Origin of the sequence: Limnothrix sp. FACHB-881, assembly GCF_014698135.1 — a bacterium.
In the GTDB taxonomy this organism is placed as follows: Bacteria; Cyanobacteriota; Cyanobacteriia; order CACIAM-69d; family CACIAM-69d; genus CACIAM-69d.
In genome coordinates this window covers 1-57,671 of record NZ_JACJSN010000002.1, presented here as the reverse complement: position 1 = coordinate 57,671, position 57,671 = coordinate 1, and the positions used below count along the sequence as shown (strand labels likewise).

Genomic DNA, 57,671 nt, shown 5'->3' with positions numbered 1-57,671 from the left:
CCTGCAACGTGCCGGTGATCGCCCCCAGGGTGTTTTGCAAATCCTGCTGGTTACGAACGGTGAAATCATCCTCGCCCACAATTTTGTGTCGTCGGCGCAGCAGGTTCTCAATTTGGAATTGGGCGGCCCGCATCACCGTTTCATCCCGTGCCGACAGGGAAATATAACTAACACTGGTTCCATAGGGCGATCGACGACCCACCAACCGGTTCGCCATGGTGCGCAGCGGCAAAAACACGGTCATATCCATATCCATGCCAAAGCTGGATCCTTTGGGCTGCATCACCCCAATCACCTCTGCCCGCAGGTTGCGAACGCGCACAGACTGCCCGATCGGGTCTTGGCCGTTGAACAATTGCCGCGCCACCTCAGACCCCAACACCACCACCCGTTGCACCCGTTGGCCATCGAGCTTGGTGATGAACCGGCCCCGATCAACCTGGAAATCTCGCACTTCGGTATAGTCCGGCGTGGTGCCAATGACGGTGACGCTGGCGTTGCGGCCCCGGTAGCTCACCACCTCGTTCCCGGTCAGCTCCGGAGCCACGGCTACTACGGTGGGCACTTCTGTAGAAATGGCCTCCGCATCTTCCAGCACCAGGGTTTGTGGGGGCCAAAGGGGCCGGCGATCGGCCTCTGGGCTGCCGGGGCGAATAAACAAGGTATTGGGGCCCAAGGATTGCACCTCGGCGGTCACAAACCGTTGGGCCCCCTCGCCCACCCCGATCGTGGCAATCACCGAAGCATTACCAATCACAATCCCCAGCATGGTGAGGCTGCTGCGCAATTTGTTGGCGGCCAAGGTGGCGATCGCCATTTTGAGGCTTTCCCAGAGGTTCATCGGTAAGGGCGATCGTCCGGGCGATCAACGAGGGGACTGGAATTTGCTTTCAGAGTTAATCCTAGCGAACTCCCAAAACCCTGCGGCGATCGCTGAGTTTAGTAGCGCGGCTGTTTTAGTTCGATCGGTCAGGTCAAATGACTGTTGCTGTTAGGCGATCGGCAGGCAGCATTAATCTCCTGATCATCACGACTGACTCCGCAACGTTGACCCACGCCCTACGAGTTGCGGTCAGCATCCCGTAAATGAGGGCATATCCCGTAGTGACAGGATAGTACCCGTAGTATCGGAGTTAGACCGCACACGCTTGACAACACCCTGCTGAGGAGAGTTATCCTGCACTTGCGGTCTAATACATAGTTAGGTGTACAATCTACTCTCCCAATCTTTGTCCTTTAATATGAAGAAGGAAGACAGAAACAAGCTTCTAGATAGGATCGATCATCTCGCCTCAGAATCAACAAAGCTGAGTCCGCTTGAAGCAGAAGATATTTACACTAATGTTCTGCTGCCACTGCTTATCGAGGATGGATATGAAGTTAGTAAAACTGCAAGATTAGCTGATGGAGGACTCGACTTTGTAGCAACTCGTCCATCTACTGAGACTCTCACTTCTCAAAAACTCGGAATTCAATTCAAGTACTATCGATCTGGTCATGCTATAGGTTCTGATAAAGTTCGTGAACTGGTGGGTGCGGCACTCTTTAATCAAGTTGATAGAGCCATTCTTCTTATAAATACACGATTTACAAAGGCTGCACTAGAAACTTCAAAACACGAATTTCCCCTTCAGCTAGAATTAATTGATTTAGATGCTCTTCGTGCTTGGGTATCTCGTTTGCAGGTTGACGATGAAAAATTCATAGGTGAAGTTCAACAGATCCTTAAAATTGTTAGCCAGCAATTTGCGATGCTAATTGCCCAGCAGCCAAATATTCTTAACGACCTAGAGTGGCGAGATCTGGAGCGTACTATAGCTGAAATCTTTGATGGACTTGGTTTTGATGTTACTCTAACACCACCAAGTAAAGATGGTGGCAAAGACATAATTCTGAAGTGTCAAGTTCAAGGACAGCATCAGAAGTATATTGTGGAAATTAAACATTGGAGATCTCGTTCTCGTGTTGGAGGTGGGGATTTGCGAGATTTTCTCAATGTAATCCTTCATGAAGGACGTGATGGTGGATTATTCCTATCTACCTATGGTTTTTGTGACAATGCTTTTGAACAACTTACAGAAATAGAGCGACAGAGATTGCGGTTCGGGAAGCAAGAAAAAATAGTAGCTCTCTCACGTACTTATATGAAGGCTAAATCAGGAATTTGGTCCCCACCTGAGAAGTTAGCTGAAGTTCTTTTTGAAGATACGATCTAGCGAGTTGAGTGTTGTATGGCACACCTAACACTTCATGGCAGCGGACAGTTGAAAACTGCTGGTACTGAGTTCGAGGTTATCTGCTGCCGCTGCATTTTGCCGTTATGCGACAAAAGGTTCTAAGTATTCTTGAGGAAGAATATAATTTTGGCTTGGGTGTTTTCCTGAAAAGCTGTAATCCTAGTGATCGCTGAGCCTAGTAGCACGGCTGTTTTAATTCGATCGGTCAGGTCAAATGACTGTTGCCGCTACTCGATCGGTAGGCAGCGAAGGTATTAATCTCCTGATCACCACGACTGACTCCGCAACGTTGACCCACGCCCTACGAGTTGCGGTCAAAGTCCCGTAAATGAGAGCATATTCCGCAGCGACAGGACAACGCCCATAATGCCGGAGTTAGACCGCTAAACTCTGGGCTAGAAAATCAAGTATTTCAACTTAAATGATGGAAAGATTTCAGGACACAGGAGAGACAGTTCAATCATTTCAAGATCAAGTTCTTGTGCGCTGTCCTCATTGTGCTTCATGTGCTGTTGTGCGCTGCACCACTCCTGAAAATTTCCGATTTTCTCCTCGCAGGTTTTCCTGCAAAGCCTGTGGCTCCTACAAGGATTGGGCTGAAAGCACAATTTCAAGAACTTGGAAAAATGAGCCACCAGTAGATGACTATTTTCATTACCCTTTATGGTTGCAAGCGCCTTGTTGTGGACAAACGCTTTGGGCTTACAATTTCGAACATTTAGATTTTATTGAAGCATTTGTCAGCGCAAGATTGCGAGAAAGCCAACGCGACGAAAATGATCTTTGGTCGAATCGTAGCTTATTTTCACGCTTGCCGAGATGGATTCAATCAGCTAAAAACCGAGAAGCTATTTTAAAAGTTATCAACAAAATTCGTCAATCAAATGAGGGCGTTTTTCAGTAATATCTCCTAATACAGCCCTTACTTCAATTACTAAGCACAGTCGCCTGTAGGGTGGGCAGTGCCCACCGAACCGTTGCTTCATGGCATGTGCAATATGACGTGCCAATTATTTTAGGTAAAGGCTGTAAGATGATTGTTCTCAAGTTATTGACGAAGCGGCATGATCTAAGAATTCTAGTGCGGCGGGCTGTCGAAAATTGATTTATAAGAAACGTGACGAGGATTAAAGTCGCTGACCAGAAACGTTGGGTTTCGCAAAGTCAATGAATAAAAAATATGGCAAACTAAAGCTATCTTTGAGGAAAATTCATGAAAGCAATTGTATGTGTAAAGTATGGATCTCCTGATGCTATGCAGCTTAAAGAAGTAGAGAAACCTACTCCTAAAGCAAACGAGGTGCTAATTAAAATCTATGCGACAACAGTAACGTCAGCAGACATCCGCATCCGAAAGGCTGACCCATTCCCCGTAAGATTTTTCTACGGTTTCGCAAGACCTAAAAACAACACCATACTCGGGTCGGAGCTAGCCGGAGAAATCGAAGCAGTTGGTGAAAATGTAAAACAATTCAAAGCAGGTGACCGAGTATTTGCTGGTGCAGGAACCAGTCTTGGTGCAAATGCTGAGTATATTTGTTTGCCTGAAGCAGGAGCGGTTGCAATCAAGCCTACCAATATAACCTATGAGGAAGCTGCTGCTATTCCTTTTGGGGCAACAACTGCATTGATTTTCCTGAGAGATAAGGGAAAGATTCAGAGTGGGCAGGAAGTTTTGATCTATGGCGCTTCTGGAGCAGTAGGGATGGCTGCCGTACAGCTTGCCAAATTCTTTGGCGCACAAGTGACCGGAGTGTGTAGTACAGCGAAGTTAGAATTGGTGAAATCTCTCGGATCTGACAACGTTATTGACTATACGAAAGAGGATTTCACTCAAAACGGTAAGACCTACGATATTATTTTCGACACAAGTGGCAAAAGTTCATTTTCAGGCTGTCTCAGCGCGCTAAAAAATAATGGCATCTATCTTAGAGCTGTTCATATCAATTTGCTGCCGATCCTCCGAGGGCTGTGGACTTCAATTACCAGCAACAAGAAAGTCATAGGTGGGGTAGCGATCGAGCATAAAGCAGATCTAATTTTCCTGAAAGAGTTAATTGAAATGGGCAGGATGAAATCGGTCATCGACAGGCGTTATTCACTGGAACAGACTGCCGAAGCGCACAGGTATGTTGAACAAGGACACAAGAAAGGGAATGTTGTCATTACTGTGGCGCAAAGCAACAAAACCTAACAACGCGCTGCACCAGAATGTTCAATAGGGTCTATTGATTTGCAAAACCTGTTTGTGCTTGGTGAGCGCAACCGTTGGGCGAACAAGAATCTGTGAAGATAGTCATCAATTGTCGCACTGGAAGCTTTTTATATTTTGGTAGAACTTGGTGCAACCAAAGTTGACAGATAGGCTTGTGTTGAGGTCGTTCTCAGAGAGAGATGCTGAGGGATTGTTCCGCTACCTGTCGAGAAAGCAAGTGAATTGCTTCGCTTCAGACAGAATTGAGACAATGAATCAGGCAATGAAGGTTGTGGAGGAACGACAGAGAACTGATAAGTTCATTGCTGTCTGCCTGAAAGAAACTGATGAATTGATCGGAGACCTGTTTCTCCAGAAAGAGGAGCCAGACACTTACAGTGTGGGTTGGAATTTTAATGCGGACTATCAGGGAAAAGGATATGCTCTTGAGAGCGCTAAGGCGCTGCTAGACTATCTTTTTAAGGATAGAGGTGCAAGAAGAATTTACGCTTATGTGGAAGAAGATAATATTCGCTCTCAGAAGGTCTGTGAACGCCTGGGCATGAGAAAGGAAGGATGTTTCAAGGAATTCATCACGTTCATCAATAATGATGACGGAACACCAAGATACGAAAATACAATACAATTTGCAATCTTAAGCAAAGAATGGGATTCAACGAAAGACATCGATATGAAGAAGAAATAGCCGCCCAATATTGACTTTAACTTGATGATTTTGGAACAAAATTGCAAGTTAAATCAGGGTTAGACTAAAAAAGGTTCTGAGTATTCTTGAGGAAGAATATAATTTTGGCTTGAGTGTTCTCCTGAGAAGCTGTAATCCTAGCGATCGCCTGCCCTAGTTGCCGCCGCGATCGCACCCGATCGACTGTGCTCGACTCACCGCGCTGACTGCCCGCCCTGTCTATCCCATGACCTTCTTTAATCTGCGCCCCGACTGGCAATTGCGCGATCGCGAAGCAACGGATCCAGCCCTGTTTCTCAATCGCCGCCGATTTTTGCAATCCCTCGCCGGGTTCAGCATTGCTGGTGGTGTTCTGTCGCTGACGGGTTGCCAAAATACACCGACTGGCGAGCTGGAAGCGGCCCCACCCCCCGGCCCCACCACCATGCGATCGCCCTTCGTTGGGGTGCAGCGCAATTCCCAATTTGCCGATCCGCAGCGAGCCGTCACGCCCCAAGACTTGGCCGGCCGCTACAACAATTTCTATGAATTTGGCGGCACAAAGGACATTGCCCAACGGGCCCAACGGTTGCCTACCAATCCCTGGACCGTGGAAGTGTCTGGATTGGTCAAGCAGCCTAAAACTTGGGCGATCGAGGATTTAATCAAAGCCTTTGAGATTGAAGAACGCATCTATCGGTTTCGCTGCGTCGAAGCTTGGGCGATGGTTGTGCCTTGGCTCGGGTTTCCGATGCGCAAACTGATCGAAGCCGTCGATCCTTTGCCCGATGCCAAGTTTGTCCGCTTCACCTCCTACTACAACAAAGACATCGCGATCGGGCCGGCCTGGGCCTATCGTGACCTCCCTTGGCCCTACACCGAAGGCCTCACGCTGGCGGAAATGGCTAACGACCTCGCCTTTTTTGCGGTGGGTAACTATGGGCAAATTCTGCCGAAGCAGCATGGCGCACCGATTCGGGCTGTCCTGCCTTGGAAATATGGCTTTAAAGGGGCTAAGTCGATCGTCAAAATTGAGTTTTTGCCCCGGCAGCCCCTGACCTTTTGGAACACTCTGGCTCCTGATGAATACGGCTTTGAGGCCAATGTGGATCCCCTGGTTCCCCACCCCCGCTGGTCGCAGGCCACGGAGCGGTTATTGGGATCGGGCCCGCCGCTCGCCTGGAAAACGGTTCCCACCCGTCCCTACAACGGCTATGGACAATGGGTTTCTGGTCTTTATGCGTAGGTTAATTATTGCAATGATCATCAAGCTGTAACGATCGCCTCGACCGCTGAATTCTCCACAAGCCACAATGGCCAAAGTTCAGGATTTACCGACCAGCAGAGGAGGCGATCCAATGCCGATCGACTTTCAAAGAGCTTTGGTGATGCGGTTTTGGCAGTTGGCCCGCTGCCGACCCGTTGCGGGGTATGCCATGTATTTGGATGTATTGGAGGGGCGATCGGTCTTGGCCATTGATTGCCGGGCCCAGAGTGCTGCCCACAAGCTTTGGGAACAGCGGGCCCAACTTAATCAAGCGGCCTGTCAGCTTGGCATTGAGCGCTTGGTGTTGCGGGTGCGGGGCGAAATTTGGCGATCGCCCTGGCAAGCCACAGCTACGGATTCCTAATCAATTGCCCTTATTAATTGCCCTTGATCCCATGGTGAATTTCTGACAATCGGTGAACCGTGCCGCATGAATCGCTGATTGCTGAAAAATTAGCTCAAAATTTCGATTTTGCCAGCTAATTCCGTCGGCTGAAAGGTCTCATAGAGCAACAGCAATTGACGCACTATCCGCCCGATCGGGAGGGCCAGCGGACTATAAACCACGCCCCCATGATCTTTTTGCGATCCGGCAAACTTCACCAGCGTCACTTCCGCTGTCACGAAAACCAATTGGTGGCGATAGGCAAACAAAAGCTGGGTGGCATCGCTCTGGTTTTGGAGCTTCACCTCTGTGGGCCGGGTGGCCCGCACCCCATAGCCGCGCAGGGCTGCGCTGACGGCGGGATCAAGGCTGTCGTCTAGGTAAAATCCCAAGCGTGGTTGGCTCACGGGTTGCGGGGGTGTCAAGAGCATCTCAGGATTGGATATAGCCTGAAGCGCGATCGATTGCAATTTCCTGAAACTTTCCGCACCCTTTTGCGGCCGCTCCGGAGCGATCGCCACAACGCTCAGGGATGAGGTGGGCTAACGGCTCGATCGGCACTCAATCGCTTGACCGAAAAACGTTCAGTTAAGGACGCACTCAGCCCTAATCTCCGCGTAGCTCACTGAGGCGCTCCTGAAGGACGGAGACTTGGCTGCGCTGAAACCCGGCAACGAAGGCCAGGTCTTCGTGAATGGCCAAGTCCATTTCACTGCGGTGGTCAAAGTAATAGGCCATGGCTGCATAGAGGGCCGCCAGGGGCAGTTGATAGCGCCCAGCGATTTCCTCGATCGATTGGCCAAGTCGTAGATGCATCAGGGCCACATCGGTCACGGTAATCCGGGTTCCGGCCAGCCGCGGACGACCGCCCCGAATCCCCGGTGTGGTTTCAATATGGCGTGACAAGCTTTTACTCATCGAACTGGGCTGTGCAAGAGTACCCATTTTGACGTGTATTTTCTGACATGTATGTTTTGACATGTACTGGCGGCGCATCGAGGTTGAACTTGGCTCAAATTTTGAGAGGCTGTTCCGATGCGGCCCCGTCGCGATTGTCACACTTTGGTCAGCTTTTGGGCCGCCAATGACATGGCCAGGAGTATGGCCAAAATCCGGGTGATTGGATTGCTGGTTCAAGCTTTGATTTTAAGAGAGCGCGGGGATCTTTGCCGGTCAGGGTCAAGCCCTTAATTCGGAGGGCAAACTAGCGAGACTAGCGGGGCAAATCACTGCCGTTCAGTGGCTCCGTAGGAGACTGTGCCAGTTGATTCAAGGCATCAGCTAAATCTTGGGTCAGGGTGGGGGCGGCCACCTTAGCCGGGCGATCGAGATATTGTGCCAACGGGAGCGATCGCCCAATCATCACCCGCACACCACAGCGCCAACCCACCTCCGGCGAACCATACTCCACATGAATCGGCACGATATGCACACCCGAATGGCTGCGTTCCGCCTGGATTGCCATCCGCGCCAAACCGGGCTTGAGGGGGTGCAGGTGGCCATCGCGGAAAATGTCGCCTTCCGGGAAAATCACCAGGGCCTTGCCCGTTTCCAGCACTTTAATGCCATGGCGAACGCTGGCAATGCTGGGGTTGGTGGTGTCTACGGGAAATCCACCCATGCGCTGAATAAACCAGCCTTGGAGGCCTCGGGAGGCTTCGTTGGCCGAAACCATGAAGTGCAAATCGGCGGGGCAGATGGGCCGGCCAATGGCGCAGGGAACCACCAAGGCATCCCAGCGCGATCGATGGGTGGGGGCAAATAGGAGCGATCGGGCGTTTTGGGGCAGGTTTTCCAAGCCCTCGATCGTCACGGAACCAAAATAGGTTGGCAACACAACCCGTCGGGCCAGGGGATAGAGCACCCGCGCGAGCCAAGGCAACACACAGGAGCGAATCGACCCAGAATCAACCACATGATCCATGGCTTGATGAGTCGTGGCTTGATGAGTCGTGGCTTGATGAGTCGAGGTTGGGTGAGTCGGGGTTTGGCAATCCTGGGTTGGGTGAGTCGGGGCTTGAGTTATGGCTTGATGGGTTGGCCCCGGCGCTGCTGGGGGTGCGGACTGCTGTCCGCCGGGAGAATCTGCCCGATCGCCGTTGTTGGAGGAAAGATTGCGTTCCGCATTCAGCGGGTCGTCTAGCTGCATCACTGTCCCCCGCGCCGTCCCTGGCACCGAATCACTCACCATCGACATGGTGACGGTGCTGCTGGCCGGTCTGGATGGCCCTTGGACAGTCGGGGCGTTCGGCACAACCTCAGTAGAAGCAGAGTTTAGACGCATCATGGGCAGCTAGAGTTCCCCGACCGGTTGGATATTCTTCATGGTTTCTGAGGCTAACAATACCAGGTTGATTCTGCTGGCCAGTTCATGCACCGTCTGGACAAGAGCCGGGGCGGGGATCGGTGGCTGGGGGCCGGCGTTCTCGCCACCACAAGCCTTGGGCGAACTGGCGCAGACCCGCAGTGATCGCAGCTTTGTTGACCAGGTACGTTGATGGGTGGATTGCTTTTTGTAACAAATCCTTAATAATCATTCTATGGGATCTCACCCCTATGGAATTTCACCCCGATCGCGATTACCAGCTCATGGCCGCCAGGTTTCTACTCAATTTCTGCAAAATCTCTGCGAAATGCCTGCGAAATCTTGGCTCAATCCCGCGCTCCTGTTGGTTCAATCTTTCTGAATTAAGTTTTTTGCGCGGGTCTGGACTGGTCTTGAGTTGATTCCCAAGTTGATTCCCGAGCTGATCCCCAAGTTGATTCCCAGCCAAGCTTGCGCAAACCCTGAGCCTGTTGGGCTTTTTCGGAGCGCTGTCTGAATCTTTTGCTAAATCCTTTGCCAAAACCCTATGTACGAAGCTACTGCCCGATCGAACGATCGCCCTGTCATGACTCCCAAGGGCGATCGACCCCAGCCCGCCCTTTTCAAAACCTTTTGGGCCGATGCCCTATCCGTATTTTGGGGCGACTGGCTGAAATTGCGGGTGCGGGTTGGGCAGGTGGCCGCTTCGGGGCTGGTGTCCCCGCTGATTTATATCCTGGCTTTCGGGTTGGGGTTGGGAACCTCCCTTGATGCCGTGGCCAAGCCTTCCGCAGGCGATAGCTATTTGGAATTTATCTTGCCGGGGATGGTGGCCCTGTCTTCCATGGCCATTAGCTTTGGGGGCACAACATTTTCAATTTGCGGCGATCGCCTGTTTACCAAGACCTTTGAGGAAATGCTGCTTGTGCCGGTGCATCCCTTGGCTATGCACCTGGGACGGATGATGGCGGGCATTGTGCGCGGCCTGCTGACGGCTGGCTCGGTGATTTTGGTGGCGGTTCTGTTTACGGGCAAGGTTTGGAGCTTTTTAAATCCGCTCTTTTTGCTGTTGCTGGTGCTCAACTGTGCTGTGTTTGCGGGCTTGGGGGTGATTGTGGGCCTTTCGGTGCAGTCCCTGGAAATGGTGGGGCTGTACAACAATTTTCTGATTGTGCCCATGTCCTTTTTGGGAGCCACATTTTTTGACCCGGCCAAGTTGCCGCCGCTGCTGAAACCGATCGTCTATTGCCTGCCCTTGACCTACACCAGCATTGGCCTGCGATCGGCTGCTTACCTTCCCCTGAGCGAGTTTCCTTGGTACAGCATCCCAATTTTGCTGGCGGTGGCCACGGTGTTGGCGTTTTTGGGGGCCCAGCGGTTTTCTCAGCAGCAAGATTAGCGACTGTCCGCATGGTTAATGGGTTGCGATTGCTGGGAATCGGTTGCCATGGTTTCGCAGCAGTCGATCGCGCTTGGGTTTCGATCGGTCTTGATTGGTAGCACCTCAGTGGCGATCGGTCGTAATTGGCTGAGCCGTTATGGGTTCGCCGGAACCGCCAGAAGCCATACCCGGTCAACGGGGATCAAGATCGCAACATCAGGCGATCGCGATCGCAGACTCTAACGGGTTTGCGGCCGAAACTTAAGGCTAGAGCGCTTCATAGTCTCTAACCCTGTACTCTCGCAACTCTTGACCCAGTGCTTGGGTTGGGTGCGCCCGGTGCTTCCATTCCTCAACACAGGACAGCTCAGAAACTGGACAACGTGATCCTGAGCCTGAGCCAGGGCCCCGAAACAGAGAGTCAGAAAACCGCTGGATGGTGATTCAGCCCCGCCTCGATCGCAGTGTGAACCCTGTTAATTGCCGCCGAAACCAAGGCGCGATCGAGACCGGTCAGAATCAGGCACTTGTTGCCAATCCAATCCAGCCGTTGACGACGGTGGCTAGGAGGTAAAAAGCTATGCAACGTCAGGGATTAGAAGGTCTGGTTCGGTTTTTGCAAGAAGATTTGCAGTTGAGTGCCGCAGATTTGGCGCTGGCCCTCAAGCACCCCGACAGTGGCAATAATCTGCCAACGATTTTGTGGCAATACGGAGCAATTACCACGCAACAGCTCGATCGGGTGTTCGATTGGCTGGAACGGTGGATGTCGCCCGAAGGAATTTAACGGCTGGCGGTACGCGGTTAAAAACAGGTGGTTGGACAAATTTGGCCCAGCTCGGAGCCGTGCAAAGTAGCTCCGAGCGAAGCCAAAGCCGATGCAAAGCAGATTCAGGGCCCAAGGCTCAAAAGTGCGTTGGGCGATCGCGCCAAGGCGGTTCGGTTCTGACGACCCCCCAGTTGCTCATTTGCTTGTTAGATTGTGCTTGTTCATCGGAGACCATGCGCACCGTCCACCCGCGAGGTTTGAATCGTGGCCCCAGAACTGAACCCCATGTCTAACTTTTGGAAAAGCGAGCCAATCACCGATCGCGAACCGAGCGAATCGTTGATGCGATACATCCAATCCCTCAATCCGGAAACGATCGCCCATCTGTCGCGGCCGGCTTCCCCGGAAACGATTCGGATGATGGAGCACAACATCGTGGGTTTGCTGGGCGTGTTGCCCAGCGAGCAGTTTGATGTGTCCATCACCACCAACCGCGAACATTTGGGGCGGCTGTTGGCTTCGGCCATGATGAGTGGCTACTTTTTGCGGAATGCTGAGCAACGGATGAGTTTTGAAAAGTCCTTGCAAAACTGGTCGGGTGATTTGGCTGGCGACGCGCCGACGGCAGATTAGGCCCGATTCGGTTCAGTAGCCGGTTGTTCCATTGACTTTGGGTGATTTTGCGCTCTTCAATTGCTGAAACCTTAGAACCGCTGCCGGTTTCGGCGGCGGTTTTACAGCGATCGCTCCTGGATTGGTACGATCGCCACGGCCGCGACTTGCCTTGGCGAACCCCCCCGGACGTGTTGGATCCTTACCGGGTTTGGGTTTCGGAAATTGCCCTGCAACAAACCCAAGTCAAAACCGTTTTGCCCTACTACCAACGGTGGTTCGATCGATTTCCCACGATCGCTGATTTGGCGCAGGCCGATTTGCAAGCGGTGCTGAAAGCCTGGGAAGGCCTGGGCTACTACAGCCGGGCCCGCAATCTGCACCGGGCTGCCCAGTTGGTGATGGAACGGCATGGGGGACAATTTCCCCGCACCCTGGCCGAGGCGCTCGCCCTGCCTGGCATTGGCCGCACCACGGCCGGCGGCATCCTAAGTTCTGCCTTTAATTTGCCCTTGCCCATTTTGGACGGCAACGTGAAGCGAGTGTTGGCGCGGTTGATTGCGCTGCCCGTTGCGCCAGCCAAAGCGCTCGATCGCCTCTGGGCCGCCTCCGAAGCGGTGGTCTCGTTCGATCGCCCCCGAGACCTCAACCAAGCCCTCATGGATTTGGGGGCCACGGTTTGCACCGCCCGGAAGCCGGCCTGTTTGGTTTGTCCCTGGATGGCATACTGTCAGGCATACCAAACCAACCAGCAGCAGCAAATTCCCGTGAGCGAACCGAAAGCACCGATTCCCCACAAAGTGATTGGCGTGGCCGTGATCCGCAATCCCCAGGGGCAAATCTTGATCGATCGCCGGCCCGCCGAAGGGTTATTGGGCGGCCTATGGGAATTTCCGGGCGGCAAAGTGGAACCCAATGAGTCGATCGCCGACTGCATCCGCCGGGAAATTCAAGAAGAATTAGGCATTGAAATTGCCGTCGGTGAAGAACTGATTGTGGTGGATCATGCCTACACCCACTTCAAAGTGTCGCTGCATGTGCATCTTTGCGAGCATCTGCAAGGGGAACCCCAGGCGATCGAGTGTGATGAAGTGCGTTGGGTAACCCTTGCCGAAATTGACCAATTTCCCTTCCCCAAGGCCAACACCACCATCATCGAAGCCCTGAAACAACGCTTTCCTGATGCCTAGAGAAGATTGCTCCAAAAAAAATCAGGCTCTAAAAACAAGGGCACACGATCGTGCGCCCTGCTTGATCTGAATTGTTGACATCCTCCCCGCCCTAAAGGAGCGGGGATTCCCAGACCTCACGATCTGGGTTTCTGCTTCATAGCACCTGCCTTCCGAGACTTGCTCTCTTCGGGTCTTACGGTCGCTCCACAGACTGAAACCGCTAGTCCAGCGGCCAAAATATCCCGTGCATCGTATCAGCTAGAATCTAAGATGTCGAGCAAATCCGCCCTAAAAGGGCGGGGTTTCAGACCTTTTTCTTTTTGATGAAAACCAGTTCACGAGACCTCTTGCATCAATCAGCCCCCCTTGGGAGAAGGGGTTGGGGGATGAACGCTCCTAGCCGATTCGCGTCAGAGGTCTATTGAGTAGCTCTAGATTGAGTAGCTCTCAGGGATTTGCATCGCCCGGGCCAACTCAGCCGCCACCAAAGGCCGCGAGAATTCCGGTGGCGGCAACTCGCCCCGACGCAGCATTTCGCGCACCTTCGTGCCCGACAGGTGAATCCGCTCGTCCGGTTCGCTGGGGCTGGTCTTGGTGGTGGCCATGCTTTGGGTGCGCTTGCAGTAGAATGCGTGCTCGAACTTCAGCGGCATGATTCCCAACTCACCCGGCGCAAACTCATCGAAAATGTGCTGCGCATCGTAGGTTCCGTAATAGTCACCCACGCCCGCATGGTCACGACCCACGATGAAATGCGTGCAGCCATAGTTCTTGCGAATGAGGGCATGGAAAATGGCTTCCCGGGGGCCCGCATAGCGCATGGCGCAAGGGTTGATGGCCAAAATCACCCGGCCACGGGGGAAATAGTGTTCCAGCATGATTTCATAGCAACGCATCCGCACATCGGCGGCAATGTCATCGCTTTTGGTCACTCCCACCAGGGGATGCAGGAACAGGCCATCGGTGATTTCCAAGGCGCACTTGATGATGTATTCGTGGGCGCGGTGGATTGGGTTGCGGGTTTGGAAGGCTACGATCGACTTCCAACCCTTGTCGCGGAAAGCATGGCGCGAATCGATCGGGTCAATTTGATAGAGCGGGAAGCGAGGATCCGGCTCGCGCTCCAACAACCACACGGGTCCAGCTAAATAAGTCGCCCCTTGGCCATAAACCACCGCCACACCGGGGTGTTTCTCTTCGTTGGTGCGATAGACGTTGAGGGCTTCCCGGGTTTTGTCGTAGTGATATTTCTCCGTCAGCTCCAGCACGCCAATGAAGCGACCGGTGGGATCGTCTAGGCGCACCAATTGCCCTTCGCTGAAGGTGTTGGCCTGCTCATCGGTCACAGGCAGGGTCACGGGAATTGCCCAGGGCAGCCCGTTGGCCAAGCGCATGTCGTCAACCACGGTCTTGTAGTCCGCTTGGCCCATGAAGCCATCGATCGGGCTGAACGCACCAATGGCGATCGCGATCAGGTCACAGACGGCGCGATCGTCCAGGGAAATGCGCGGCAGGTGGTCGGCCTTGCTCAGGAATTCGGCCTTTTGCTCAGGGCTGGCAATGCGGTTAATCAGCGTGCCGCCGTGAGGGGCGATCGCGTCGGCTATACGGGTCATGGAACTCGGGGTGAGGTTGCTTCAAGACAATAATCAGTAAAAATTCAACACTAAAATGGTCGCCTTGTGGCCGGCTAGGGGATAGCCAGGGATTTTCATCTCCAACCACGTTTTAGTTAAAAAATGCTCTTTAGTTAAAAAATGCCCTGGTTTGTAGATATAGCCCAATCACGAGGGGAATGACCACATAGGCATAGGATCGAAGATTTGCAATGGCAATGGATCGGCCAAGATGAACTGAAGGGTTGGGCAGCCACTTCGCTAGACAAGCTCCCTCGATCGCCCAACTCATTGCCCAGCCAATCATAAAATAGGCAAAGGCACAGAAAAGCTCAATCCAAAAGGGAAACTTGGCATTGATAATGCCAATAATGACCAATGCCAATACTAAATTAAAAGGCCAAAACAACAACCACAGCCATCGCCAGCCAACAGACCAGGGTGTTAGCTGCCGCAAAGCATCATAGGTTGTCAGTCCCATTAAACCTAAGCAGCCAATGAGTACGAAAGTAATTCTTCGGTTCCAGTCATCACCGTAGCTTAAAAACGGTATGCCAACCAACCCAAATGAAAAAACAAGACCTGTGATTGATGAAACCAAATTAGCGCCAGTTACTGCAATCCAAACTCGCTTAGAGGAATAAGTTTCGCGCTTAAGGATTGTGATTGCTTCAATAGCGATGATGGCCAGCAAGCCCCACCCAAAGCTGATGAATGATGCGAAAAGAGGCAAGTTAAACAGGGGGACAGCCATGGGTGGCCAGCTATTGGCCCAAGCCGCTTGGGGCAGGGCGATCGTCACTAACAGGGCGATCGTACCTGTAACCCAGATCATTAGGCGGGGATAGATTGTGGAAAACGGAAACCAACGAGACCAACAAGGGCGATTTGATTTTTGGGGTGTTGCCCTACGATGATGGGTAGGTGGATGATCCATGGTTTGGCGCATTGGGTTTGGACTGAATTTTCATTTGAGGTGGTGATTGTGCAGGGAGATATTAATCAAAATACTAATCAGGAAGTTAATCAGGAAGTTCATCAGGACACCAATCAGGAATCTGGTCAGGGAACTCATCAAGAAGCCATGAGTGAATTTCCGGGATTTTTACCTGAAGCAGTGGCCAATTTAACGGAATCAGAGTCGATCCACTTTGTGCGTCAAATTCAGCGCCAAACGATCCAAACTTCCTGGCCCTATCCCCATAGTGTATTGCCGATCGAAACCAGTTTCGTTACGGGTCAACCGCCGGAATCACGCGATCGATTGTCCGATGCGCCACCCATTTTGTTAGTTCATGGCTTTGACAGTTCACTGCTGGAATATCGTCGATTGTTCCCACGCCTAGTTCAGCAATCTGCCACTTGGGCCGTGGACTTGTTGGGGTTTGGGTTCACCGATCGCCCTGAGAAGTTGGAATTTACCGCTGAAGCAATTCGCACCCATTTATATTGCTTTTGGCAGCAAATCATTGGGCGGCCGATGGTGTTGGTGGGGGCTTCCATGGGGGGTGCAGCCGTGATGGATTTTGCCCTCACCTATCCGGAGGCGGTGCAGAAAGTGGTGTTGCTGGATAGTGCTGGATTTGTGGGCAAACCGATTGCCAGCCGGTTTTTGATTCCGCCCTTGGGACAATGGGCCACGCAATTTTTGGCGAATAAAAAGGTTCGATCGGGCATTGGGCGCAAGGCCTACGCCGACCCCGATCGTTGTGCCACCGAAGAGGCCTATCGTTGCGGTGCGTTGCATTTGGGAATGCCCCGATGGAGTGAGGCGCTCATTTCCTTCACTCGCAACGGTGGTTACACCATTACGGGCGATCGCATTGCCCAATTGCCCCAAGAAACCCTAATTTTGTGGGGCGATCGCGATCAAATTTTGCCCAAAGCCACGGCCCAAAAATTCCAAGCAGCGCTGCCCAAAAGTCAATTTATTTGGGTGGAAAATTGCGGCCATGTGCCCCATTTGGAACAGCCCGATCGCACAGCCCAAGCAATTCAAAATTTCTTGAAAAAATAGGGTCTGTGAATCACTTCAATAATGGGATCAATCAGGGATCAGTTTCGGCTTTTCAGATGGTTCCCCATCGCAATTCTCAGTAGTAGTCCGTAGGGTGGGCACTGCCCACCGAATCGTTGCTTCATGGCATCTGCGATATGGCGTGCCAATTATTTGAGATAAAGGCCGTATCCTCGCGATTCGGATTGACGGGCCCAAAAAAGGGCGATCGCCTTCAGACGATCGCCCCATGCGAGATGAATTGAACCCAGCTTCCTAGCGGATATATTCCTTCAAGATGCTGTTGCGGTTCGGGTGGCGCAACTTCCGCAGGGCCTTCGCTTCAATTTGGCGAATTCGCTCACGGGTCACGTTGAAAATTTGCCCAATTTCTTCCAGGGTTTTCATTCGACCGTCATCCAAGCCGTAGCGCAACCGCAGCACATCACGCTCGCGGGCGCTGAGCGTATCGAGCACGCTTTCTAGATCTTCCCGCAGCAGGTTCTTGGAAACGCGATCTTCCGGTGTTTCGCCGTCAGATTCAATGAAATCGCCCAGGCGCGAATCTTCTTCCTTCCCGATCGGGGTTTCCAGCGAAATCGGCAACTGAGCCGACTTGGCAATGAACCGCAACTTCTCGATCGTCATTTCCATCCGCGTTGCAATCTCTTCTTCCGTGGGTTTGCGACCCATTTCTTGAGACAGCAACTTGGTGGTTTTCTTAATCCGCGAAATGGTTTCGTACAAATGCACCGGTAGGCGAATTGTCCGAGATTGGTCGGCGATCGCCCGGGTGATTGCCTGCCGAATCCACCAAGTAGCATAGGTGGAGAATTTGTAGCCCTTTTCGTGGTCGAACTTTTCGGCGGCACGAATCAGACCCAAGCTACCTTCTTGGATCAAATCCTGGAACGACAGGCCGCGGTTCATGTATTTCTTGGCGATCGAAACCACCAAGCGCAGGTTCGACTGCACCATTTTGTCCTTGGCACGCCGACCCACATACAGCCGCTTCCGGAATTCCGGCAAGCCCATATTCAACGCTTCGGCCCACTCCCGATCGTTCGGTGCGCGATCGAGTTGATCCAGCAGCTTTTCATGAACCCGTTCGATTTCTAGCAGGTCAGCAATTTTACGGGCCAGTTCAATTTCTTCGTCGGCTCGCAGCAAGCGGATCCGACCAATTTCTTGAAGATATAGCCGAATTGAATCTTCGGTGTAGTGCTTTTTCTTAGCAGCCGTACGGCGACGAGATGCGGCCGCTTTGCCAGGCTGCTCTTCGTCTTCCTCGTCGAGTTCGGCAGACGGGTCATCATACTCATCAATATCGACCTCATCTTCGTCCTCTGTGGTGAGTAGCTCTAGTTCGACCTCTACATCATCCACAGCATCAGTCAATACATTCATTTCTTCGAGTACGGTTTTGGCCTGGGTCATGCCGAGTCCTCTCGCTCCTTTCAACGAAGTAGGGTAGATATGCAGTGATCGGTGGGAAGTTGGAAACTGCGACGGTTGCGGAAACAGGCACTGAAGGGCTGGCAACGCCGCAGTCTGGGCTGGATTTTTTGCCGAGATCCAGATTAGCCCCAGATTTTTGAAATGTCCCAATAAACTGTAGCCTGTCTTACGAAATTTTGCCGGGACGATCGAAAATTTGCTGGCAATTAACTCCAAAAATCACAACAAACAGGCAAGAAACGGGCACGAAACAACCGATTTGACGCTGATTTGCCGCCCATGACCGATCTGGTGTCGGCTGAAGTGGGCAATTTGGCTAGGGTTTAAGTTATGAGTTATTGATATTTCCCTGGATAAGCGGCAAATGTTGTCAGCAGAGGAACGGTCTTTTTTCCTCGCGATCGCCCCGGTCATTGTCGCTGAAATACTTCCAGCGATTTTGTCTCCCTAGACAGGCTCGATTGGGGCTGATTTACAGACCTCCAAGGTGACGCTTCCGCGTTCTCATGTGCCTTCCTCTGTTGTAACACGCTCTTTTCTAAATCACAGGGCTATTGATTTCATTTGGTTTTCATTTTTCGAGTTTTCATGTTTGGGATTTGAATTGGCTCATCCTTCAGGGCGTGAAGAACAGTTCTGTGGATTGGGTGATTGGTCAGTCGATCGCGCATTCATCAACCCAGGATTGACCAAGTATTCAACGATTATTTATTCATTGGGCATTTGTTTGGGCATTTGATTGATCGCCCGATCGATCTCGCGAGCCGTTGGTTTTGGGGAAGCCGGGTTGAGAGTGTCTTGCTCGATCGAATCCCACAGCCGATCGACCGTCACAAACCGCCACCCCCGATCGCGCAGGGCCGGAATCAGTTGCGCCACGGTTTTGACCACATCCCGCCCGCCACAGGGCCCATCGTGCAACACAATCAGCGAACCGTTTTGCACCTGATCCAAAACCCGCCGCTGCACCACCGTCGGCCCAGGATGCGTCCAATCTTCCGGCACAACGCTCCACAGGACTGGCCGATATCCCCAACTGCGCCACTGAGCCAAGGCCCCGGGCAAAAATAGCCCGTTGGGTGGCCGCACATCTCGCACATGGTGTTGCACCCAAGCCGGATCAAGCTGACAGGCCTGGGCGATCGCCCGTTGGGTGCGTTTTAAATCCCGTTGCAGTTCGTCTGCGCTGAGGCGGGGAAATGATCGGTGATGGTAGCCATGGAGGCCCAGCCAGTGGCCCGCATCCCAAACTTGTTTGGCAACGGCAGGGGCCCGATCGACCCAACAGCCCAACCAAAAAAAGCTAGCGGTCACCTGTTCTTGATCCAACAGGCGCAACAGGTCTGGCGTATATTCCGGGTGGGGCCCGTCGTCAAAGCTGAGAGCAATTTCCCGGCGATCAGGATTGCCGGCCCACAGACCCAAGGGAAAGCTGGCCGCCAAGGCTGGATAGAGGCGTGGATAGAGCCAAGCAAATTGCATTGCTGAATGGGCCAGCTAAATTAGCAAACTAGGTTGGCGAGCTAAATTAGCAAACTAAATTGGCTAGTTCAACTGGCGATCTCGCCGGACGGAGGCGAGGGGTTGTGCCGCCTGAACGTTACGGGTTCGTAGGATTGGTGTTTGGAGGATTAGCGTTCGTAGGATTGGCATTGGGCAGCGCCTCGGCCGGTTGCAAAAGCCGCAGCGTGTTGAGGGCCCGTTCGTAGCCCTCGCGATCGCCCCGCTGGGCAAATAACCGGGCCGCCTGTTGCAAGTTATCCACGGCCTCTTGCAAATTGCCTACGGCCGCTTGGGCGATCGCCCGATTGTGAAAGGCCTCCGCATCGTCCGCCGCGATCGCCAGGGCGCGATCGTAGTCCTCAATGGCCCGGAAATAGGCCTGCTGTTGCACCAGCAAGTTAGCCCGATTGAAATAGGCGTTGGCGTATTGGGGATCCAGCTCGATCGCCCGGTTGTAGTCCGCCATGGCCGCCAAGGAATTGTCCAGGGCCGCGTAGGCCGTCGCCCGATCGTTATAGGCCTCTACCAAGGCCGGATTCAGCCGCAGGGATTCTGAAAAAGCCTCGATCGCCTGCTGAAGCTTGCCCGCCGCCGCCAAGGTGGTTCCCCTGGCATAGGCCGCTTGGGCCTGTTGGCTGCGGGCTGCATTGGGCTGGGCTGGTTTGGGTTGTGCCGGGCCCGGTGGCGCATTGCGGGCTGGTTGGGGCGATCGGGAGCGGGTCGGGTTGGTCGGTTGGGGACGGCGCGGCTGGGATAGCCCTTGGGCCTGAGCGGCCGGCGCGATCGGCCATCCAAGCAGCCCGATCGCCCCCAAAAGTGCCCAAAATCGTCGCCCCTGTCCGTTGAATGGCTTCCATCCGAGCTGAGACCGCTCAGACTGAGACTGATCGAACCCAGACCGATCAACCCCAGGCTGATCTTTCCGATCGCTCGGAAATTGCCCGAGAACCGGTGGAGTCAAGCGTTGTGGATCCTTAAGCCTCATCCGTCGGTTGAGAGTTAGAAGAAGGGTTAGACGAATCTCCCGGCGAAGCATCAAACAACGCATCCAGACGGCTGCGGGCATCTTCAACCGTGATTGACTTCATCACCAACAGGGGTTCACGAATCGGCTGCCCCCGATCGTCCAACATTTCCGGGTGCAACGAGATGGGCGGTTGGGCCGGAGCCACCGCCCGCGCTGAATGATCCACTCGATCGGCCGTGCGGCCCGCCTCAGTTCCCAGTGTGAAGAGATTGCGGACTAAATTCCCGATCGCCAAGAATGCCAACACTGCAAAGGCCAGGATATACAACACCTGTAGCACGGCCGTCGTCTCCCTAACGGATGATCTCTAAATAAATAGTCTCTAACATGATCTGAGAAGGCGATTACCCCGCCGAACCCGAAGGATTCTGTTCAGCCCGGAACCGCATTGCCACATGCCAGCATTCCTGAACTAGGTTGTGCCAAGGCATGAGGGTTGACGTTTCAACACCCACCTGGGCCCCCATGGCCTCAAAGAGCAACTGAGTGCTGCTCACTTCCTGTTGGGCCTGTTTGACCCTTGCCAGCAAGCTTTCCTGTTGCTCATCGCTCAGAAACGACAAGCGCTCCGATTCCAGCAAGGTGCGCGATCGCCCAAACCAATATTGAAAATCTTCAAGCAGCGGCTGCAAGACGGTCTTCAGCAGATTGGGATCGGGAGGGGTAGGAGCCGACATAGGCAAAGTAGAAACTAACCAATCTACATACAAGCTTAACGCTATTCATCTTTCGTAACATTTTTTTGAAAGATTTCGCATCAGCTCTTGCCGCGCCAAGGGCAAAACCATGATTCAGGACTAGGGCCGATCATCATTTCCGGGGATCACGCGAAAACGGTTGACTGTCCATGCCCTAATTGTCCTAAACAAGGGGCTGAAGCCCCTTGCCCCCACGACTCGTCACGGTGGAATCAGGGTTTCGGGCAATTGGACAACCAACCCTAAAGCCCCAAATCAAACAGGCGAGCAATCCGCTTGCGCACCCACTGCACCGGGTTGCTGTCATCTTCATCGGCTGCAATCAAACCCAAGGCCCGGAGCTGGGCCTGTCGATCGCGCAATTCCTCTTGGCGCACGGACAGTTCCCGCACAATCACCTCCGCGATCGGGGGATGTTTTCGCAACAACTCCGTGAACCCCCGCTGATTAATGGCAAACAGCAAGGTTTCCTCATTGGCGCTCACCGTTGCCGTGCGCGGAATGCCCAGCATCAGCGCCAACTCCCCAAAAAAGCTCCCCGCCTCCAAATCCGTCAGGTGCTTATCCAACTCCGCCACAAACACCTTCACCGATCCCGACAGCACAATGTAAAAACTATTGCCCGGATCCCCTTCCCGAAACAGCAGCTCATCTGGTTTGAGGCGCTGACGATAACCGCACTCAATCACCCGCCGCAGATCCAAATCATTCAAATGCGAAAAGTAGTGAACCCGTTTCAGGGATTCCGTCAGCAGGCTCGATCGCGTTTCGCTGGAAATTTGGCGTTGGGCCAAGGGTGCAGGGGATATAGCAGCCGTTGGATCACTGCCGCGCCCGAGGGGATAGAGCACTTCCGGGTTCCGAAGCCACAAATCCCGTTGAGGGAAGGGAATTTCAATGCCCTGTTGATGAAATCGATACTCGATCGCGCAGTTGAGGGCATGGCGAGCATCAAACTCCCGTTCATAGCCCCGAATCCAAACCCGCAGATCAAAGTCCAGCCCATGATCGCCCAACCCCAGCAAAATCACCGTGGGAGCCGGATCATCCAGCACCATGGACTCAGAATAGGCCACATCCAACAGCAATTCCGTCACCACCAACGGGTCACTGCTGTAGGCCGCGCTGACTTTGATATGCAGCCTTGCGGCCAGGTCGTTGTAGTGCCAATTAATGACCCGTTTTTCCACTAAATCGCTGTTGGGAACGATCACATGGGCCCCATCCAGGGTGCGAATCACGGCCGATCGCAGGGCCACCTCCACCACATGACCCGCCAGCCCATCGAATTCAATGAAATCCCCCACCCTCAGCTTGCGCTCCAACAACAGGTTTAAGCCGCCCACAAAGTTTTTGGTGATGTTTTGCAGGCCCAAACCCACGCCCACCCCCAAAGCGCCGGCCGGCACAGCGAGGGAATTGAGATTAAATCCGGCACTTTGTAAGAGCGCAACGAAAATCAAAACGCCGATGCCGTAGCTAACAATGCCGGCGATCGGGCCGCGATTGCCCTCATCAATGCGGAGTTTGGCAAGCAGGCGGTTTTGCAGAAATCCCTTGATGATTTGCGCACCGCCGTAAACCAGGGCGCTGTAGAGCACCAGTTGCAGTAAAAACCCGAGCGAAATAACCGTTTCGCCCAATTGAAACAGGGGCGTTTGCAGCAAATCCAGAAGGCCTTGCTGAAGGGGTTTGAACCAGTTCATGTTAGGGAGAGGTGAGCAACCTAGAGGCTGAAATCAAGCCAGACTAGCCGTTATTTGACCGCACTACTGTAGTTGAGTTGCTCGGGTGAGGAATTGATGTTGAAGCAAAAATAATGTGATTTTTCAGCCGGGAACCGGTGATTTCTAAGCTTGAGGGGCAGTGGTGTTCGATTCTGAGGCTGTGGCCTGGGCCCGATCGCCCAGGGATTGCAGCCATTGACCCAGGGCCGGAGACTTGGATGTGAATTGCACCAAAACGTGATCCGGGCGATCGGGACTGGGGAGCACTTTGACGTAAACTTCGCGGTTTTCCGGGCCTGGGGGCAAGGTATCTGGGGCCGAGGCTTCCGCCAGGTTCAGCTTGAGATTCGTTAGGGGCTTGGTTAAGGCCTGGGGGTTCGGGGCCGGGGCCTTGCTGGCCGGGTTGATTGCCCCTTGGATTTTCAGCCAACCGCCTTTGGTAGACAGTTCCACCAAGGCAACGGCCCAAGCCTGACTGCTGACATGTTTGCCATCCAGGGGCTGAGCGGTGAATTGGAGGGGGGCGATCGGGTAGTAGGTTTCCTGGGCCCGTTCCAGGGTGAGGTGATAGGGCGCACCCACGCCACCCACGTCATAGATGGTGATCGGTTCAGGAACGCCCTTGGGCTGTACCTGTTGGGTGGCGGCGATTTTGACGTAATCGGAGCCGCCAGCTTCTTCAAGGGCCGATTCAGTAATCAGAATTTGCCCCCCGATCGTGTAGGACTCAATGCGATAGGTCAGGTTGACTTGGGCCCCCACCACGCCATATTTGGCTCGTTTGTAGGAACCAATGTTGCCGACCACCACTTCGCCCGTGTTGATGCCAATGCCCATTTCCAAGGGTTGGTAGCCCATTTCGCGCATTTTGGCGTTCACGCCGCCCATGGCTTGCTGCATGGCGATCGCACAGGCGATCGCCCGTTTGCCATCGTCCGATCGGGTGGTGGGGGCCCCAAACAGCACCAAAATCCCATCCCCCATGAACTCATCGATCGTGCCCTGAAAGTCCGTGATCGCATCGGCCATGGCTTCCAGGTAAAGGTTAATGATTTCGATCACCCTTTCCGGGGGCAACCGTTCGGCGGTGGCCGTGAACCCTCGCAAATCGGAGGTCAAGATGGTGATTTTGCGCCGCTCCCCGCCCATTTTCAGGCCCTCGGGATCTTCCAGCAGATTGGCGACCACTTCATTGTTCAGGTATCGGCCAAAGGTGTTGCGGATCTGGCCGGCGGTGCGGGCCAGGTAAAGGGCCACCATGGTCGCTCCCACCAACCAAGACAACAGGGGCGGCACAAAGGGAACCCACAGGCCTTGGATCATGGCCCCTTGGCAAATTCCCCACAACAGCAACACCAGACCGCCGGAACCTCCAATGCCCCAAATGGCAATCCAGCGGCGCGAGTCTGGCAGTCGTAATAACCAGGCCAGGGTGGAACCAATGGCGGCCCAGCCCACAATCCACAACCACTCGATCGGCTCCTGCCAGGTGGTGAGGAGGGGGCGATTGTCGAGGGCGGCGGCAATCACTTCACTGGTGAAGTGGGCATGGATTTCAACCCCGGCCATTCTTTGGGGCAGTTCTAGGGGTTTGCCGCTGTAGGGCGTGAGGAATAGATCGCGGCCGCTTTCGCTGATGTTGCCAATGAGTACCACCCGATCACGGGCCCAGTTGGTGGGGAGTTTGCCATCCACCAAATCCCGCAAGGAAACGGTTTCAAAGGAGCCACTCCCGCCGCGATAGTTCAGCAGCAGTTGATTGCCCGCATCGTTGGCCCGAATATAGCCGCCGTCATGGCTCCGAAACCGCCGAAAAATGGCGTTTTTGAGCTGAAAGGCTCCGGGTTCGGCGGCCACGGTTTCGGGCGCAATGTTTTCTGGATCCAGATAGAGCAGGGCGAGGTAAAGACCCAAACCGTAGATTTTGTTGTTTTCGGTGTCTTGGGTATCAATCAAAACCCGCCGCACTTTGCCATCCGCATCCACCACAAAATCATTAGTGCCCACTTGCCCTTTGGCGGCCAGGGCGGGAGGCGCGGCAACCCGATCGGCGGCGGTTTCCCCCCGTACCTTGGCAATGCCCACCAGGTAATCCGTGTTGTTAAACAGGCGCACCAGGCTGGCGTGACCGGGTTCCTGGGGCAAGTCGCGGTAAATATCCAGCCCGATCGCCCGGGGGCCCATGGCCTTTAACCGTTCGATCGCCTGGGCATAGACCCCATCGGGCAGGGTTGTGGTGCCAAACCGTTGCAAGTCGGCATCGGTGATCCCCACAATTGCCACGCGCTGGTCGGGAGCCTCTGCTGGCCGGGCCTGGAGCATTTGGTCATAGGCCAACCATTCCAGCCCTTGCAGGAGGCCAACCTCCCGCATTCCCAAAACGAAGCCGGTGGCCGTGGGAACCGCCAGCAGCACGCCCCGCCACTGCCAAACCCACCGTTTGAGCATTTTGGCCCAGGATTTCATGACTACCGATTAACCATAGAACCGGATGGGGGAAGCGGCATGGGCAACCTAATTCAGGCTAATTCAGGAGTCGAGCGCTGGCGAGGCTTTGCAGTCCCACCGATTCCAACAGGCTTTGCCATTGATCCGGTTGGGTGGTTTGGAGGGCAATGGCCGTGGCCAACGTGTCGTACCACAGGCGTGCTTCTGCCAGGACTTGGGCCCGTTGGAAGGGATCGCGGGCCGCACTGAGACGGCGGTTAACGCTGTCCGGCAGGGCCACGAGTTTCACTTCCCCGATCGCGGCCACATCGCTGGCTCGATCGCTGGGGTCACAAACAATCGAAAAAGCCCAATTGTAGGTTTTGCCCGTTTGCAGCGCCTTGCCAGGACTGAGGAGGGAAATTTTTAAAATCCCTGCCTGACCGGTGAGCGGCACGGCTTGGCGATCGATCAAATTGCCGTCTTGATCGGCCACCACCAACTCTGCGGTTTTGACCACCGTGGAGGGCACGTAAACAAAAACTGTTGGGTTGGCGCTGGTGGCTTGGCCTGACTGGTTTTGGGGCAACAACAGGGTCAAGTTGGGCCCCGTGGCTGCAATACATTCACCGCCTCGAGTGCCGCCGCCAGTGGTGCGGTTGGGGCCGCCGCGATCCTCCGTTTGGGGAAACCGCAGCCCGGAGCGAGGTGCCCCAAAGCGAGTGCCACCCCCGATCGTGCGGTTGGGGCCGCCCCGGTTTTCGGTGTTGGGGAAAGCGGGCCCTGCGATCGAGGCGGCCTGGGCAGGGGCCAGGGAGAGGGCAATGCCACCGCATAGCAGCATGGCAACTGCGCTTCGGGTTGCCAATGGGTTCCGAGTGGGCGTTTTATTCTGAGGGTCGCTCATGACTGGTTCTCCAGCGTGTGTTGCACTGGCTTGCACCTGCATTGCCTGACGGGTTGATTACACCCTGCGATAGGAGTTTTGGACGAGAGAATGAGTGCCACAGGTTCCAAGGGCAAGGTTGGCAACGGTGAGATCGACGGGGAGCCAGCGCCCTGAAATGGGCTGACTGCCCTGGATCTCGCCGCTTCTGGGCAATGGAAATGGAATCTTAGTAATGGCTGATTCCAATCTTAGCTGGCTGTTTTCAGTTTGCCCCTAGCCACCAATCTGGGACATGGTGCGGGCGTAGCGTCCGGTGGTTCCTGATTCGCGATTTTTGAAGTTGATCTCTGGTTTGGCTTGGATCAGGTGGCTAACTTGGGCCCGCAAGTCCTGGAGGTCAACGCCCGATCGCAGTTGGCTTTTGAGGTCAATTTGCCCCGACTCATTCAGCAAACAGGGGCGCAACCAGCCATCGGCCGAAAGGCGCATTCGATTGCAGCGATCGCAGAAGCATTCAGACATTTGGCTAATGAAGCCGATCGTGCCCTTGGCCCCCGGAATTTGGAACACATCGGCGGGGCCATTACCGGTGACCCAACCCGTGGTCAGGCCCCAGCGCGATCGAATCTGTTGGCGTAACTGCTCTGAATCAATCCAACCCCGATCGGCAAACAGATCCTGATTCCCGATCGGCATGAACTCAATGAACCGCACATGCCACTGGCGATCGAGCGTCAGGGCGGCCAAGGCTTCCACCTCTTGGTCATTGATGCCCGGGATCACCACCACATTCAGCTTCAGCGGATCGAAGCCCACCCGGTGAGCCGCTTGGATTCCATCCCAAACCTGTTGCCAGCGCGATCGCCCCCGATTCCCAATAATGACATCGAAGGTTTCTGGAATCAGGGAATCTAAGCTGATATTAATCCGTCGTAATCCTGCGTCGTAGAGCGGTTGGGCCAAATCCTTCAGCAAAAAGGCATTGGTGGTGAGGGACAGGTCTAGGGTTTCTGGAAACTGCGCGATCGCCTGGGTAATTTCCACCACCCCCGGCCGCAACAGGGGTTCTCCCCCCGTGAGTCGAAAGCGCCGAAACCCCGCCGGCATCAGCACTTCCCGCAACAACAGCAGCAACTCCCCATCGGTCAGCAAATCCTGTTGCAACGCAAACTGCAAATCTGTTCCCTCGGGCATACAGTACTGGCAGCGGAAGTTGCAGCGGTCAATCAAACTGATGCGCAGATAATCAATCGTTTCAGCGGCCATAAGTGCCCAACCCAGTTCCTGACGAACTTGTTCGTGGCGATGTGGCCAATCATTATTCAGGATCTCGACCAAAATCCGTGCTTTTTCTTGACGGGTTCGTTCATACCTAATGGGTTATCCTTAACCGGTTTACTTGGTTCATTCATCCGCCCCATGGGTTATCATCGGGGCATTCAACGGCCATCTAGGTTGGTACACTTCTTTTGGCTCGTTAGCCCCTCAGGGCTGGCTGTGCCCGCGCTGTCCGCCGTGGACTGAGCCGCCGCCGATCGCCCGCCCGCTTCATTCGGTTTGGTCGATCGCGCTTGGTGTCTTCGTTGCCAGCCAACGATTCGCCAGCTCAGGGCCTTCCATTCAGCCGCCGCAATTTATAAATTTTTTAGTCCAATCCTGAGTCCAATCCTGAGTCCAATCTTTCGGACTTTGTGGATTTTTCGGATCAACCAGTTTTCATAACCTAGCGTCGGGCCGCAGCACTCTGCCTTGGCAGTCACGGTAACTGACTGGCCTAGCCCGATCGCCCCTATTGATTTCTTCATCAAAATGGCCGCTGGCAGCGAGGCTGTCCGATATGCTATTCCGTCTACCTTCTCGCTGACGACCCGTGACTACCGAAACCCTATCGCCCACCGTCGCTGCGCCTGACTCCCGAGTCAATCGCCAGTTCATCGCCATTTTGGACTTTGGCTCCCAATATTCCGAACTGATTGCCCGTCGGATTCGCGAAACCCAGGTTTATTCCGAAGTTCTGTCCTATCGCACCTCCGCAGAGCAACTGCGGCAACTTAGCCCCAAGGGCATCATTCTGTCTGGCGGCCCCAGTTCCGTCTATGCCGATGGTGCGCCCCTGTGCGACCCGGAACTCTGGAACCTGGGCGTTCCTGTGCTGGGCGTTTGCTACGGAATGCAGTTGATGGTGCAGCAGTTGGGCGGCCTCGTGGAAGCAGCCGATCGGGGCGAATATGGCAAAGCGGCCCTGTTTGTGGATGATCCCACCGACTTGCTCACCAACGTGGAAGACGGTTCCACCATGTGGATGAGCCACGGCGATTCTTGCACCCAGTTGCCCAGCGGGTTTGAGGTTTTGGCCCACACGGACAACACCCCCTGCGCCGCGATCGCCGATCACCAACGCAAACTCTACGGCGTGCAATTCCACCCGGAAGTGGTGCATTCCGTCGGAGGGGCGGCCCTAATTCGCAACTTTGTTTATCACATCTGCCATTGCCAACCCACCTGGACCACGGAAGCCTTTGTGGAAGAGTCCGTGCGCGAAGTGCGGGCCCGCGTGGGCGATAAGCGGGTGCTGTTGGCCCTGTCGGGCGGGGTTGACTCCTCCACCTTGGCCTTTTTGCTGCACAAGGCGATCGGGGACAACCTCACCTGCATGTTCATTGACCAGGGCTTCATGCGCAAAGGCGAGCCAGAGCGACTGTTGAAGCTGTTCCAAGAGGAATTTCACATTCCCGTGGAATATGTCAACGCCCGTCGCCGCTTCATCAATGCCGTGGATGGAGTTTCCGATCCTGAGCAGAAGCGCAAAATCATTGGCCATGAATTCATTGCCGTCTTTGAAGAAGAATCCACCCGCTTGGGCCCCTTCGATTACCTGGCGCAGGGAACCCTGTACCCCGACGTGATTGAGTCGGCGGACACCAACATGGATCCCAAAACCGGCGAGCGCGTTGCCGTGAAAATCAAGAGCCACCACAACGTGGGCGGGTTGCCAGACAACTTGCGCTTCAAACTGGTGGAACCGCTGCGGAAGCTGTTCAAAGATGAAGTGCGCAAGGTGGGCCGGGCCCTCGGCTTGCCCGAAGAGATCGTGAAGCGGCAGCCCTTCCCCGGGCCGGGCTTGGCCATTCGGATCTTGGGCGAAATCACCGATGAGCGGCTGGATATTCTGCGGGATGCGGATTTGATTGTGCGGCAAGAAATTAACCGTGCTGGCCTTTACAACGACGTTTGGCAGGCGTTTGCGGTGTTGTTGCCCGTGCGTAGTGTGGGGGTGATGGGCGATAAGCGCACCTATGCCTACCCGATCGTGCTGCGGATGGTGACCAGCGAAGACGGCATGACGGCCGATTGGGCCAGGGTTCCCTACGATTTGCTGGAGACCATTTCCAACCGGATTGTGAATGAAGTGGAAGGGGTCAACCGGGTGGTCTATGATGTGACCTCCAAGCCGCCGGGCACGATCGAGTGGGAATAGGGCTGATCATGGGTTGGCTCGATCGACCTTGATTAATCTTGATTGGTCTCGATTAACCTCGATTCACGGAGCTTGATCGAGATCCTTTGAGGTCGATCGAACCAGGTGCTCTCCAAAGCAAACCCTTCAGCTTAACGAAATTTCCCCAATTAAACCGATCGCCCCCCAATTTCCCCGCTCAATTCGTTGATGCGGGGACGGTCACCCTGTGGAAAACTAAACATTTTCTGTGGAAAACTCGGCCGCTCTTGTGGAAAACTCAGGATTTTTAACCAATTATTAAATCTTCTTTAAACTTCCTTATGGGTGAGTGAGTCCATGCTGTAGGTCAACTGATCACTCTGATAACCATTGGGTTCCACGTGGATGGTCATGCGCACGGGATGGTAGTGATCGCAAAGGGCTGACTCCACCGCTTCCGTGATGTCGTGGGCCCGGCGCACGTCCTCCGCCTCCACCACCAAATGCATTTCCATAAAGACTTGCCGCCCCAATACGCCCCGTGAGGCGATGTCGTGGCAGTTGACCACACCCGGCACGCTCATCACCAGGCTGTGAATTTCTTCGGGGGGAACAGCCATGGCATCAATCAACCAAGGCAGGTTTGATCGCAACACGTCCCAGCCACTCTTGAACACCAACAGGGCCACGGGGAACGCCAGGGCCACATCCAGCCAGCGCTGTCCCCACCAAACGCCCAATAACCCCCCAATTACGGTCATCGTGATCCATACGTCACCCATGGTGTGGCGAGCGTCGGCTAGCAGAATGTTGCTGTGGAGCTTTTGGCCCCAATGGCGTTCGTAGAGGGCCACCAAAATATTGATCCCCAACACCAGCACGGTTAGCCCGATCGCCGGGCCGGAGACGTTCACGGCCTCGCCCTGGCCGGTTAATCGCTCGATCGCCCCTTGCGTAATTTCAAAGCAAGCTACTCCCAAAAACGCAGCGATCCCCAAGGCTCCCAGGGCTTCGTATTTCTGGTGACCGTAGGGATGTTCCCGATCGGGGCGAGGATCGGCGAGCTGGCTGGTAACCAACCCCAGCACGTTGCTGGCGCTGTCCGTCACGCTGTGCAGGGCATCGGCCAGCAGACTCAAGGATCCGGTGGCCCAACCCACGAGGGCTTTGATCACCAACACCAAAAGATTCAGCAGCAGCGTCAGCCACAGGATATACCGAATCTTTCGCTGACGTTTATCGGGGCTAAGGAAACTGGTAGAGGCAGACATGGTGTTAGGCGGTGGTCAAGCCAAGGGACCGCGAGGGAGGTTGAAAAAGGGTCAATGCTTTTGGGCATCACTTTTGCGTATTGCTTCTGGGCATTACTTCTGGGCATTGCTTCTGGGCATCAAGACTCATCAGAGTGACTGGATACATCGAGGGTGGGGCGATCGGGAGCAGATTCAACATCCAACTTTTTCGCCCGTTGTTCTTGGAATTGTTGCCAAATGCCAGCAGACCAAAACGACACCAGGGCGATCGCAAACCAGTTCACGCGATCGTTAGAAGCGCCCAGGGCCACCGCTGGCCAAACGTAGGGAGCAACGAATTGCAACAGGGCGATCGTGCCAAACAAACCCCAGCCCAATTGGCCATAGCGTTGCCAAATCCAGATGCCTGCGAGGGCCGCTAGGATGGGCATCCAACCATAAAGGAACTGCAAACCAGCATCGAGCGTTTCCATGAGCCTTGTCAGTGATTGGAAAGATGGGGTGTTTGGCAACTTGTTGGTTGGCAACTTGTTGGTTAGTGACTTGTTGGTTAGTAACTAGTCTATTGTCAGCTAGTTCATCGGTAACTCATTCACAAATGCAAACTCAGAATAAATCACCATCAATTCAGCGCCAATTCAGCACCAATTCAGTGTGAATTAGCTGATGTGAATTAACTGATTTGCCAACCAATTATCTTCCTGGTGAATGAGTTTGGCTGATTAACTAGAAGATTAACTAGAAGACCAACCAGAAGATTAACTAGAAGACCAACCAGAAGATTAACTAGAAAACCAACCAGAAAACCAAAAACCAACCAGAAAACTAGCCCGAAAACTGGTAGGCAAACTGTGTTTTAGTAATCGCCTTCGGGTCATACCAATCGGTGAGGGCTTGGAGTCCATCAAACAGTTTTTTGGCCCGGAGAGCGCTGCGGGCGGAAAAGTCTTCCGCGTCTTCTCCGTAAGCAAAAGAAAACTCAACCACTGAAGGCTGCTTTTGGCGCTCGGGGTCTACATACCAGGCGGTGAGGGCCACTTCTGCATCCTGTTTGCCAAAGTCAATGATCGCCCCGCGTTGCACAAACTCTTTGGCAACAAACTGATTCACAACGGTCAAGGGTTTGCTGGCCGATAGCTCCAGGGAATCAACCCCCGGGAAGTTGGTGGCCAAGTCCCCGATCGTTGTCCAATTTGCTGATTCCACAACGGCACTCGTGGAATGGGAAAACTGACTGCGGAAGGGGGGAACAATGTCCTCTTCAAATTTGGTTTCGCCCTTGAGCGTGGGGGTGGAAACATCTGCACCCCAGGCAATGTAGCGATCGGGCGATCGATACTTCAGCATCACCTTCGTGCGGGCGGGTTTGCCGGCCTTCAGTTCCACCCGACGGCGCACGATGTAGCCGGTGTCGAGCAGGTCGTGTTCTGGTGTGTCCAAAAACACCACTTCTCGCTTCACCAATTCGCTGAGTTCGCCTGTCACCTTCAGGCCCAAACCTTCTGCAAGGTTGCGCACAACTAACCAAAATCGATCGACTCCAGCCGCTCGATCGGTAAATTGATTAGCCTGCAAAATTACTTTGTATTCACGAGATGCAACACAAGACATGGGCAAGCCTTCTAGAAAGTAGCGTTCTGGGGAGGGGAAGCATTGGGGCGATCGGGGCCATCAGGGAAATTACCTATGGATTGATCGCCCATCAGAATCGGTGCTGATCAATACCTGAGATGGCTAAAAATACCTCGGTGATCACTCAGACTACCGTTCCTTATCCTTCATAACCCAAATTCTTTGAAAAGAAAAACTCAAGTTCATGAACTGTCACTCAGAATTGCTCCATCCTGGCTGCATAACTGCTAATCATTGCCGTTTGCTGGTAACCATGATTGCGATTCATTCGTGACAGCAACATTGCAAGCATGAACCAGCGATCATCGACTCATGACTAGCGCCTTGATCGCCAGCCATTTACTAGTGATTAACTTGCCAATGATTTGCCAATGATCTATTCATTATTTGCCATTGGCCAACCCGCTTGTTTGCCATTCATTGCTAATTGCTGAAAATAGACATGGCCTCGGCCTCATCCGTTTCGCTTTGAGATTGGGGTTTACGACCTAAGAGCCAATAGGTGGTCATCATGCCGCGTCCTTTGACTTCCAGTTCACCGCGCGGCTCTAAGAGGAATTCTTGGCGCAAAATTTCGTAAACCGCTTCGGTAACCTGAATTTTGCCGGGTTCCCCCTGGGTTTCCATGCGGCTGGCCACGTTCACCGTGTCGCCCCACAGGTCGTAGGCAAATTTCTTGATGCCAATCACCCCGGCCACCACGGAGCCGGTGTTGATCCCAATCCGAATTTGGAAAGGCTTGCCACTGGGGGTGGTGAATTTGGAAATGGCCGCTTGCATGTCCAAGGCCAGTTGGGCCACGGCTTGCACATGGTCGGGCTTGGGGACGGGCAAGCCGCCCACGGCCATGTATTCGTCCCCGACGGTTTTGATTTTTTCGAGGTCGTGGTTTTCGGCCAGTTGGTCAAAGGTGGAGAAGATTTGATTGAGGAGGTTCACCAGCTCGATCGGGCGCATTTGGGCAGAAACGGGCGTGAAACCAACCAAATCGGCAAACAGAATAGTTGCTTCGGCATATTGTTCCGCCAAGGATCCTTCGCCCTGTTTGAGGCGCTCGGCGATCGCCTTGGGCAAAATGTTCAGCAACAGGCGATCGGACTTTTCTTGCTCCATCACCAGGGCTTCTTCCGCCTGTTTGCGCTCGGTGATGTTTTGGATCGTGCCTTCGTAATACAGCAGTCGCCCATCCCCATCGAACACTGTGCGGGCATTTTCGGAAACCCAAAAGGTATCGCCATCGCGATCGAACACTTGCGACTCAAAGTTATAGATCGTGCCTCGATCGGCAATGACCGTGAGGAAGCTGCCCCATCGTTCTGGATCTACATAGAATCGGCGGGTGCGGTTTAAGCCCAAGGGTCCGAGCATTTCCTCGATCGAGTCAAAGCCAAACATCTTGGCCAAGGATTGGTTACCCCCCAAAAACTGACCATGGGGGGCGCACTGAAAAATCCCTTCCACCGCGTTTTCCACAATGCTGCGGTAGTTTTCTTCGGCCCGTTGCAAGGCCTCTTCCATTTGCTTGCGATCGGTCACATCCCGGGCCATCGCCAGGAAAATTTTCTGGCCTTGGGATTCGCGCATTCCCACCCGGGTTTCCACGGGCAAAGTGCGGCCGCTCTTGCAGCGATACATGCCTTCTACGGTCACGGGTTGCCCCGGTTTCATCATGGCCCAGATTCGATCGTGCTGATCCAAGGAAGCCAGGGTGTCGATCGCCCGCACATTCATTTGCAGCAACTCCGCCTTGGAGTAGCCCAACACGGTGCAAACCTGTTGGTTCGCATCCAAAATTTGCCCATGCACGTCATGCACCAACATCAGGTCGCCGCTGGCCTGTTCCGTCAGCATTCGGAATTGGGCTTGGCTTTCACTGAGGGCCTGTTCCGCCTGTTTGCGCTGGGTGATGTTGTCCGTAATGCAGAGCAGATAGGCCACGCCTCCGTTGGGATCAAACAGTGGCACTTTCACCGTGCGCAACACCAGGGATTCATTGGGCCCAGTCACCTGCTCTTCGGGAATTTCCAGCTCGCGCCGTTCTTCCACGGCCTGCACGTCCTGTTCCAGGATGGTGGTGGCTCGCTTAATGGGAAACAAGTCATCGGCGTTTTTGCCCAATGCCCGATCGCGCGGAATACCGAAGAGCTTTTCACTGGCTCGATTCCAGAGCACAAACCGGAAATTCTGCCGCACATCCTTGACATAAACCGCCAACGGAATATGTTCAATAATGCCGTCGATGAAGCGCTTGGCCCGCAGCACCTCGGCAATCAGCCGCTTGCGCTCGGTGATGTCTCGAATCGCCAGAACGGCACTGGTTTGGTTGTGGTTGGGTGCGCCGTCGGGATCCGGCAGCGTCACATTGGACCAAGCAATTTCCAGGGAATAGCGATCGCCCGCTGAGTTGTGAAATTCATAAGCTGTGTTGCCCGAACCGATTTCCAACGCCCGGGTGACCGGATGCAGAGGTGCGGGCAGTTGTTTGCCACGATGGATCAGAGGCAAGCAGTCAATTAAATCTTGGCCAATGACTTGCTCATGGGACTGCTGGACTAACCGCTCAAAGGCAGGATTACACCATTGCACCTTGCCCGCTGGATCCGTCCAAACGAGGGCATCGCGTACGGAGCCAAGAACCGTTTCCAGCTTCTCTAGGGTCGATCGCAACTCATCGCGGGACACCTCCAACAGCGCCAAGGCCCGCCGCCGCTCCATTTCCTCCAGGCGCTGTTGGGAATAGCGCAGGTCTTCTTCTAGGCCTTTGTAGTCCGTGATGTCATGGACTACCAACAGGGCGCATTCCATTCCGTGGAGATAGAGCAACTCCGCCGACAGCAGCACCGTGCGGATATCTCGGCCCTTGGTGCGGACTGGAATTTCCTGGTTGCGGATGCTGCTGCCCCGTTGCAGGGCCTGCATCACGGCCAGGCGATCTTCCGCCCGCAGCCAGATGTTGAATTCCATGCTGGCAAAGCCCATCATTTCCTCGAAGCTATAGCCAAAAATGTCGAGGAAACTGTCGTTGAAGTCCAAAACGCAACTGTTATCCAGTTGCATCAGACAAATGCCGCTGGGGCTGGCGTAAAAGATTTTGGAAAACTTGGTTTCGGAAAGGCTGAGGGCGCTGGTGCGTTCGCGGATGCGTTCTTGGAGGGTGTCCCGATCGCGCTCAAAGGCCGCCATGGCCGCCCGCAACTCCCGCATCATCAGCCGCACTTGGCGGGCGGCTTCATCTAGCTCTCGCAGACCCGTGGGTTCAATGGGCCCCGTAATGTGACCGCTGGCCATGGTTTGGGCCGTTTGGGCAAACCGAGCCAATGGTTGTTCAATCAACCGCAGCAACAACCAGGCCACACCCAGGGCACAGCCCAGGGACAGGAAAAGAACGGCGACGGTGAGGGCATTGCTGCCCGGATCGCTGAGGCTATCGATCGGGGCGGCCACCAACACCACCCAGTTAGGTAAATTCGGATTCTTCAGGGGTTGGGCCCAAAGGCGATAGGTTTGGTTGCCCAGGCGAATTGTGGTCGATCGCTCCCCATCCCACTGTTCTAAGGGGCCGCTGGCCTGCTGCCAACGCTCCAGCAACAGGGGCCAGCGATTGCGGGCTGGCGGCTGACCGGCCTGGGTCGATCGCTCACTCAGGGCCAACAGTTGCCCCGATCGATCTACCACCGCCACATCCACATCCCCCAACTGGGCCAGTTCCACCCCCAACGGTTGCAAAGACACCGCCGACACCGACACCCCCAAGCGCCGGCCATCGGCCCCCACCACCGGCTCCGCGATCGCCGCGATCGGGGTTGCCGTCTGTTCGCTCAGGGGCCACAGAAACCAAGTGGGCCGGCCCGCCAAGGTGGCTGCCCGAAACCAAGCCTCCCGCTCGATCGCAAAATCGCCCTGGCTGCGCAGCAGACCCGATCGATCCCCCTGGCTGTTGGTGTTGTAAATGGCTAGCCCCTGATTCGGCTTCGGCGGCGCAGCCCACAGCAGCAAAGATCCTGTTTCCGTGCGCTCCACCGCCGTCAGGGCCCCATTGTCTCGGCCAAAGGCCGCAAATCGCAGGGCCCGCGATCGCTGGGACTGTTGCCACAGCCAACGCTCCAGGTCTTGGGGACTTTGGGCCCACTGGCCCCAGCGGGCCCCATCGCCCAAGGATTGATTAAGCTGAATTGCACCTTGCAAGTGACTCACCAGTCGATCGCTAGCCCGGGCCCCCAACACCTGCTGCCATCGTTGGGCCGTGCGATCGCTTAAATCGCGCACCTGCCAGCCATAGATCCCCTGGCTAATCACCAATGCCACCCCCACCGGCAGCACCACCCCCAGCCCCAGCAGCCAACGCAACGACAACCGCCTTGGGCTGCCGCCGATGCCATCGCCTGTCTGTCCTCCCACCAAACCCATTCGCTTCGTTCCTTTGTGGCCGTTGGGCAACCCGATCGCGCGGCCCCAACCCCTTTTATCAGGCTTTGGTCAGCCCATCAGCCTCGCTGCGTCCAGTTTGTCCTGCGCTCATGTCCTAGCTTAATCAACAAAATCATCAATCCAATATCACCACCTCGATCGCCACTTCGATCTCCACTCCGATCGATATTCCGATCGACAAAAAAGGAGGATGTCCCCATGGAACATCCCCACCATTATCTTCAAATTGTTTCAGATCCCCGGATTTCAACGAAAAGGATCCAGAAATTGAGTTTCCAAACCTGCTTCGAGGCGGGTTTCTATCTGTTTCCTCAGCCTAGTCTCGAACCAGCTTCGAGGCCAGAATTCAGAACGCTTACAGACCCACACCCACCAGCGTCTTTTGGGTCAAACGCTCATAGGCCGCCCGCATCTTCAGACCCGTCAGCACTTGGAACAGACCCGAACCATTGTTCGAGCCGGGGTAGTCACGGTGCTTCAGCAACAGCTCCGTCATTTCGCCGTAGTACTTCGCAGAGGTGTTGCTCAGGTGGCTTTCTACGTAGATCATCTCTTCGAGATTCTCGAACTGGCCATCCACTTCCAGCACCGAAACTTGGTTGCCGTAGTAGGTGTCAGGCCCATAGAACAGCTTCATGCCGGGGTAAGAACAGGTCAGCTTGCGGCCGCAGGGAGTCCAGTGAATCGTGGAGCCTTCATCAAATAGATACACCGGCTCGAATCCTTCAACACCCGTGCGCTGCATCATCCGCACCCGCAGGATCTTGCGCTCTTCGTCGTTGGCAATCAACTGCGTCGGCAGAATTTGCAGCACCACATCGGCATGGGTCTTCTGCGGGTCAATGTAAGCTTCAAAGTCCGGACGACGGGCCTCGATCGCGGTCAGCACATCCTCATAGGTGTGACCCCGTTCAGCCATGTCGCGTTGAATCTTCCAAGCGATTTTCACCTCATCGCTGATATCGAGGTAGACGCTAAAGTCCAACAGACTGCGAACGCGCTCGTCATAGAGCGGGTGCAAGCCCTCAATCACCACAATGTGATTGGGGTGTACCACTTCCGGCGGATCGATCAGGCCGGTTTCGTGGTTGTAGATGGGCTTATTGATGGTTTCGCCATTCTTAAGGGCTTTGATCTGCTCATACATCAGATCAAAGTTATTGGCTCTCGGATCCAGAGCCGTCACACCCGCTTCCTTACGTTGCTTGCGGTCTAGACTGTGGTAATCGTCCAGACAGATCACGGTCATTAACTCTGCGCCGAACAAGTCTTCTAGGCGACGCAAAAAGGTCGATTTACCGCACCCGGAATCGCCGGCCACACCAATTAAGACGACGCGATCTGGCTTGCTGGTCATAAGTTTCCTCTATATCACTAGACACTTTGGCTGGGATGTGTGGCGTGCTCGGCAGCGAACAACGCCTAAGAAAATCCCTGCAATTATCGCAGTCAATTGATGCACGATCAAAGCGACTCGATCAAAATCATGCACTACATCGGGTCTGCGCTCTATTTGGCATGAACCCCAAGGGCATGAATTGCACCGAGAACCGTTGCTTTGGGAAATGAATCGGCCATTGATGATCTCCAAGGGAGAGGGCAGCAAGTGCTGATTCGAGACCCCAATGAAGCGGCCATTGACCTGTCGCGATCGCTGCAACCAGCGATGTGCAGGGCCGGGGCCGATCGAACTGTTCCGTCAATTGCTGGGTGACCGTTGCGAAGTTACCGTTGCGAAATAACGAAACCGCGATCGGTCATCAACGCATTACCGGAAGCAGGGCATTGCCGAAAGGCATTACCGGAAGCCGGTTACTAGGGGATTGGTGACCAAAGGATTAATGGAAACCAGTGCTCCCCAAGCAACTTCCGCAAGCGTTAACCGCAACGTTGCGATCGCACAAGTTGTTTAACGAGCACGTTGTCTAAAATTAATAGTTCGTTAAGTATTTTTACCAAGCGAACCGTCAGTAGCGTATCAGACTGATATCGTTCGTGCAAGTTTAGGTTAATGGGGGTCTTGCCTGGCCGATCGCCCCATTCTTTACCTGGCCAGCGAGCTGCCATTGCCCCCGCAAGCGCAACCGTTTCTCGAATCCCAGCGAAGGCCTTGCATCAGAGGGGCTAAAATCTTTGCAGATCGAAACCCACTCCTAAACGTTGATTAGAGTCATAGCAAGTCATGTATAGTCCCAGTGCAGCCGGGAGCGCCAGCAACACAACTGCCGGAAACCGCGTATTTCGTTACGAAGTAACCGGGTTACGTCAAAGCAGTGAATCCGATAAAAACGGTTACGCGATTCGCAAGAGTGGCAGCGTGTTCTTTAACGTGCCCTACAGCCGCATGAATGATTTCATGCGTCGCATCGCTCGGCTCGGGGGCAAAATCGTCAACATTGTGGCGGTGACCGTGGATTCGGGCCATGATGGCTTGACCCCAGCCGCTCCGGTGGCCGCCGCCGCCGCTCCGGAACCGACCCCGATTGCTCCGGCCGAGCCGCCCGCCGCCGCCAGCCATGAGCATATTTTCCCCACTAATGTACCGGTCAACACCTACAAGCCCAAAAATCCCTTCACGGGCAAGGTGATTTCCAATGAAGGTCTGGTGCGCGAAGGTGGCGAAGGGGTGGTGCAACACATCACCTTTGACCTGAGCGGCGGCAACCTGCGCTATTTGGAAGGCCAAAGTATCGGCATTATCCCGCCCGGAACGGACAAGAACGGCAAACCCAACAAGCTGCGTTTGTACTCGATCGCCTCGACGCAGCATGGTGACTTGCTCGATGACAAAACGGTTTCCCTCTGTGTTCGCCAATTGGTTTACACCAACGATGCGGGCGAGCGGGTTGAAGGGGTTTGCTCCACCTTCCTGTGCAACGTGAAGCCCGGCGATGACGTGACCATCACGGGGCCCGTGGGCAAGGAAATGCTGTTGCCCGTGGATCCGAATGCCAACATCATCATGATGGGGACTGGAACCGGGATTGCACCGTTCCGCGCCTTCCTGTGGCGGATGTTTAAGGAAAACAACCCGGATTACCAATTCAAGGGCCTCGCTTGGCTGTTCTTTGGTGTGGCTTATACCGGCAACATCCTGTACAAGGACGATCTGGAAAAAATGCAGGCGGAAAACCCTGACCACTGCCGGATTACCTACGCCATTTCCCGGGAACAGAAGAACGCTCAAGGCGGCAAGATGTATATCCAAGACCGCATTAAGGAAAATGCGGATGAGCTGTGGGCGTTGGTGCAACAACCCAATACCCATGTTTACATCTGTGGTCTGCGCGGGATGGAGCCGGGCATTGATGAGGGGATGTCGGCGGCCGCGTCTAAGTTTGGTGTGAACTGGGCGGATTATCAGAAGCAGATGCGCAAGGAAGAGCGCTGGCACGTGGAAACCTACTAAACCTTGAGGATTCAGCTCCTACCCCGGTTTTGGGCTGGAATGGCTGAGTTGGCTTAGGGATTGCCACGAAATTGAGGGGGCCGTTGCGATCGCGACGGCCCCTTTGTATTGGGTATTGGGTATTGGGTATTGAGTTTGTATTGGGTATTGAGTTTGATTGGCTTTGGGTTGAATGGGTGTTGAATGGCGAGTGCAAGCTCTACCAATTCAAGTTCTATCCATTCAAGTTCTACCAATTGTCGTCCCAGTCATCATCGGGGGCCGATCGATCCCAGTCGTTGACCTGAGGGGCGGCGGATTGGGGGGCGGGGGGAGTCAGAACGCGATATTCCGCATCGGTGACGGAGCGCGATCGCTCGGCGGGCGGCGGCAATTCTGATTCTGGCTTTGAAGGTTCTGTGCCTTGGGCCGTTGCGGCGCGATCGGCCTTGGGAGTTGCTGCCGATGTTGCTGGCTTTTCGGGCATTTCTACTTTTGGCGCTTCTGCTGCTGGTTCTTCTAAATTATCCTCGTCCCGTTGATAGCGAATGGAGTAGCTGGTTCCTTCGCGGCGGGTGGCAGCGGGGCGGGCGGGTGCTTCAAGGGGCTTAGGCTCTGGTTTTGGGGGGGCGGCCTGAGGGGGGCGAGTCGGGGCCGGGTCGGGGTCAAAGGGGCGATCGATCCGATTGGTCGATCGGGGACGATCCTGAGGCGGCGATGGGTTCGATTGGGGCGGACTCGGTTGGGTTCGGCTGCTGTCGGAAGCCGCTTCTGACCATTCATCCCACTCTGGATCGTGATTCCAACCCTTCTGCGGGCGATCGGGCACAGTCCAATCGGCCAATTCCTGCTCCAGTTCGGCGGCAGTTGCAGAAGGGCGCGGTTCCGCTTGCAGGGAAAACAGGCGCGATCGCCAAGAGGCGTTGCCCGGTTGACCTTTCGCTTGGCCCTCGTTGGCCGATTCCCCGCTGCCCCACTCGTCCTCCAACTCATCGCCTAAGGGCTGATTAATCAAACGCTGACGGGGCGATCGAGACTGCTCGGATTCGGGGGCTGGCCGTCGATCGATCACCGGACGGCGAGGCGGCCGGCCCAATTGAACCAACAGGCCAATCAGGCCCATCGTTGCGGCCCCCGCAGCCACCGCCCCCGCCAGCCACCACCCCAACGGCAAAACCACCATCGGCCGGCCAAACACCACCAAAGGCAGCAGGGGCAAGGGGTTTTGAGCTGCTAACAACAGCAACCCCACCACCAACAGTAGCAATCCCAACAGGCGCGCCATTACCCGCTCTCTCTCCTTCTCCGGACGACCTTAGCTGTTTCGTGACCTGGCCGTTCAACCAACCTAGCTCGGATTGGGGCCGATGGGAGTGCTTCCGCTGGAGGAGGGATGCGGAGCGGTCTGGCCTTGGGTTTGTAATTGGGAATCCCTGAAAAATGAGAATGGCTGCAAAAAGTTCAACAAGGGGGTTTAGCCCGGCAAGTCTTCGGGCGTTTCGTTGCCCCCTTGCCAGCGCCGGAGAGGCACACAGTCGATCGCCAGGCGATCGAGTGCCCTGGCCACCACAAAATCCACCAAGTCCTCAATCGATTGCGGTTGGTGATACCAAGCGGGGATGGCCGGCACGATCGCCGCGCCAGCCTCGGCCAACTGGGTCAGGTTCCGCAAATGAATCAAGCTCCAAGGGGTTTCCCGGGGGACTAACACCAGCGGTCGCCCCTCCTTTAGTTGCACATCGGCGGCCCGCTCCAGGAGATCGCTGCTTAAACCCGCTGCCAATTTGCCCACGGTGCTCATGCTGCAAGGCATCACCACCATGCCCAACGTGCGATAGGAACCGCTGGCAATGGTCGCCCCCACGTTGCCGAAACGATGGCAGATGAGCTGCCCTCCGGTGGGCACGCCGGCCTGCGATCGCCAAAAAGCTTCCTGGGTCAAGGGTTCAAGGGGCATCTGCACCTGGTTTTCTGACTGCCAAACCATGTGGGCCGCCTTGGAAGCCACCAGTTCGATCGCGTAGCCCGCTGTTAACAGCCACTTCAGGGCCCGCACCGCGTAGATCAAGCCCGAAGCTCCCGAAACTCCCAAAATCAACGGTCGCTGATCCGCTCGATCGCGCGATTGAGATTGATCAAGATTTGGGGAGAGGTTGGGGCTAAGTTCTGTGTGCTCAACGCTGCCGGTCATCGGCCGGGCCGCCATTTCACAGAACAACCGATCGCCTCCGTGAAGGCAATCGCGATCGGCTGTTCATCCAAAAAACTGGTGATCGCATCCCGCAAATAAGCCTGCGTGACGACGGATGGATCCTGGGGGCTGTCATCCACCGCGCCGATATAGCGCATCACGCTGTTGGCATCCACTAAAAAAGCCTGGGGCGTTTTCTTGGCCCCGAAGCAGTCCGCCACATCCTGGGTGGGATCCCACAGGTAGGGAAAATTCAGCCCCCGCTCCCGAGCAAAGACCTTCATTGCATCAAAGCTATCTTCGGGGAACTGATTGGCATCATTGGCATTGATCCCGATGAGCGTTACGCCCTGTGGCTCAAATTCCGCTTGCAGAGCCTTCAGCCGATCGAGATACATCCCCACGTAGGGGCAGTGATTGCACATGAAAATCACCACCGCCGCTTTGTATTGACCGAGATAGGTCGCAAAGTGGTGTACTTTGCCATCGGCCCCAGGAATTTCAAAATCGGGGGCGTATTTTCCGATACGTTCCATAAGCATGGGGGTAAGCCAGTTGCGCCGCGCTCAGACGGCTAGTTTGCTGGGGGTCTCAGCGAGGGGGTGCCACTTCGCCGAGAGCCGTCTATCCGGAAGCACACTTCCATTGATTCTACGAGGATTCGGCCAGATTCGTGCGCTGGAATCATTTAACCTCAAGAACCCTAAGCCGTTTGCGCCAGGATGGGAATTCATGAACTTGCGATCTGTGGTCGATCGCTGGGTGTGCAATATTAAAGCGACCTTGAAGCGGGGTGTGATCGGCTGTCGTCGTTGAGATTCCGGCTTGGCTCAGGATTGGCTACGAATTTGCCCTAGATTCACCCTGCCATGCGGGCGCGATCGGTTGGTTTCTAGTTCCGAAATCAGCAGCTCAGCCAGGCTCAGGATGGGCAAGCCTTGGCAAGTCATGGATCGGCCATGCCATGCAAGCTCTCTGCAAGATCTCGATTTTGGATTGCGAGATTTCAGTAGGGGGTTGCAAGTCAGGATGGGATGAACCATTCGCCGGGATTTGTCAGGATTTGCCGGGCGATCGGGCGCTTTGTAAAATATCTACGTGAAATTACGTAATTAATTTGCAAGTCTTGGCATTAAATCGCACTCCGCAAGAATTGGGCCGAGGGATGCGGAAAACAGAAACCGATCGCGAATGGCTCGGGAAATTGGGGCGATCGGGGTTTGGGAAGCACCTGAGGCCATGCTTGAGAGCAAAATTTGGAAAAAGCAGTGGGAAAAGGCAGCGGAAAAAGGCCATTGGGAAACCCGTTGGGAAACTGGCACAATACCGAATTGGAGTTCTGAATCCCCAGCATGGCTTGCTCCCGGTTGGTTGGCTGGTTGTCGGCTGAGCCATGGATTCATGACCCAACGCACCCTATTGCACCTTTGCCACTGCCATGACCATTGCGATCGACTTTGGAACCAGCAACACGGTGGTGACCTATCTCAACCCCGTAACCGGCAATCCCGAAACCCTGGATCTCAGTGGACTTTCGGTGCGACAGTCTCCCAACCCGCCGCTCATTCCCAGCCTGTTGTACGTGGCCCAGGCGGCCGAAGGTCAGGTGGTGGCCGGCCAGGCGGTGCGCGATCGGGGGCTGGATCAATTGGCCGATGGGCGCTTATTTCGGGGATTCAAGCGGGGGATCGGAACCGCCGTCCAAGGATTTGTGCCCGAGTTAGACGGGCGATCGGTGGATTTTGAGCAGGCGGGGCAGTGGTTTTTAGATGCCATCGCCCGCGCCCTGACAGAGCAGCAGTTTTTGGGCAGTGCCGGGGCTGGGTCACAACTGATTTTGACCGTGCCGGTGGATAGTTTTGAGCAATACCGAAATTGGTTAACCCGGGCGATCGCCCAGTCGGCCTTGGGGCAAATTGAACAGGTGCGTTTGCTGGATGAGCCAACGGCGGCGGCTTTGGGCTATGGCGCAGGCGATCGGGACTTGGTGTTGGTGGTGGACTTTGGTGGCGGCACGTTGGATCTGTCCCTGGTGCGGCTCGATCGCCCCAGTGCCACTAGTGCTGGCCGGCCCTTGGGGTTTCTGTTGAAGTGGGGGAACCGCGCCATCGAGGATTCCCAACAAACCGTGAAAACCGCCAGGGTTTTGGCCAAAGCAGGCTTAAACCTGGGTGGATCCGATTTGGATAACTGGATTGTGGACTATTGGAGTCAACAGCAATCTGCGGTGGATTTGCCAGGCAATGCCTTGGGTAATTCCTCGGGCAATCTCGCGGGTCATTCTTTCCAGAAAACGCCAATTTTGCTGCGATTGGCGGAGCGGGTCAAAATTGCCCTTTCGCATCAGGAAACAGCCCAGGAAGTCTATTTTGATGACGCGACGTTTAATAGTCTAGAACTAAGCCTTTCACGCACGGAATTGGAAACCATTTTGCGCGATCGGGGTCTGTTTCAACAACTCGATCGCGCGTTAGATCAAATTTTTCAGCAAGCCATTCGCCAGGGACTAGAACCCCAGTCGATCGAAGCGGTGTTATTGGTAGGTGGCACTAGCCAAATTCCTGCCATTCAGTCCTGGATTCGCAACTATTTCCCTGCCGAAAAAGTCGCCACTGATCGCCCCTTTGAAGCGATCGCCCAAGGAGCCTTGAAACTGGCCAGCGGCTTAGAAGTGCGCGATTTTCTCTATCACGGCTACGGAATTCGCTATTGGAACCAACGGGAAAAACGCCACAGTTGGCATCCCATCATCCCCAAAGGTCAGCCCTATCCCACCGCCAAGCCCGTTGAATTGCTCTTGGGAGCCTCCATTGAAAATCAGCCCCAAATTGAACTAATCCTTGGAGAATTGGGCGACGAAGAACAGCGCACTGAAATCTTTTTTGATGGCGATCGATTGGTCACCAAAACCATCGGTGGCCAAGCCTCAGTGCAACCGCTAAATGATCGGGATGGCGCACGCAGTTTGGCTCAACTGGATCCGCCTGGAATGCCTGGAATTGACCGAATTCGGGTGGTCTTTGAAGTGGATGCCGATCGCACCTTGCGAGTCACCGTTGAAGACTTGCTGAGCGATCGCACCCTGCTCAACCAATGCCCGATCGCCCAACTGAGTTAAGTTCTGGTAAGTCCCGCCATCTCTGAACTTGCTGTTAATCCCTATTCATCCCTGAACCAGTGCCATGGGCAGCCCAAGGGGTGTTTCGCCAGCTCGCAGCTCCCCCAACCGACAGGCCACATTGGGGCACGATGTGCAAGGGTTGGCGAGTATTGACTCGTATTCGTTAGCATGAGCAAGATAAAACATTCAACTTCAGTCTTGGCTGCATTGGGCTTCATTGGGTGCTATTGGGTGCAATAGAACTCCGATGTGGTCTAAGCCCCCATGCTGAATTCACCTGAGTTCGGGATAGTTTGAAACCTCGCAACTTCTAATGGGTAAGCTAGATCCCAAAAGGCCGTTAGCAAACCATTAGGTACTTGGGGTGGGCAAGGGTAACTTCAGAAGTTCCAACCCCAACCCAAGATCAACAACAATTGACGGTTTCTGCCTATCCCTTGCTCACGTTGTAACTGTTGACTGGTCTCCCAATTTTGATCGCCCTGATCCCGATCGTGCGTCCTCGATTTTGGGTTGGGGAACCGAAATTGCCATGGCTAAACCTAGGGTGTCTTTAGGGCTTTCCCGGGGTCTGGTTGTGTCATTTTTTACAATCAATTTCCGACTATTGTTTCGATTGTTGTCGCCGCTTGATCCAGCCAACCTGACTTAGTTGAGGGAAATTTGACCTGAAAGTCGCTGAAGCAGGATGAAAGATTCAACAAACTCCACCTGCAACCCGACTGATATCAACCACTAGCGCTTTAGGTCTTAGGAATTTGGGGGGTTAGAAATTTTTCAGCATCGATCACCACTAGTCCTTGGCCCATGGATCCCAATCCCAGTGCGCTCATCACCCATCGGAGCTAGTTGTCTCTTGGTGCATATCATTCCTGTCCATTGACCGCGATCGCTTTCGAAACGCGATCGATTGCCAAAAATAGTGCTATTCAGGAGTTTGAGTTAGGGGGTAACCAACAGCGCTCTGGAGTGCTGAAGCGGGGTAAATCGCCCCCCCTAGTTGCATCACTCCAGTGCAGCAGAATCCAGTCGTGCTGAGTGAGGATCACCTGTCAGAATGCGCAATTCGATCACCGCCCGCACCGATGCCAATGTTGCGGCCAGTTACCCATCACTCTCATCCAGTCCTCTCTCCCACCCGATCGCATCGCCAGACATGGAGTCCAGCCGCAAACACTACTCACTGTTGATCGTTGACGACACTCCCGACAACGTGGATCTGTTGCGGCGCTACCTGATGCGCTTCAAGAAATTTCGCATTCAAAGTGTTGAAAACGGTCAACTGGCCCTTGAATATCTGCAAAATGTGCCACTTAAGGATCATCCTGACCTGATTTTGATGGATGTGGTGATGCCAAAGCTGAACGGGTTTGAGACCTATCGCGCTTTGCAAACCCTTTATCCTGACTGGGATGTGCCCGTGATCTTCATGACGGGCCTTTCGGACTTGTCCAGCAAGCTCGAAGGGTTGGAACTGGGCGCAGTGGACTACATCATCAAGCCCTTCCAAAAAGAAGAAGTCTTGGCCCGCATTGAGCTGCAATTGCGGCTTTTGGACTTGACCCGGCAGTTACGCGCCAAAAATGAAGAACTGGAGCGGGAGGTGGCGGAGCGGCAGCGGGTGGAAGCCACGCTGTTGACGGTGAATTTGGAACTGGAGCGCTTGGCCACCAGCGACGGCCTGACGCAGGTGGCAAACCGCCGCTGCTTTGACACCACGATTAATCGCGAGTGGCAACGTCTGGCCCAGGATCATCGCCCAATGTCGTTGGTGCTCTGTGATGTGGACTATTTCAAGCGCTTCAACGACCATTACGGTCACCAAGCGGGAGACGATTGTTTGATTCAAGTGGCCCGCACCTTGCAGGATGGCACACGCCGGGCGACGGATTTGGTGGCTCGCTATGGGGGGGAAGAGTTCGCGATTCTGTTGCCAGACACGGACTTGACGATGGCAGTGGAGGTGATCGATCGACTGCGACGGGCGATCGAGAACTTAAAAATTCCCCACGAGCGATCGGAAGCTAGCCCCTGGGTCACGATCAGTTTGGGCTTAGCCTGTCAGTTTCCCAAAATGGGCAATACTCCCCAAAATCTGATCGCCGCCGCCGATGCGGCCCTCTATGAGGCCAAACAGCAAGGGCGCAATACCTACTGCAAGCGCTATCTCTTGGAGAGTTAGGGCCAGCTAACCAGTTGCCAAAGGCTGGGTGCTTCGATCCCTGGGCATTCATCCCCCAAAATCAACGACTTAAAATCAGCGGCTCAGAATCAGCGGCTCAGAATTTGCTGCCCAGAATTAACCGCCCAAAATCAGCAGCTCAGAATTCGCTGCCCAGAATTAACCGCCCAGAGTTAATCGCTCGCAATTTGCGATCGGTTCTGTTGCCGGTCTGTTGCCGGTCTGTGGTAGTCTCAGGCCGGTTTTGAGCGATCCCCAGCGCCATGAACGTCACGCCGACCGAGATTCCCGATGTTTTGCTGATTGAGCCGAGGGTCTTTGGAGACGATCGCGGCTTTTTTTATGAGAGCTTCAACAGTCGCACCTTCGCTGAAAAAACCGGCCTTGATGTGACCTTCGTGCAGGACAACCATTCCAAGTCCGTGAAAAATGTGTTGCGCGGCCTGCACTACCAGGTGCAGCAGCCCCAGGGCAAATTGGTGCGGGCCGGAGCCGGGGCGCTGTTTGATGTGGCGGTGGATATTCGGCGCGGGTCGCCCACCTTTGGTCAATGGGTGGGCTATGAGCTGAGTGCCGAAAACAAGCGCCAACTCTGGATTCCGCCGGGATTCGCCCATGGGTTCCTCACCCTGACCGACACGGCGGAATTGCTCTATAAGGCGACGGATTTCTATTGCCCAGCGGGCGATCGCTCGATTTTGTGGAACGATCCGCAAATTAATATTGCCTGGAACCTGGACGGTGAACCGATCCTGTCGGGCAAAGACCAGGCGGCCAAACCCTTGGCGGAAGCAGATCTGTTTGAGTACGGGCAAATCTAGGATCGCGGAACCATGCGGATTTTATTGACGGGCGCACAGGGGCAGTTGGGCGAGGCCCTGCAACCGGTGTTGGGGGCGATCGGGGAGCTGACGGCGGCCGGGCGTGATCGGGTCAACCTGGCCGACACCGCCACGCTCTACGACGCGGTGATGGCGCTCCAGCCGGATTTGATCGTGAATGCCGCTGCCTACACGGCCGTGGATAAGGCGGAAACCGAAGCCGACTTGGCAATGGCCGTCAACGGCACGGCTCCCGGGATTTTGGCCCAAGCGGCTCAGGATTTGGGCGGGCGGCTGATCCATGTGTCCACGGATTACGTGTTCAACGGACAGCAGGGGCGACCCTACCGGGAAACCGACCCCACCGATCCGCTGGGCAGCTACGGGCGATCGAAGTTGGCGGGGGAAACGGCGATCTTAGCCACAGCCCCGAACCAGAGCGCGATCGTCCGCACCGCCTGGGTCTATGGCGCGGGCAAAACCGGCAACTTTGTGAAAACGATGATTCGGCTGGCGACCGATCGCCCGGAACTGCGGGTGGTGGCGGATCAAATCGGCTCGCCCACCTGGACGCGGGACTTGGCCGGGGCGATCGGGCAGCTTGCCGGCCGCCTGGATGCCGACACGGCCGGGGTCTACCACTACACCAACAGCGGGGCCGTTAGCTGGTATGACTTTGCCGTGGCCATCATCGAAGAGGCCCGCGCCCTGGGGCTGGAACTTGCGGTGGAACGGATCGTCCCGATCGCCACGGAGGATTATCCAACCCCAGCCCAGCGCCCGTCCTATTCGGTGCTGTGGGGCGGCAAATTGGCGGCGTTGCTCGGCAGTCCGGCTCCCCATTGGCGGGCCAGCCTCCGCAAAATGCTGCCAGAGCTGCTAAACCGCTAAATTACTTCCCCAATTCCAGCCCCGTAGGTTGGGTTGAGGCACGAAACCCAACACCAGCAACGTTTGCCAAAATCGCGTTGGGTTTCGCCAAGCTCCATACAACCTACTGACTGACTAACTTTGCTACTTGTTATTCACTCAATCCAGGCCTATTTCGATGAACCCCCATGCAGTCAAAATCATAGTGACGGGGCTGACGGCATTGGCAGAAGATCCGCAACGGATCGGGCGATTGCTGGATCACCTGGGGTGTATGCCTAATATCGAAGCGCAAACGCTGGGTGGCACAGTATTTTGGGACGATGTGGCTAATGTCGGGGGCTGGCGAGTTCAGAGAAACCGTGTGTTTGGCAACTGCCGAATTCTTGACCCCAACGATGTAAGACGTGCATGGGGTGGAGAAACTGAAGTGCTACAAGCATTTTCTAGGCTCTCCAGTGAGTAATAGCCCCGTAGATTCGGTTGAGGCGCGCAACCCAACATCAGCAGACCTTGCCAAAATCACGTTGGGTTTCGCAAAGCTCTACCCAACCTACTGACTCTGTGATTGAATCCCCATTAATTCGATCAGTTATCCACAAATCAACCGCGATCGCAGCGAGTTAATAACATGAAAGCCTTGATTCTTTCGGGTGGCAAAGGAACCCGCCTGCGACCCCTGACCTACACGGGTGCAAAACAGCTCGTGCCGGTGGCCAATAAGCCAATTCTTTGGTATGGCATCGAGCGAATTGTGGCGGCAGGGATTACGGATATTGGGATTATTATCAGCCCGGAAACCGGCGACGAAGTGCGCGAAAAAACCGGCGACGGCAGTCGGTTTGGCGCAAACATTACCTATATTTTGCAGGAGCATCCGTCGGGGCTGGCCCATGCAGTTTCGGTGGGGCAAGAGTTCCTCGGTGACTCGCCATTCATCATGTATTTGGGCGATAACGTCATCCAAGCGGATTTGGGGCAGTTTATCGACCAATTCAAAAAGCCCGGTGTGGATTCGGTGATCATTTTGCGGGAAGTGCCCGATCCGCGTGCCTTTGGGGTGGCGGAAGTGGATGCGGCGGGGCGAGTGATTCGGTTGGTGGAAAAACCGAAAAATCCCCCCTCGAATTTGGCGATGGTGGGGATTTATTTCTTCCAGCCGGTGATTCACGAGGCGATCGCCCAAATTCAACCCTCAGCCCGGGGCGAATTGGAAATTGTGGACGCGATTCAAAAGCTGATTGATACGGGCAAAACCGTTGAGGCTTGCACCCTTGAAGGCTGGTGGTTGGACACCGGTAAAAAGGATGATTTGCTGGAAACGAACCGGATTATTCTGGACACCGATTTGCAGCCTTGGAACTATGGCGAAGTTGATGAATCGAGCAAAATTATCGGGCGAGTGGAAATTGGTAAAGGCTCAAAGGTCGTCAATTCCACGGTGCGCGGCCCGGCGGTGATTGGCGAAAATTGCACGATCGAGAATTGCTACATTGGCCCCTACAGCAGCATCAGCGATCGCGCCCATTTGGTGGATGTGGATTTGGATCACAGCGTGGTCTTGGAAGGGGCGGAAATTGTGGGCGTAACGGAGCGCATTATCGACAGCGTGATCGGTCAACGGGTGAAACTCCACGTGGGGCCAAAACGCCCGAAAGCCCTCCGCTTCATGATCGGCGACGACTCCCACATCGAATTAACCTAACAACAAAAGTAGGTTGGGTTGAGCCTTGCGAAACCCAACACCAGTAAGCCTCATGTGGATCGCGTTGGGTTTCGCAAGGCTCAACCCAACCTACAGGATTGGTTGGCAGGGTTATGGATTTGGGGTTGGATTTTGATGGGGCGAAATGCCGATTTTTTATTTCGTGATTGTGAATTATTGGTGTGGGGAATCGATCACCCAATTATTACGATCGCTTGCCCAAGACAGCCCCGACCAGAATTACCAAATCCTGATCGTCAATAATTCACCGGAGGATCGATCGCTTGATGCCTTCAGCACTGAATTTGCCCATTGCACAATCCTGGAAACCGGCGAAAATTTGGGGTTTGGGCGGGCCTGCAATCGGGCGATCGCCTGGGTGGCCGATCGCGATCCAGGGGCGATCGTCTGGCTGATTAATCCCGATGCTTGGCTACCGGCGGGGACGATCGCAGCAGCCCGATCGCTCTTGAGCCAGGCCGATTGGGCAATTTTGGGCACGGCGATCGATCAACCGGACGGCCGGCCAGAGTTTCGGGGCGGCCGGTTCGATCGGCGATCGGGCCTCATCGAGCCGATCGCCCAAGAAGCCCCCACCGATCCCAAAATTCAGCCCACGGATTGGGTCAGCGGATGCAGCTTGTTGATTCATTTGGCGGCGTTTCGAGTTTTGCCCCAGTTCGATCGCCGCTTCTTTTTGTATTACGAAGATTTCGAGTTTTGCCGCCGCTATGCCCGCCAAGGCTATTCGGTGGCGATCGCCCCGAGCTTGCGGGTGATCCATGCCACCTCGACGGTGACGGGTCGCGAGCCAGAGCGGAAACTGCGCTGGTCGATCGGGGGCTATTTGTTGGCGCTGGTGATTCACGGCAGCCGTTGGGCGCTGGTCTATCGGTTGGCGCGGATTTTGATCAGCGCGATCATCCAGTGGCCGCAGCATCCCGCCCGATCGCGCGCCAAGCTCCAGGGCGTGGCCGATGCTTGGCAAAGTTGGCGATCCACACGCAACGGCTCCCCACGGCGCTAAAGTAAAGCTCGACTTGCTTGGCCCACTTTTTCGGAAACCTATGCTGGACTTGCGCTTAACTCGATCGCTGCCGGAGCCGTTGCGCTCTTGGATGGGGCGGCTGGCGGCTTTGGACGATCGGGGGCGGGGCTGGCTGGGCCTGGCTTGGGTGCTGCTGGTTTGGGCGATCGCCCTGTTTTGGCACTCGGGCAGCGTGGGGCTGGTGGACGAAACGGAGCCGATGTTTTCGGAAGCGGCTCGCCAAATGACCGTGACTGGCGATTGGATCACGCCCTATTTCAACGGAGCCACCCGCTTCGACAAGCCCCCGTTGATCTATTGGCTGACGGCGATCGCCTACAAAATTTTGGGCGTGAATGAGTGGGCCGTGCGGTTGCCCTCGGGGTTGGCGGCCCTGGCCACGATCGGGCTGGCCTTTGCCACCCTTTGGCGCTTTTCCGTGACGGGCGAGGCGCGTCAACAGGCCCCTTGGCGACCTTGGCTGGTGGGGGCGATCGGGGCCGGAACGATCGCCTTTTCACCCCACATGATCATCTGGGGCCGGGTTGGCGTGTCCGATATGTTGCTCACCGGCTGTATTAGCACCGCCCTGCTGGCCTTCTTTTGGGGCTATGCCAGCGATCGTCCCCAGGTCAAAACTCTGGCCTATGGGGGCTGCTACCTGGCCATGGCCCTCGGCGTGCTCACCAAAGGGCCGATCGGGGTGGTGCTGCCGGGGCTGATTATTCTGGCTTTTGGGCTATATCTCGGGGAATTCAAGCTGCTCTGGAAAGAAGCGAAGCCGCTCTGGGGTTTGCTGCTGGTGGCGCTGCTATCCGTGCCCTGGTTTGTGCTGGTGATTTTGGCCAATGGGGATGCCTACGTTGAATCCTTCTTTGGCTACCACAACATCGATCGCTTCACCCGCGTGGTCAATCAGCATTCGGCTCCCTGGTTCTTCTATTTCATTGTGGTGGCTTGGGGCTTTGCGCCTTGGTCGGTGTATCTACCGATCGCCCTGGGGCGGCTAGAAATTTGGCGGCGCAAGTGGTGGCTGCGGCGATCGCGGGCGGAACGGTTGCCCCTGTTTGCGGGTGCTTGGTTTTTGGGCGTGTTTGGCTTTTTCACGATCGCTGTGACCAAGTTGCCCAGCTACGTTGTGCCCTTGATGCCAGCGGGCGGGCTGCTGGTGGCGCTGCTGTGGCGAGACTTGCTGAGTGGAGACTTGGCCCCGCGCCGATCGATGCCCCGACCGGGATTGAGCGAACCACCGATCGCCACGGAAGATGTGGTGTCGCCGGGATTCCACCGCACGGCGATCGCGGCGGTGGTGGTGATGGGCATTTTAGCGATCGCCCTCAGTGCCCAAAACCTCTGGCTCCCGTTGATCAAGGATCCAACCATGCCCCGCATTCGGGAGGTGCTGATCGAATCCGGAGCCATTACGCGGGGGGCGATCGATTGGGCGATCGCTGCTGTCTTCGGTGCGGTGATGATTTACCGGCGGCGCTATCGCTGGCTGTGGCTGATCACGTGGGTGGGTGGCGTGCTGTTTTTCGTGGGCACGATCATGCCGGTGACCTTTGCCCTCGATTCCCAACGTCAATTGCCCCTGCGGATCCTGTCGGCGGACGTAATTCGGGTACGACAACCGGAGGAAGAGTTAATGATGGTGGGGTTTGCCAAACCGAGCGTGGTGTTCTATACCCAGCAAATCGTTAACTTCTCCCAACGGGCGACCCCGTTAATTGAAGGAGAGCGGGAAGCGCTCAAAATTAACCCCAACCCCAAACCGGCCACGGTGTTGTTGTTGGGCGATCGCAAAAAATTGGCGGAAACCGGTTTAGACCAAGTGGGTCAACCGATCGCCGCCGCTGGTTCCTATCAATTATTCCGGGTCGATCGGCGTGCCTTTGCCAACCACCAACCGCCCACCGATCCAGACGATTAACCCGCAAGGTTCAACGAAGGTTCAGCGCTAGAAAGTGCTTGATGAGGCAAGGGGTTGAAACCCCTTGTCTGGCTTGGTTTTGCCCCTTGTCTAGATTTGACCTGTCTATAGTATGTTCAATTAGGAATGAGACAGCATGACCTACAGCAAAGACCTCAGACAACGAGTCTTGGCTGCGGTTGCGCAGGGAATGCCTCCCACAACCGCTAGTCGCACCTTCCAGGTGAGTCGAGCCACTCTGTACCGCTGGTTAGAGAATCCAACCCCCAAGCCCCTACCCAAGATTCGGACTCGAAAACTCGATCCCAAAAAGCTCCTCGACCATGTGCGACGTTACCCTGATGCCCGCCTGCGAGACCGAGCTGCTGAATTTGGGGTTTGTCCCAGCGCGATCAGCTATCGACTCAAGCAACTGAAGGTGACTTGTAAAAAAAACAGCTTCGCTATCGACAACGCTGCCCGCACCAACGCCAGCTCTACCTCCGTCAGTTGCGGGCGCTGAAACAGGCTGGCTGGTCGATTGTCTACTGCGACGAAAGCGGATTTGAGCCAGATGCCCCTTGTTTGTACGGCTGGTCACCCCGAGGGGTTCCCGTCTATGGAGAGCGAAGTGGCGAGCGTCGTCCAAGAGAAAACCTGCTGGCCGCTCGAACTCGCCAAGAGTGGTTAGCGCCGTTGTTGTTTCTAGGTTCAGTGACAGCGCAATTGTTTGAGCAGTGGTTAAGCGAACAGTTAATTCCGTCGCTGCTTCAACCCTCGGTTTTAGTCCTGGACAATGCTGCGTTTCATCGACCCCACAGGGTAACGGAGTTAATGGAGCAGGCCGGTCATCGAGTGTTGTTTCTGCCGCCTTATTCTCCAGACTTCAATCCGATTGAAGGGGATTTTGCGGCCCTCAAGAAGAAGCGAGCCTATGAGTCAGACGAGACATCCCTGGATGAGCTGGTGGCATCGTACCAGCCCCAAGCAGGTAGACTGTCTCGTTCTTATTTGAAATGACTATAGCTGGGGGCTGTCTGGATTGGGATTGTTGCCTAATCACCCGACGGAATCGGCACTTGCTTGATGTCGAAGGGCAGGTTCAAATCATCCGGCAACTGCTGTTGAGTCTGTTTCAGCCACTTCAGGAATTGTTTGCGCAAGCCCTTGAGGGGGCGATCGGGCGTTGCCGTGGCCGATGGGGTGTCCGATGGTGTTGGCTCAACGATCGGCTTTGGGGTCACCGGCTCGATCGACTCAAGCACAATCGGCGGTTTCTCTTCTGTTGGAGGCGCTGACTTGGGTGTAGCCACCGCTGCCGGTTCCGGTTGGGTTGCCGGTTCGATCGGCTCCGTGGTGGGAACCTCCGTTGCTGACGCTTCCGGCTTTGTTGCCTCCGCTGGTGCAATCACATCCGGTGGAGCAGCTTCCGGCTCCGGTTCGCTCACCAATGCTGGCGAAGCAGGCTCTTCGCGGTCTTCGCTCAGGGAACGGTCGATTCTCTGGGCCTCTGCTTGAGGCAGGGCTGCATCCGGTGGCTCTGGGCTAGCTGGCTCTGGGCTAGCTGGCTCGGCACTGGGTTCCGACATTGGCTCCGGTTCCGGAGCCGCAGGCGGGTTAACGATCGCTGACTCCTCGGCCGTTTCCGGAATCACCGTTTCCGGTTCTGGAGCCAGAGCGGCGGCCTCCGCTGGAGTCACGGCACTGGGCTGTGGAGCTAGGGTCTCACCCGGGGCGATCGTGTCGTTATTTGTTGCCTTCTCGTCGCCTACGTCCTCTGGCTCGACCGCTTCCATCGACGGGGCCGCCGGTTCTGATTCTGGGGCGATCGCCTCCGGTGCTTCGGTCTTTGGCGCTTCGGTCTTTGATTCTTCGGTCACGGCCGGCAGGTCTTGCGGCAACGGTGCGATCGGCGCGATCGGCTCAGGCGCGGTCACTGGTTTCGGTTCCGGGGCCGGTGGCTCATAGGTTGGGTCAATCAGCGCCCGAGCTTCCGACTCCGACAACCCACCCTTCAGCAGTCGGTCGATCGCGCTCGTCTGGTTGGGGTCAAACTCCACCAGCGCCACCGACTCATTAAACGCATTCTCCAGCAGCTCTCCCCGATCGTTGATCAGCTCCAACTTCACCCAGTTTTTGCCCCGACGGAATCCCTTCAAATAAATAGACTGCCAATCATCCAGCAAAAAGCTGTCGCCATTGACCGTCACCCGCACCTTCCAATCCACAATCTCATCATCATCTCGCTCCCGAGCCAGCAGATGCAGCGGTGCATTGGTCAAGTAAAAGTCCAGCAACACCGGCTCCGTACCCACCGTCCCGATCGGTTGGTTATAGGTCAGCAGTGGCCGGCCCGAGTCGGGAACCTGGGTTTGGGTTTTTGCAAACACATGGAAAGACACCTGAGCATAGGCCCCATCATTCTTAAAGCTTTCATGCCAGGGACGTTCCGCAAAGGCCCGGAGTGTGTGGGTTCCCGGCGTTAAGTCGCTAATCGTAATCGGATCCGTGACATCAAAAATCTCTGCCACCGGGCGCTCGTCCAACATCAGCTTTAAATGCGGCCCGGCGGCCAGCGCTTCATCCTTAAATAGCGGCAAATCCTGCACCCGCAACTGCACCGCCACCTGTGTTTGCGTCAGGGTTTCATCGGGCCTTGGCGCAATGATCTGCACCTGGGGTTGATAGCGATCCAACTCCCGATTCAATCGCTGCACAATCGATGGTGGTGCTACCTCATCAATGGCCCCCACTACCTTGCCCTGATTGGGTTTGGGCGGCGTGGCCGTCGCCAGCGGTGGTGGCTCTTTGGCACATCCCCCGATCGGCAACAGGAGGCATCCCCAGACCAACACCACGCATCCCCAGGCCATTCGCCGCCCTAGCCCTCGACCCAGCGCCCCGAGCCACCTCATCTCGTTACCTCTTTGCAATCTTCAGTAATGGGTATAGGAACTGATATGACCTAGGCGATCCTAAGCAAACCTAGGCAATGCAGAATTTGGGAAACCTGCGAAATCTGCGAAATTTGCGATCTGAAGGCAATTTGAAATCGAGTCCAGTGTATCCGAGAACCATAGCCGGGCCGCGGTTTCCAGCCTTTACCACAAAGAACTACCCAACTCGGCCTCAGATGCTTTGCAATTCTTAATCAAACTGTTTGTAAAGTTTATAAACCTAACTTTCTGGATCTTACTACTGAATAAAAAAGCTCCAATGCCTCATGGGATGGGTAGTGAATCAGATTAATGTGGGATAGGTAGCAATGTCATGCCAAGTCCATGCCCTAGTCGCTAATCCCGCTCGTTCAGCAGCCGTGGTTTTGAAACGACTATGCTGCCAAATCCAGTTGAAATA

Annotated in this window: 47 protein-coding genes and 1 pseudogene (1 of these 48 running past the window's edge); 22 read left to right on the top strand and 26 right to left on the bottom strand. The window is 55.0% G+C overall.

All coding sequences use genetic code 11. From position 1 onward, the window contains the following. Positions 1-841, bottom strand: the 5' portion of a protein-coding gene (locus tag H6G52_RS02705; RefSeq protein ID WP_190526282.1) for an ABC transporter permease. The gene continues 377 nt to the left of window position 1, outside the view; only the first 841 of its 1,218 coding nucleotides appear in the window; its start codon is at positions 839-841; its stop codon lies beyond the left edge, outside the window. Positions 842-1,241: 400 nt separating this feature from the next. On the opposite strand from H6G52_RS02705, the gene H6G52_RS02700 reads away from it, so the two are divergent. The 6 genes from H6G52_RS02700 (at position 1,242) to H6G52_RS02675 (ending at position 6,747) form a co-directional block, all read left to right on the top strand. Next, entirely contained in the window at positions 1,242-2,216 is a 975-nt protein-coding gene (locus H6G52_RS02700) for a restriction endonuclease (RefSeq protein WP_099532266.1), read from the top strand. A 445-nt stretch (positions 2,217-2,661) separates the two neighbouring features. Further along, positions 2,662-3,141: a hypothetical protein gene (locus tag H6G52_RS02695; protein WP_190526281.1), complete on the top strand. Its 480-nt coding sequence runs from the start codon at positions 2,662-2,664 to the stop codon at positions 3,139-3,141. 309 nt (positions 3,142-3,450) lie between these two features. Continuing rightward, entirely contained in the window at positions 3,451-4,431 is a 981-nt protein-coding gene (locus H6G52_RS02690; protein WP_190526279.1) for an NAD(P)-dependent alcohol dehydrogenase, read from the top strand. 160 nt (positions 4,432-4,591) lie between these two features. Then, positions 4,592-5,137 (top strand): GNAT family N-acetyltransferase, encoded by a 546-nt coding sequence (locus H6G52_RS02685; RefSeq protein ID WP_199312127.1) that lies wholly within the window; start codon positions 4,592-4,594, stop codon positions 5,135-5,137. Positions 5,138-5,363: 226 nt separating this feature from the next. Next, entirely contained in the window at positions 5,364-6,362 is a 999-nt protein-coding gene (gene msrP, locus H6G52_RS02680) for a protein-methionine-sulfoxide reductase catalytic subunit MsrP (protein ID WP_190353661.1), read from the top strand. 112 nt (positions 6,363-6,474) lie between these two features. Then, on the top strand, positions 6,475-6,747 hold the full coding sequence (locus tag H6G52_RS02675) for a hypothetical protein (RefSeq protein ID WP_143472931.1): 273 nt from the start codon (positions 6,475-6,477) through the stop codon (positions 6,745-6,747). An 89-nt stretch (positions 6,748-6,836) separates the two neighbouring features. Here the strand turns inward: H6G52_RS02675 and H6G52_RS02670 are convergent, their stop codons facing one another. The 3 genes from H6G52_RS02670 to H6G52_RS02660 form a co-directional block, all read right to left on the bottom strand. Next, positions 6,837-7,175, bottom strand: a complete 339-nt coding sequence (locus H6G52_RS02670; protein WP_143472930.1) for a DUF5615 family PIN-like protein — start codon at positions 7,173-7,175, stop codon at positions 6,837-6,839. Positions 7,176-7,374: 199 nt separating this feature from the next. Next, on the bottom strand, positions 7,375-7,686 hold the full coding sequence (locus H6G52_RS02665) for a DUF433 domain-containing protein (RefSeq protein WP_099532259.1): 312 nt from the start codon (positions 7,684-7,686) through the stop codon (positions 7,375-7,377). Positions 7,687-7,981: 295 nt separating this feature from the next. Continuing rightward, on the bottom strand, positions 7,982-9,055 hold the full coding sequence (locus H6G52_RS02660) for a 1-acyl-sn-glycerol-3-phosphate acyltransferase (protein WP_199312125.1): 1,074 nt from the start codon (positions 9,053-9,055) through the stop codon (positions 7,982-7,984). A gap of 604 nt (positions 9,056-9,659) precedes the next feature. On the opposite strand from H6G52_RS02660, the gene H6G52_RS02655 reads away from it, so the two are divergent. Beyond that, on the top strand, positions 9,660-10,472 hold the full coding sequence (locus tag H6G52_RS02655; RefSeq protein WP_099532275.1) for an ABC transporter permease: 813 nt from the start codon (positions 9,660-9,662) through the stop codon (positions 10,470-10,472). Between the two features lie 403 nt (positions 10,473-10,875). Here the strand turns inward: H6G52_RS02655 and H6G52_RS02650 are convergent, their stop codons facing one another. After that, positions 10,876-11,040 carry a hypothetical protein gene (locus tag H6G52_RS02650; RefSeq protein ID WP_158234352.1) on the bottom strand — a complete coding sequence of 55 codons (165 nt, stop codon included), beginning with the start codon at positions 11,038-11,040 and terminating at the stop codon, positions 10,876-10,878. Here H6G52_RS02650 and H6G52_RS02645 point away from each other — a divergent pair. The 3 genes from H6G52_RS02645 to mutY all read left to right on the top strand — a co-directional run bounded on the left by H6G52_RS02645 (position 11,035) and on the right by mutY (position 13,025). Then, entirely contained in the window at positions 11,035-11,241 is a 207-nt protein-coding gene (locus H6G52_RS02645; RefSeq protein ID WP_099532257.1) for a DUF2949 domain-containing protein, read from the top strand. The two genes, H6G52_RS02650 and H6G52_RS02645, sit on opposite strands and share 6 nt — an antisense overlap. Positions 11,242-11,508: 267 nt before the next feature. Beyond that, entirely contained in the window at positions 11,509-11,856 is a 348-nt protein-coding gene (locus tag H6G52_RS02640) for a DUF760 domain-containing protein (RefSeq protein WP_190526275.1), read from the top strand. Between the two features lie 41 nt (positions 11,857-11,897). Continuing rightward, positions 11,898-13,025 carry an A/G-specific adenine glycosylase gene (gene mutY, locus H6G52_RS02635; RefSeq protein ID WP_370567659.1) on the top strand — a complete coding sequence of 376 codons (1,128 nt, stop codon included), beginning with the start codon at positions 11,898-11,900 and terminating at the stop codon, positions 13,023-13,025. Between the two features lie 413 nt (positions 13,026-13,438). Here the strand turns inward: mutY and sat are convergent, their stop codons facing one another. Both sat and H6G52_RS02625 read right to left on the bottom strand, forming a co-directional pair. Next, a complete protein-coding gene (gene sat, locus H6G52_RS02630) occupies positions 13,439-14,623 on the bottom strand; it encodes a sulfate adenylyltransferase (protein ID WP_190526273.1) in 1,185 nt (394 codons plus the stop codon). Positions 14,624-14,753: 130 nt separating this feature from the next. After that, positions 14,754-15,458: a hypothetical protein gene (locus tag H6G52_RS02625; protein ID WP_190526270.1), complete on the bottom strand. Its 705-nt coding sequence runs from the start codon at positions 15,456-15,458 to the stop codon at positions 14,754-14,756. A gap of 93 nt (positions 15,459-15,551) precedes the next feature. Between H6G52_RS02625 and H6G52_RS02620 the strand changes: the two genes are divergently transcribed. Then, positions 15,552-16,640 carry an alpha/beta fold hydrolase gene (locus tag H6G52_RS02620; RefSeq protein ID WP_242026153.1) on the top strand — a complete coding sequence of 363 codons (1,089 nt, stop codon included), beginning with the start codon at positions 15,552-15,554 and terminating at the stop codon, positions 16,638-16,640. A 255-nt stretch (positions 16,641-16,895) separates the two neighbouring features. Here H6G52_RS02620 and rpoD read toward each other — a convergent pair whose 3' ends face one another. The 9 genes from rpoD to moaA form a co-directional block, all read right to left on the bottom strand. Continuing rightward, entirely contained in the window at positions 16,896-18,056 is a 1,161-nt protein-coding gene (rpoD, locus tag H6G52_RS02615) for an RNA polymerase sigma factor RpoD (RefSeq protein WP_099532253.1), read from the bottom strand. A 729-nt stretch (positions 18,057-18,785) separates the two neighbouring features. Further along, on the bottom strand, positions 18,786-19,559 hold the full coding sequence (locus tag H6G52_RS02610; protein ID WP_190526269.1) for a polysaccharide deacetylase family protein: 774 nt from the start codon (positions 19,557-19,559) through the stop codon (positions 18,786-18,788). Positions 19,560-19,677: 118 nt separating this feature from the next. After that, on the bottom strand, positions 19,678-20,541 hold the full coding sequence (locus H6G52_RS02605) for a tetratricopeptide repeat protein (protein WP_190526267.1): 864 nt from the start codon (positions 20,539-20,541) through the stop codon (positions 19,678-19,680). A gap of 13 nt (positions 20,542-20,554) precedes the next feature. Next, positions 20,555-20,887, bottom strand: coding sequence for a DUF2973 domain-containing protein (locus tag H6G52_RS02600; protein WP_099532250.1), 333 nt, complete (start codon positions 20,885-20,887; stop codon positions 20,555-20,557). Positions 20,888-20,951: 64 nt separating this feature from the next. Next, positions 20,952-21,284, bottom strand: coding sequence for a DUF2605 domain-containing protein (locus H6G52_RS02595; RefSeq protein WP_099532249.1), 333 nt, complete (start codon positions 21,282-21,284; stop codon positions 20,952-20,954). Positions 21,285-21,547: 263 nt separating this feature from the next. Then, positions 21,548-23,011: a cyclic nucleotide-binding domain-containing protein gene (locus tag H6G52_RS02590; RefSeq protein WP_190526265.1), complete on the bottom strand. Its 1,464-nt coding sequence runs from the start codon at positions 23,009-23,011 to the stop codon at positions 21,548-21,550. Between the two features lie 144 nt (positions 23,012-23,155). Then, positions 23,156-25,498 (bottom strand): CHASE2 domain-containing protein, encoded by a 2,343-nt coding sequence (locus H6G52_RS02585; RefSeq protein WP_190526263.1) that lies wholly within the window; start codon positions 25,496-25,498, stop codon positions 23,156-23,158. A 58-nt stretch (positions 25,499-25,556) separates the two neighbouring features. Continuing rightward, positions 25,557-26,303, bottom strand: a complete 747-nt coding sequence (locus H6G52_RS02580) for a DUF928 domain-containing protein (protein ID WP_190353404.1) — start codon at positions 26,301-26,303, stop codon at positions 25,557-25,559. Between the two features lie 318 nt (positions 26,304-26,621). Further along, positions 26,622-27,614 (bottom strand): GTP 3',8-cyclase MoaA, encoded by a 993-nt coding sequence (moaA, locus tag H6G52_RS02575; RefSeq protein ID WP_190526261.1) that lies wholly within the window; start codon positions 27,612-27,614, stop codon positions 26,622-26,624. A gap of 604 nt (positions 27,615-28,218) precedes the next feature. Between moaA and guaA the strand changes: the two genes are divergently transcribed. Then, complete coding sequence (gene guaA, locus H6G52_RS02570; RefSeq protein ID WP_099532244.1) at positions 28,219-29,826, top strand: glutamine-hydrolyzing GMP synthase; 1,608 nt, start codon at positions 28,219-28,221, stop codon at positions 29,824-29,826. A gap of 290 nt (positions 29,827-30,116) precedes the next feature. On the opposite strand, the gene H6G52_RS02565 is transcribed toward guaA, so the two are convergent. From H6G52_RS02565 to H6G52_RS02545, 5 genes are all read right to left on the bottom strand, one after another. After that, the gene (locus H6G52_RS02565; RefSeq protein WP_190526260.1) at positions 30,117-31,058 is read right to left on the bottom strand and encodes a cation diffusion facilitator family transporter; all 942 of its coding nucleotides are present in this window, start codon (positions 31,056-31,058) and stop codon (positions 30,117-30,119) included. 119 nt (positions 31,059-31,177) lie between these two features. After that, the gene (locus H6G52_RS02560; protein WP_190353403.1) at positions 31,178-31,513 is read right to left on the bottom strand and encodes a hypothetical protein; all 336 of its coding nucleotides are present in this window, start codon (positions 31,511-31,513) and stop codon (positions 31,178-31,180) included. 352 nt (positions 31,514-31,865) lie between these two features. Further along, a complete protein-coding gene (locus H6G52_RS02555) occupies positions 31,866-32,651 on the bottom strand; it encodes a hypothetical protein (protein WP_190526258.1) in 786 nt (261 codons plus the stop codon). A gap of 444 nt (positions 32,652-33,095) precedes the next feature. After that, positions 33,096-37,079: a PAS domain S-box protein gene (locus tag H6G52_RS02550; RefSeq protein WP_190526256.1), complete on the bottom strand. Its 3,984-nt coding sequence runs from the start codon at positions 37,077-37,079 to the stop codon at positions 33,096-33,098. A gap of 376 nt (positions 37,080-37,455) precedes the next feature. Continuing rightward, complete coding sequence (locus tag H6G52_RS02545; protein WP_099532239.1) at positions 37,456-38,457, bottom strand: phosphoribulokinase; 1,002 nt, start codon at positions 38,455-38,457, stop codon at positions 37,456-37,458. An 825-nt stretch (positions 38,458-39,282) separates the two neighbouring features. Between H6G52_RS02545 and petH the strand changes: the two genes are divergently transcribed. Then, positions 39,283-40,509: a ferredoxin--NADP reductase gene (gene petH / locus H6G52_RS02540; protein WP_190526254.1), complete on the top strand. Its 1,227-nt coding sequence runs from the start codon at positions 39,283-39,285 to the stop codon at positions 40,507-40,509. Between the two features lie 229 nt (positions 40,510-40,738). Here petH and H6G52_RS02535 read toward each other — a convergent pair whose 3' ends face one another. From H6G52_RS02535 to H6G52_RS02525, 3 genes are all read right to left on the bottom strand, one after another. Continuing rightward, positions 40,739-41,773, bottom strand: a complete 1,035-nt coding sequence (locus tag H6G52_RS02535; protein ID WP_190526251.1) for a hypothetical protein — start codon at positions 41,771-41,773, stop codon at positions 40,739-40,741. A 189-nt stretch (positions 41,774-41,962) separates the two neighbouring features. Then, positions 41,963-42,679: a flavin prenyltransferase UbiX gene (locus H6G52_RS02530; protein WP_190526249.1), complete on the bottom strand. Its 717-nt coding sequence runs from the start codon at positions 42,677-42,679 to the stop codon at positions 41,963-41,965. Then, on the bottom strand, positions 42,676-43,215 hold the full coding sequence (locus H6G52_RS02525; protein ID WP_190353657.1) for a thioredoxin family protein: 540 nt from the start codon (positions 43,213-43,215) through the stop codon (positions 42,676-42,678). Before H6G52_RS02525 ends, H6G52_RS02530 begins: the two co-directional genes overlap by 4 nt. Positions 43,216-44,117: 902 nt before the next feature. On the opposite strand from H6G52_RS02525, the gene H6G52_RS02520 reads away from it, so the two are divergent. The 9 genes from H6G52_RS02520 (at position 44,118) to H6G52_RS02480 (ending at position 55,334) form a co-directional block, all read left to right on the top strand. Continuing rightward, the gene (locus H6G52_RS02520) at positions 44,118-45,797 is read left to right on the top strand and encodes an Hsp70 family protein (RefSeq protein WP_190526247.1); all 1,680 of its coding nucleotides are present in this window, start codon (positions 44,118-44,120) and stop codon (positions 45,795-45,797) included. A gap of 1,060 nt (positions 45,798-46,857) precedes the next feature. Further along, entirely contained in the window at positions 46,858-47,982 is a 1,125-nt protein-coding gene (locus H6G52_RS02515) for a diguanylate cyclase domain-containing protein (RefSeq protein ID WP_190526245.1), read from the top strand. A gap of 263 nt (positions 47,983-48,245) precedes the next feature. Then, positions 48,246-48,803: a dTDP-4-dehydrorhamnose 3,5-epimerase gene (gene rfbC / locus H6G52_RS02510; protein WP_190526243.1), complete on the top strand. Its 558-nt coding sequence runs from the start codon at positions 48,246-48,248 to the stop codon at positions 48,801-48,803. 12 nt (positions 48,804-48,815) lie between these two features. Continuing rightward, positions 48,816-49,694 carry a dTDP-4-dehydrorhamnose reductase gene (rfbD, locus tag H6G52_RS02505; protein WP_190526241.1) on the top strand — a complete coding sequence of 293 codons (879 nt, stop codon included), beginning with the start codon at positions 48,816-48,818 and terminating at the stop codon, positions 49,692-49,694. A 610-nt stretch (positions 49,695-50,304) separates the two neighbouring features. Beyond that, entirely contained in the window at positions 50,305-51,378 is a 1,074-nt protein-coding gene (locus tag H6G52_RS02500; RefSeq protein WP_099532039.1) for a glucose-1-phosphate thymidylyltransferase, read from the top strand. Positions 51,379-51,523: 145 nt separating this feature from the next. Further along, entirely contained in the window at positions 51,524-52,405 is an 882-nt protein-coding gene (locus H6G52_RS02495; RefSeq protein ID WP_190526239.1) for a glycosyltransferase family 2 protein, read from the top strand. Between the two features lie 40 nt (positions 52,406-52,445). Continuing rightward, positions 52,446-54,335, top strand: coding sequence for a glycosyltransferase family 39 protein (locus H6G52_RS02490; RefSeq protein WP_199312123.1), 1,890 nt, complete (start codon positions 52,446-52,448; stop codon positions 54,333-54,335). A gap of 136 nt (positions 54,336-54,471) precedes the next feature. After that, positions 54,472-54,837 (top strand): IS630 transposase-related protein, encoded by a 366-nt coding sequence (locus tag H6G52_RS02485; protein ID WP_190526237.1) that lies wholly within the window; start codon positions 54,472-54,474, stop codon positions 54,835-54,837. Then, positions 54,825-55,334: a transposase gene (locus H6G52_RS02480; protein ID WP_190526235.1), complete on the top strand. Its 510-nt coding sequence runs from the start codon at positions 54,825-54,827 to the stop codon at positions 55,332-55,334. Before H6G52_RS02485 ends, H6G52_RS02480 begins: the two co-directional genes overlap by 13 nt. 35 nt (positions 55,335-55,369) lie before the next feature. On the opposite strand, the gene H6G52_RS02475 is transcribed toward H6G52_RS02480, so the two are convergent. Together H6G52_RS02475 and H6G52_RS02470 are read right to left on the bottom strand one after the other, a co-directional pair. Further along, positions 55,370-57,187: a hypothetical protein gene (locus H6G52_RS02475; protein WP_190526233.1), complete on the bottom strand. Its 1,818-nt coding sequence runs from the start codon at positions 57,185-57,187 to the stop codon at positions 55,370-55,372. A gap of 367 nt (positions 57,188-57,554) precedes the next feature. Next, positions 57,555-57,671: pseudogene (locus H6G52_RS02470) on the bottom strand (IS1 family transposase); the annotation flags it as partial.

Bases quoted from the DNA above. Each gene is read 5' to 3' on its own strand.
- H6G52_RS02665 (WP_099532259.1), bottom strand. From the start codon at position 7,686: ATGAGTAAAAGCTTGTCACGCCATATTGAAACCACACCGGGGATTCGG.
- H6G52_RS02690 (WP_190526279.1), top strand. From the start codon at position 3,451: ATGAAAGCAATTGTATGTGTAAAGTATGGATCTCCTGATGCTATGCAG.
- H6G52_RS02475 (WP_190526233.1), bottom strand. From the start codon at position 57,187: ATGGCCTGGGGATGCGTGGTGTTGGTCTGGGGATGCCTCCTGTTGCCG.
- H6G52_RS02565 (WP_190526260.1), bottom strand. From the start codon at position 31,058: ATGTCTGCCTCTACCAGTTTCCTTAGCCCCGATAAACGTCAGCGAAAG.
- rfbD (WP_190526241.1), top strand. From the start codon at position 48,816: ATGCGGATTTTATTGACGGGCGCACAGGGGCAGTTGGGCGAGGCCCTG.
- H6G52_RS02535 (WP_190526251.1), bottom strand. From the start codon at position 41,773: ATGGCGCGCCTGTTGGGATTGCTACTGTTGGTGGTGGGGTTGCTGTTG.
- H6G52_RS02515 (WP_190526245.1), top strand. From the start codon at position 46,858: ATGCGCAATTCGATCACCGCCCGCACCGATGCCAATGTTGCGGCCAGT.
- rfbC (WP_190526243.1), top strand. From the start codon at position 48,246: ATGAACGTCACGCCGACCGAGATTCCCGATGTTTTGCTGATTGAGCCG.
- H6G52_RS02530 (WP_190526249.1), bottom strand. From the start codon at position 42,679: ATGACCGGCAGCGTTGAGCACACAGAACTTAGCCCCAACCTCTCCCCA.
- H6G52_RS02500 (WP_099532039.1), top strand. From the start codon at position 50,305: ATGAAAGCCTTGATTCTTTCGGGTGGCAAAGGAACCCGCCTGCGACCC.
- rpoD (WP_099532253.1), bottom strand. From the start codon at position 18,056: ATGACCCAGGCCAAAACCGTACTCGAAGAAATGAATGTATTGACTGAT.
- H6G52_RS02640 (WP_190526275.1), top strand. From the start codon at position 11,509: ATGTCTAACTTTTGGAAAAGCGAGCCAATCACCGATCGCGAACCGAGC.
- H6G52_RS02580 (WP_190353404.1), bottom strand. From the start codon at position 26,303: ATGCTGCTATGCGGTGGCATTGCCCTCTCCCTGGCCCCTGCCCAGGCC.
- H6G52_RS02645 (WP_099532257.1), top strand. From the start codon at position 11,035: ATGCAACGTCAGGGATTAGAAGGTCTGGTTCGGTTTTTGCAAGAAGAT.
- H6G52_RS02675 (WP_143472931.1), top strand. From the start codon at position 6,475: ATGCCGATCGACTTTCAAAGAGCTTTGGTGATGCGGTTTTGGCAGTTG.
- H6G52_RS02490 (WP_199312123.1), top strand. From the start codon at position 52,446: ATGCTGGACTTGCGCTTAACTCGATCGCTGCCGGAGCCGTTGCGCTCT.
- H6G52_RS02660 (WP_199312125.1), bottom strand. From the start codon at position 9,055: ATGATGCGTCTAAACTCTGCTTCTACTGAGGTTGTGCCGAACGCCCCG.
- sat (WP_190526273.1), bottom strand. From the start codon at position 14,623: ATGACCCGTATAGCCGACGCGATCGCCCCTCACGGCGGCACGCTGATT.
- H6G52_RS02590 (WP_190526265.1), bottom strand. From the start codon at position 23,011: ATGAACTGGTTCAAACCCCTTCAGCAAGGCCTTCTGGATTTGCTGCAA.
- H6G52_RS02700 (WP_099532266.1), top strand. From the start codon at position 1,242: ATGAAGAAGGAAGACAGAAACAAGCTTCTAGATAGGATCGATCATCTC.
- H6G52_RS02555 (WP_190526258.1), bottom strand. From the start codon at position 32,651: ATGTCTTGTGTTGCATCTCGTGAATACAAAGTAATTTTGCAGGCTAAT.
- H6G52_RS02595 (WP_099532249.1), bottom strand. From the start codon at position 21,284: ATGTCGGCTCCTACCCCTCCCGATCCCAATCTGCTGAAGACCGTCTTG.
- moaA (WP_190526261.1), bottom strand. From the start codon at position 27,614: ATGGCCGCTGAAACGATTGATTATCTGCGCATCAGTTTGATTGACCGC.
- H6G52_RS02610 (WP_190526269.1), bottom strand. From the start codon at position 19,559: ATGCAATTTGCTTGGCTCTATCCACGCCTCTATCCAGCCTTGGCGGCC.
- H6G52_RS02545 (WP_099532239.1), bottom strand. From the start codon at position 38,457: ATGACCAGCAAGCCAGATCGCGTCGTCTTAATTGGTGTGGCCGGCGAT.
- H6G52_RS02495 (WP_190526239.1), top strand. From the start codon at position 51,524: ATGCCGATTTTTTATTTCGTGATTGTGAATTATTGGTGTGGGGAATCG.
- H6G52_RS02625 (WP_190526270.1), bottom strand. From the start codon at position 15,458: ATGATCTGGGTTACAGGTACGATCGCCCTGTTAGTGACGATCGCCCTG.
- H6G52_RS02560 (WP_190353403.1), bottom strand. From the start codon at position 31,513: ATGGAAACGCTCGATGCTGGTTTGCAGTTCCTTTATGGTTGGATGCCC.
- petH (WP_190526254.1), top strand. From the start codon at position 39,283: ATGTATAGTCCCAGTGCAGCCGGGAGCGCCAGCAACACAACTGCCGGA.
- H6G52_RS02485 (WP_190526237.1), top strand. From the start codon at position 54,472: ATGACCTACAGCAAAGACCTCAGACAACGAGTCTTGGCTGCGGTTGCG.
- H6G52_RS02655 (WP_099532275.1), top strand. From the start codon at position 9,660: ATGACTCCCAAGGGCGATCGACCCCAGCCCGCCCTTTTCAAAACCTTT.
- H6G52_RS02520 (WP_190526247.1), top strand. From the start codon at position 44,118: ATGACCATTGCGATCGACTTTGGAACCAGCAACACGGTGGTGACCTAT.
- H6G52_RS02550 (WP_190526256.1), bottom strand. From the start codon at position 37,079: ATGGGTTTGGTGGGAGGACAGACAGGCGATGGCATCGGCGGCAGCCCA.
- H6G52_RS02620 (WP_242026153.1), top strand. From the start codon at position 15,552: ATGATCCATGGTTTGGCGCATTGGGTTTGGACTGAATTTTCATTTGAG.
- H6G52_RS02695 (WP_190526281.1), top strand. From the start codon at position 2,662: ATGGAAAGATTTCAGGACACAGGAGAGACAGTTCAATCATTTCAAGAT.
- H6G52_RS02525 (WP_190353657.1), bottom strand. From the start codon at position 43,215: ATGGAACGTATCGGAAAATACGCCCCCGATTTTGAAATTCCTGGGGCC.
- H6G52_RS02585 (WP_190526263.1), bottom strand. From the start codon at position 25,498: ATGAAATCCTGGGCCAAAATGCTCAAACGGTGGGTTTGGCAGTGGCGG.
- msrP (WP_190353661.1), top strand. From the start codon at position 5,364: ATGACCTTCTTTAATCTGCGCCCCGACTGGCAATTGCGCGATCGCGAA.